At 48.0% G+C, this 57671-nt stretch carries 56 protein-coding genes (1 of these 56 only partly in view); 28 read left to right on the forward strand and 28 right to left on the reverse strand.

Annotated elements, in window-relative coordinates:
• The 17 genes from E4K71_RS09075 to E4K71_RS09155 form a co-directional block, all read left to right on the forward strand.
• Positions 1 to 1129: the 3' portion of an oligosaccharide flippase family protein gene (locus tag E4K71_RS09075; protein WP_135078816.1), read on the forward strand. The gene continues 302 nt to the left of window position 1, outside the view; only the last 1129 of its 1431 coding nucleotides appear in the window; the start codon falls outside the window, past its left edge; the stop codon is at positions 1127 to 1129.
• Positions 1107 to 2516, forward strand: a complete 1410-nt coding sequence (locus E4K71_RS09080; RefSeq protein ID WP_135078818.1) for an O-antigen ligase family protein — start codon at positions 1107 to 1109, stop codon at positions 2514 to 2516. Before E4K71_RS09075 ends, E4K71_RS09080 begins: the two co-directional genes overlap by 23 nt.
• A gap of 66 nt (positions 2517 to 2582) precedes the next feature.
• A complete protein-coding gene (gene glmS, locus E4K71_RS09085; protein WP_135078820.1) occupies positions 2583 to 4370 on the forward strand; it encodes a glutamine--fructose-6-phosphate transaminase (isomerizing) in 1788 nt (595 codons plus the stop codon).
• Positions 4367 to 5101, forward strand: coding sequence for an acyltransferase (locus tag E4K71_RS18560; RefSeq protein ID WP_135078822.1), 735 nt, complete (start codon positions 4367 to 4369; stop codon positions 5099 to 5101). The genes glmS and E4K71_RS18560 overlap by 4 nt, the downstream gene beginning before the upstream one ends.
• On the forward strand, positions 5098 to 6210 hold the full coding sequence (locus E4K71_RS09095; protein WP_135078824.1) for a glycosyltransferase family 1 protein: 1113 nt from the start codon (positions 5098 to 5100) through the stop codon (positions 6208 to 6210). The genes E4K71_RS18560 and E4K71_RS09095 overlap by 4 nt, the downstream gene beginning before the upstream one ends.
• On the forward strand, positions 6210 to 8354 hold the full coding sequence (locus E4K71_RS09100; RefSeq protein ID WP_135078826.1) for a hypothetical protein: 2145 nt from the start codon (positions 6210 to 6212) through the stop codon (positions 8352 to 8354). The genes E4K71_RS09095 and E4K71_RS09100 overlap by 1 nt, the downstream gene beginning before the upstream one ends.
• Before the next feature lie 80 nt (positions 8355 to 8434).
• Positions 8435 to 8860 (forward strand): hypothetical protein, encoded by a 426-nt coding sequence (locus tag E4K71_RS09105; RefSeq protein WP_135078828.1) that lies wholly within the window; start codon positions 8435 to 8437, stop codon positions 8858 to 8860.
• On the forward strand, positions 8850 to 10289 hold the full coding sequence (locus tag E4K71_RS09110; RefSeq protein ID WP_135078830.1) for a Wzz/FepE/Etk N-terminal domain-containing protein: 1440 nt from the start codon (positions 8850 to 8852) through the stop codon (positions 10287 to 10289). Before E4K71_RS09105 ends, E4K71_RS09110 begins: the two co-directional genes overlap by 11 nt.
• Before the next feature lie 5 nt (positions 10290 to 10294).
• A complete protein-coding gene (locus E4K71_RS09115) occupies positions 10295 to 11374 on the forward strand; it encodes a glycosyltransferase (RefSeq protein ID WP_167730403.1) in 1080 nt (359 codons plus the stop codon).
• 9 nt (positions 11375 to 11383) lie between these two features.
• A complete protein-coding gene (locus tag E4K71_RS09120) occupies positions 11384 to 12514 on the forward strand; it encodes a glycosyltransferase family 2 protein (protein WP_167730405.1) in 1131 nt (376 codons plus the stop codon).
• Positions 12515 to 12526: 12 nt separating this feature from the next.
• A complete protein-coding gene (locus tag E4K71_RS09125; protein ID WP_135078836.1) occupies positions 12527 to 13168 on the forward strand; it encodes a sugar transferase in 642 nt (213 codons plus the stop codon).
• Between the two features lie 24 nt (positions 13169 to 13192).
• Entirely contained in the window at positions 13193 to 14041 is an 849-nt protein-coding gene (locus E4K71_RS09130; protein ID WP_135078838.1) for a phosphate/phosphite/phosphonate ABC transporter substrate-binding protein, read from the forward strand.
• A gap of 155 nt (positions 14042 to 14196) precedes the next feature.
• Positions 14197 to 14511, forward strand: coding sequence for an STAS domain-containing protein (locus tag E4K71_RS09135; RefSeq protein ID WP_135078840.1), 315 nt, complete (start codon positions 14197 to 14199; stop codon positions 14509 to 14511).
• Between the two features lie 10 nt (positions 14512 to 14521).
• Positions 14522 to 14929, forward strand: a complete 408-nt coding sequence (locus tag E4K71_RS09140) for a hypothetical protein (RefSeq protein ID WP_135078842.1) — start codon at positions 14522 to 14524, stop codon at positions 14927 to 14929.
• Positions 14926 to 17031, forward strand: coding sequence for an SLBB domain-containing protein (locus E4K71_RS09145; protein ID WP_135078844.1), 2106 nt, complete (start codon positions 14926 to 14928; stop codon positions 17029 to 17031). The genes E4K71_RS09140 and E4K71_RS09145 overlap by 4 nt, the downstream gene beginning before the upstream one ends.
• A gap of 3 nt (positions 17032 to 17034) precedes the next feature.
• Positions 17035 to 17742 (forward strand): cellulose synthase operon protein YhjQ/BcsQ, encoded by a 708-nt coding sequence (locus tag E4K71_RS09150; RefSeq protein ID WP_135078846.1) that lies wholly within the window; start codon positions 17035 to 17037, stop codon positions 17740 to 17742.
• Positions 17743 to 17792: 50 nt separating this feature from the next.
• Positions 17793 to 19241: a sigma-54 dependent transcriptional regulator gene (locus tag E4K71_RS09155; RefSeq protein ID WP_135078848.1), complete on the forward strand. Its 1449-nt coding sequence runs from the start codon at positions 17793 to 17795 to the stop codon at positions 19239 to 19241.
• Between the two features lie 51 nt (positions 19242 to 19292).
• Here E4K71_RS09155 and E4K71_RS09160 read toward each other — a convergent pair whose 3' ends face one another.
• A complete protein-coding gene (locus tag E4K71_RS09160) occupies positions 19293 to 19571 on the reverse strand; it encodes a hypothetical protein (protein ID WP_135078850.1) in 279 nt (92 codons plus the stop codon).
• Between the two features lie 160 nt (positions 19572 to 19731).
• Between E4K71_RS09160 and E4K71_RS18235 the strand changes: the two genes are divergently transcribed.
• Positions 19732 to 19899, forward strand: coding sequence for a hypothetical protein (locus E4K71_RS18235; protein WP_167730407.1), 168 nt, complete (start codon positions 19732 to 19734; stop codon positions 19897 to 19899).
• A gap of 130 nt (positions 19900 to 20029) precedes the next feature.
• Entirely contained in the window at positions 20030 to 20398 is a 369-nt protein-coding gene (locus E4K71_RS09165) for a VanZ family protein (protein WP_135078851.1), read from the forward strand.
• Here the strand turns inward: E4K71_RS09165 and E4K71_RS09170 are convergent.
• The 13 genes from E4K71_RS09170 to E4K71_RS09230 all read right to left on the reverse strand — a co-directional run bounded on the left by E4K71_RS09170 (position 20379) and on the right by E4K71_RS09230 (position 35734).
• A complete protein-coding gene (locus tag E4K71_RS09170; RefSeq protein ID WP_135078853.1) occupies positions 20379 to 23717 on the reverse strand; it encodes a PAS domain S-box protein in 3339 nt (1112 codons plus the stop codon). The genes E4K71_RS09165 and E4K71_RS09170 overlap by 20 nt on opposite strands.
• Positions 23718 to 23815: 98 nt before the next feature.
• A complete protein-coding gene (locus E4K71_RS09175; protein WP_135078855.1) occupies positions 23816 to 24208 on the reverse strand; it encodes a response regulator in 393 nt (130 codons plus the stop codon).
• 496 nt (positions 24209 to 24704) lie between these two features.
• Positions 24705 to 24956 (reverse strand): MoaD/ThiS family protein, encoded by a 252-nt coding sequence (locus E4K71_RS09180; protein WP_135078857.1) that lies wholly within the window; start codon positions 24954 to 24956, stop codon positions 24705 to 24707.
• Between the two features lie 14 nt (positions 24957 to 24970).
• On the reverse strand, positions 24971 to 27178 hold the full coding sequence (locus tag E4K71_RS09185; protein ID WP_135078859.1) for a NahK/ErcS family hybrid sensor histidine kinase/response regulator: 2208 nt from the start codon (positions 27176 to 27178) through the stop codon (positions 24971 to 24973).
• The gene (locus tag E4K71_RS09190; protein ID WP_135078861.1) at positions 27171 to 28325 is read right to left on the reverse strand and encodes an FIST N-terminal domain-containing protein; all 1155 of its coding nucleotides are present in this window, start codon (positions 28323 to 28325) and stop codon (positions 27171 to 27173) included. The genes E4K71_RS09185 and E4K71_RS09190 overlap by 8 nt, the downstream gene beginning before the upstream one ends.
• A gap of 77 nt (positions 28326 to 28402) precedes the next feature.
• A complete protein-coding gene (gene pedF, locus E4K71_RS09195) occupies positions 28403 to 28837 on the reverse strand; it encodes a cytochrome c-550 PedF (RefSeq protein ID WP_135078863.1) in 435 nt (144 codons plus the stop codon).
• 192 nt (positions 28838 to 29029) lie between these two features.
• The gene (locus tag E4K71_RS09200) at positions 29030 to 30361 is read right to left on the reverse strand and encodes an FAD-dependent oxidoreductase (protein WP_240796780.1); all 1332 of its coding nucleotides are present in this window, start codon (positions 30359 to 30361) and stop codon (positions 29030 to 29032) included.
• 74 nt (positions 30362 to 30435) lie between these two features.
• Positions 30436 to 32283, reverse strand: coding sequence for an aldehyde ferredoxin oxidoreductase family protein (locus E4K71_RS09205; protein WP_135078866.1), 1848 nt, complete (start codon positions 32281 to 32283; stop codon positions 30436 to 30438).
• A 12-nt stretch (positions 32284 to 32295) separates the two neighbouring features.
• Entirely contained in the window at positions 32296 to 32775 is a 480-nt protein-coding gene (locus E4K71_RS09210; RefSeq protein ID WP_135078868.1) for a 4Fe-4S dicluster domain-containing protein, read from the reverse strand.
• A gap of 141 nt (positions 32776 to 32916) precedes the next feature.
• The gene (locus E4K71_RS09215; protein ID WP_167730410.1) at positions 32917 to 33582 is read right to left on the reverse strand and encodes an ATP-binding cassette domain-containing protein; all 666 of its coding nucleotides are present in this window, start codon (positions 33580 to 33582) and stop codon (positions 32917 to 32919) included.
• Positions 33579 to 34328 carry an ABC transporter permease subunit gene (locus E4K71_RS09220; RefSeq protein WP_135078872.1) on the reverse strand — a complete coding sequence of 250 codons (750 nt, stop codon included), beginning with the start codon at positions 34326 to 34328 and terminating at the stop codon, positions 33579 to 33581. Before E4K71_RS09220 ends, E4K71_RS09215 begins: the two co-directional genes overlap by 4 nt.
• A 3-nt stretch (positions 34329 to 34331) precedes the next feature.
• Complete coding sequence (locus tag E4K71_RS09225) at positions 34332 to 35303, reverse strand: ABC transporter substrate-binding protein (RefSeq protein ID WP_135078874.1); 972 nt, start codon at positions 35301 to 35303, stop codon at positions 34332 to 34334.
• A 26-nt stretch (positions 35304 to 35329) separates the two neighbouring features.
• The gene (locus E4K71_RS09230; protein WP_206201887.1) at positions 35330 to 35734 is read right to left on the reverse strand and encodes a c-type cytochrome; all 405 of its coding nucleotides are present in this window, start codon (positions 35732 to 35734) and stop codon (positions 35330 to 35332) included.
• Between the two features lie 479 nt (positions 35735 to 36213).
• Between E4K71_RS09230 and E4K71_RS09235 the strand changes: the two genes are divergently transcribed.
• Together E4K71_RS09235 and E4K71_RS09240 are read left to right on the forward strand one after the other, a co-directional pair.
• Positions 36214 to 36543: a MoaD/ThiS family protein gene (locus E4K71_RS09235; protein WP_135078876.1), complete on the forward strand. Its 330-nt coding sequence runs from the start codon at positions 36214 to 36216 to the stop codon at positions 36541 to 36543.
• Positions 36544 to 36552: 9 nt separating this feature from the next.
• The gene (locus E4K71_RS09240; RefSeq protein ID WP_135078878.1) at positions 36553 to 38250 is read left to right on the forward strand and encodes a NahK/ErcS family hybrid sensor histidine kinase/response regulator; all 1698 of its coding nucleotides are present in this window, start codon (positions 36553 to 36555) and stop codon (positions 38248 to 38250) included.
• Here E4K71_RS09240 and E4K71_RS09245 read toward each other — a convergent pair.
• The 6 genes from E4K71_RS09245 to pqqB all read right to left on the reverse strand — a co-directional run bounded on the left by E4K71_RS09245 (position 38198) and on the right by pqqB (position 42676).
• Positions 38198 to 39313, reverse strand: a complete 1116-nt coding sequence (locus E4K71_RS09245; RefSeq protein WP_135078880.1) for a M48 family metallopeptidase — start codon at positions 39311 to 39313, stop codon at positions 38198 to 38200. The two genes, E4K71_RS09240 and E4K71_RS09245, sit on opposite strands and share 53 nt — an antisense overlap.
• A 3-nt stretch (positions 39314 to 39316) precedes the next feature.
• Positions 39317 to 40465, reverse strand: coding sequence for a pyrroloquinoline quinone biosynthesis protein PqqE (gene pqqE / locus E4K71_RS09250; RefSeq protein WP_135078882.1), 1149 nt, complete (start codon positions 40463 to 40465; stop codon positions 39317 to 39319).
• Positions 40440 to 40721, reverse strand: a complete 282-nt coding sequence (gene pqqD, locus E4K71_RS09255; RefSeq protein ID WP_135078885.1) for a pyrroloquinoline quinone biosynthesis peptide chaperone PqqD — start codon at positions 40719 to 40721, stop codon at positions 40440 to 40442. The genes pqqE and pqqD overlap by 26 nt, the downstream gene beginning before the upstream one ends.
• Positions 40722 to 40825: 104 nt before the next feature.
• Positions 40826 to 40939 carry a pyrroloquinoline quinone precursor peptide PqqA gene (gene pqqA / locus E4K71_RS09260; protein WP_206201888.1) on the reverse strand — a complete coding sequence of 38 codons (114 nt, stop codon included), beginning with the start codon at positions 40937 to 40939 and terminating at the stop codon, positions 40826 to 40828.
• A 46-nt stretch (positions 40940 to 40985) separates the two neighbouring features.
• Positions 40986 to 41747 carry a pyrroloquinoline-quinone synthase PqqC gene (gene pqqC, locus E4K71_RS09265; RefSeq protein ID WP_135078887.1) on the reverse strand — a complete coding sequence of 254 codons (762 nt, stop codon included), beginning with the start codon at positions 41745 to 41747 and terminating at the stop codon, positions 40986 to 40988.
• A complete protein-coding gene (gene pqqB / locus E4K71_RS09270; RefSeq protein WP_135078889.1) occupies positions 41744 to 42676 on the reverse strand; it encodes a pyrroloquinoline quinone biosynthesis protein PqqB in 933 nt (310 codons plus the stop codon). Before pqqB ends, pqqC begins: the two co-directional genes overlap by 4 nt.
• A 233-nt stretch (positions 42677 to 42909) precedes the next feature.
• Here pqqB and E4K71_RS09275 point away from each other — a divergent pair, with 233 nt between their 5' ends.
• The 6 genes from E4K71_RS09275 to E4K71_RS09305 all read left to right on the forward strand — a co-directional run bounded on the left by E4K71_RS09275 (position 42910) and on the right by E4K71_RS09305 (position 49827).
• Entirely contained in the window at positions 42910 to 43719 is an 810-nt protein-coding gene (locus E4K71_RS09275; RefSeq protein ID WP_135078891.1) for a substrate-binding domain-containing protein, read from the forward strand.
• 317 nt (positions 43720 to 44036) lie between these two features.
• Positions 44037 to 44744 carry a response regulator transcription factor gene (locus tag E4K71_RS09280; protein ID WP_135078893.1) on the forward strand — a complete coding sequence of 236 codons (708 nt, stop codon included), beginning with the start codon at positions 44037 to 44039 and terminating at the stop codon, positions 44742 to 44744.
• 102 nt (positions 44745 to 44846) lie between these two features.
• Positions 44847 to 46658 carry an NAD(P)H-dependent oxidoreductase subunit E gene (locus E4K71_RS09285; RefSeq protein WP_135078895.1) on the forward strand — a complete coding sequence of 604 codons (1812 nt, stop codon included), beginning with the start codon at positions 44847 to 44849 and terminating at the stop codon, positions 46656 to 46658.
• A 5-nt stretch (positions 46659 to 46663) separates the two neighbouring features.
• The gene (locus tag E4K71_RS18450; protein ID WP_240796781.1) at positions 46664 to 47947 is read left to right on the forward strand and encodes a 2Fe-2S iron-sulfur cluster-binding protein; all 1284 of its coding nucleotides are present in this window, start codon (positions 46664 to 46666) and stop codon (positions 47945 to 47947) included.
• A 12-nt stretch (positions 47948 to 47959) separates the two neighbouring features.
• Positions 47960 to 49399, forward strand: a complete 1440-nt coding sequence (locus E4K71_RS09300) for a Ni/Fe hydrogenase subunit alpha (protein ID WP_135078897.1) — start codon at positions 47960 to 47962, stop codon at positions 49397 to 49399.
• The gene (locus E4K71_RS09305) at positions 49396 to 49827 is read left to right on the forward strand and encodes a hydrogenase maturation protease (protein ID WP_135078899.1); all 432 of its coding nucleotides are present in this window, start codon (positions 49396 to 49398) and stop codon (positions 49825 to 49827) included. The genes E4K71_RS09300 and E4K71_RS09305 overlap by 4 nt, the downstream gene beginning before the upstream one ends.
• A 71-nt stretch (positions 49828 to 49898) precedes the next feature.
• Here the strand turns inward: E4K71_RS09305 and E4K71_RS09310 are convergent, their stop codons facing one another.
• Positions 49899 to 50684, reverse strand: a complete 786-nt coding sequence (locus tag E4K71_RS09310; RefSeq protein ID WP_135078901.1) for an SDR family NAD(P)-dependent oxidoreductase — start codon at positions 50682 to 50684, stop codon at positions 49899 to 49901.
• Between the two features lie 11 nt (positions 50685 to 50695).
• Positions 50696 to 51643, reverse strand: a complete 948-nt coding sequence (locus tag E4K71_RS09315; protein ID WP_135078903.1) for an LLM class oxidoreductase — start codon at positions 51641 to 51643, stop codon at positions 50696 to 50698.
• 106 nt (positions 51644 to 51749) lie between these two features.
• Here E4K71_RS09315 and E4K71_RS09320 point away from each other — a divergent pair, with 106 nt between their 5' ends.
• Positions 51750 to 52655, forward strand: a complete 906-nt coding sequence (locus E4K71_RS09320; protein WP_135078905.1) for a LysR family transcriptional regulator — start codon at positions 51750 to 51752, stop codon at positions 52653 to 52655.
• 186 nt (positions 52656 to 52841) lie between these two features.
• Here the strand turns inward: E4K71_RS09320 and E4K71_RS09325 are convergent, their stop codons facing one another.
• From E4K71_RS09325 to E4K71_RS18240, 6 genes are read right to left on the reverse strand one after another with little or no spacing between them, the layout of a single operon-like run.
• Positions 52842 to 53495, reverse strand: coding sequence for an IS1595 family transposase (locus E4K71_RS09325; protein ID WP_135082029.1), 654 nt, complete (start codon positions 53493 to 53495; stop codon positions 52842 to 52844).
• A 51-nt stretch (positions 53496 to 53546) separates the two neighbouring features.
• The gene (locus tag E4K71_RS09330; RefSeq protein ID WP_135078907.1) at positions 53547 to 54473 is read right to left on the reverse strand and encodes a D-2-hydroxyacid dehydrogenase family protein; all 927 of its coding nucleotides are present in this window, start codon (positions 54471 to 54473) and stop codon (positions 53547 to 53549) included.
• Positions 54474 to 54488: 15 nt separating this feature from the next.
• Complete coding sequence (locus E4K71_RS09335; RefSeq protein WP_135078909.1) at positions 54489 to 55856, reverse strand: sensor histidine kinase; 1368 nt, start codon at positions 55854 to 55856, stop codon at positions 54489 to 54491.
• A complete protein-coding gene (locus E4K71_RS09340; protein WP_135078911.1) occupies positions 55853 to 56518 on the reverse strand; it encodes a response regulator in 666 nt (221 codons plus the stop codon). Before E4K71_RS09340 ends, E4K71_RS09335 begins: the two co-directional genes overlap by 4 nt.
• A 35-nt stretch (positions 56519 to 56553) precedes the next feature.
• Positions 56554 to 57459, reverse strand: a complete 906-nt coding sequence (locus E4K71_RS09345) for a LysR family transcriptional regulator (RefSeq protein WP_135078913.1) — start codon at positions 57457 to 57459, stop codon at positions 56554 to 56556.
• 14 nt (positions 57460 to 57473) lie between these two features.
• Positions 57474 to 57647 (reverse strand): hypothetical protein, encoded by a 174-nt coding sequence (locus tag E4K71_RS18240; RefSeq protein WP_167730412.1) that lies wholly within the window; start codon positions 57645 to 57647, stop codon positions 57474 to 57476.
• Positions 57648 to 57671 lie beyond the last annotated feature (24 nt).

Below are 57671 nucleotides of genomic sequence, written 5' to 3' on the forward strand. Positions count from 1 at the left end.
CCTCACGCAACTTGCCGCCCCGCTGATTACCAAAGCCTTGCCCGGTAATATTACTCTCACTCAAACCCGACTGATCTTAACCAGCCTGTCTCTATCCGGGACGATCCTTGTCCCCCTTGCCTGGTTGCGTTTTAGAGGGAAAGCCTTTCTTTTCTTAGGCGGCAGTCTTGGGCGCACAACCTTTCAAGCCTTGCTTGCCACCCTGTTTTTGATGGCAGGCTTTAGCGTCACGGGTTTTGTCATGGCTGGCTTTATTGCCTGTGTCTCCCTCTCTCTATTCTTGGGATATATCCAACTTAAAGACACAGGCATTCGATTTAGCTTCACTGCCATAAAAACCTATGGTCCTTATGGGGGGCCACTGATTTTTGCAGGTTTTGCGGGCTTTATCCTGGGCAGTTTTGATCGCTGGATCTTGGCAGAAACCATCGGTACAGCAGAAATGGCCCAATATGCATTGGCCGCCAAATTCGGCCTGATTACAGCTGTCTTGATCCAACCCTACGATATGTGGTGGCATGCCAAACGCTTTAGTGTCCTGACCCAACCAAATGGGCCAGCTCGCTGTGCTCATTATTCAACGATTGCCATGATGGTCGTCTGTAGCGCCTCCCTCATCGTTTGTGCGATCTCACCGCTCTTAATCACATGGCTGACACCACAGACATATCACCAGTCTATAGCCTATGTGCCTTATCTCGTGTTATTTGCCGCCTTGCATAATCTGACACAGACATTGGGCTTTGGTATTTACACCGAAAAGACGACCCGCCTGCCCGCCCTGATTGACGGGGGTAGTGCCGTAATTGCCTTGATTGCCTATTTCAGTCTGATCCCACCTTTTGGCATTACGGGGGCCATTGGGGCCACCTTCATTGCTTTAAGCCTGCGTTTTCTGATCACCATCTTTATGGCACAAAAAACATATTATCTGCCCTATTCTATCTGGAAATTAAGCATATTTGCTGGATATAGCTTGCTTTCAGGGACCTTCATCAGTTTTGCCCCAAATATGCACTGGCAAACAGGTCTCGGGCTTTTGACCCTTAGTGGGGTCGCGCTGCTTGGCTTTTTATTCAACCTGATCACCTTTCCAGAGAAACGCCATGACCTTGCCGAGACTGCATAGGCGTTTTACGCAACTTTTATGTGCCCTTATCGGCTGTCTGATCATTTGGGGAGCGTGGCTGGTCCTGCCCCATCCAGTACTTGTCGTTGCCTTGGCCCTGGTTCCGGTGGTGGGTTTCATTGCCCTTAAATTCCCTTTTTTAATGGTCTTAGGCTTCGTTATTTTTTCTTTTTTCCGCATTCACGAAGTTTTCCCCCAACTTTATCCGCTACGCATTCCCCAGTTACTTGCCATGGGGACCCTGGCATCACTTGCCTTTAACTTCACCACCCAGCGCATTAAAATTTATTGGCGTGATGAACTGAGTGTTTTCATGATTTTTTTCAGCCTTGTCACCATAGGTGTCTTTCTTGCCACCAATCGCAGCGAAGCCATGGGCAGTTGGAGTGGGACCTACGTTAAAATCATGATTATGGTTTTTGCCATTGCCTGGCTGTCTCAGTCCATTCGCTCCTTTGCCATTTTGATATACAGTATGCTGGGGGCTGGCGTTGTGGTGGGGGCTGTAACCTTATCCAATAAAATCAAAGGCATCGGACTTGTCGAAGGTACACGGGTTACAATTGGGCGTGATATCGGTTCCATGCTAGGAGATCCCAATGACCTAGCCCTTGTTTTACTGTTCCCCGCCTCCTTTGCCCTTGCCCTAATCTTTACGCCTAAGTCAGGATGGCTGGCAAAACTTTGCGGTATTTTATGTTTCATAACCGTGCTCAGCGCCATCATCGCCACCCAAAGCCGAGGTGGCCTTTTGGGCATCACCGCCGTCATGTCGGTCTTTGGCTATCGTAAAATTAAAAACAAGGCATTATTCTTTTCCTTAGGAGGCATTGCCTTAGTCTGTCTTTTTATTCTTGCCGGTGTCAGTGATCGAGCCTCCGGCGGGGCACATGAAGAAGGCATTGATGAATCAGCCATGGGACGCATCCATGCCTGGAATGCGGCTATCGGCATGGCCTTACACCACCCTCTCACCGGGGTGGGGATTAATAATTTTCTATCCAATTATTATATGTATAGCGATTTTTGGGATGGGAAAAACCATGCGGTCCATAGCACATGGTTTGGTGTTTTGGCAGAAACCGGGCTTCTTGGTCTTCTGATCTTTTTAGGGTTGATTTTCCTGTTATTGCGCAATGGGCTAAACACCATGAACCGTTTACAAAACCACCCCAGCCCTATTGCCAATGCCATGGCACAGGCTGTTTTTGCCGGGCTCATCGGTTTTTGTACCTCCGGCACCTTCCTGACCATGGGATTTACCTGGCCTGTTTATATCCTGTTGTCCTTAAGTGTCGCAATTTCACATTTCGCACAATCTCATTCTCCTATTGCTTCGCAAAATGCGACAACCCCAACCACACAAAAACATAACACGTTGAAATAAAACAATTTTTAAATCGGCACGCTCCCTGCAACACCCTTTTCAGATCATTAATTCAAGGAGGTTCCCATGTGCGGCATTGTCGGCGCCATTAATGGCGGCACTGTAATCAACGACCTGTTATCCGGTCTCCACCGTGTTGAATATCGCGGTTATGACTCTGCAGGCGTTGCCATTCTTCACAATCAGGAAATTGCGCGTCGTCGTGCAGAAGGCAAACTGAACCAACTGGAAGAGCTTTTATTTAAAGCTCCACTGGATGGGGCCGCAGGCATCGGTCATACCCGCTGGGCCACCCACGGCATGCCCTGTGTTGCCAATGCTCACCCCCATGCCACAGCTCAAGTCGCTGTTGTCCATAATGGGATTATTGAAAACTTCAAAGATATTCGCGAGCAACTCACAGCCGATGGTCATGTGTTTGAAAGCGAAACCGATACCGAGGTCATCCCACATCTCATCACTCATTATCTTGCCAAAGGCATGTCTCCTGAGGCCGCCGTACAAGAAGCAATTGAAAAACTACGTGGTGCTTATGCACTGGGTGTCTTGATGCGTGATGACCCGGACCACCTTTATGCGGCACGCAAAGGTAGCCCTCTTGTACTGGGCAAGGCAGAACACGGGGCATATCTGGCATCTGACAGTATTGCCCTTTCAGAAAAAGCCAGTGAACTGATTTTCCTTCAAGAAGGTGACATGGCCGTTTTAGGGCGCGATCAGATTGAGATCACAGATATTTGTCATCGCAAGGTCAAACGCAAAGTTGCCACACGCACGACCACAAATGCCGCATGTGACAAAAACGGTTATGCCCATTACATGCTGAAAGAAATTCATGAACAGCCTGACGCCGTTGAAAAGACAGTTCAGGCCAATGCCAATGCCCTTTATGACAGCGCATTGGACTTTTCAGACCTTTCACGCCTGACCATCGTGGCCTGTGGCACATCCTTTTATGCCGCCAGTGTTGCGAAATACTGGTTTGAAAAATATGCAGACTTGCCCGTTGAAACGGATATTGCCTCCGAATTCAGATATCGCAGCCCCTATATGCCACAAAATGGGGCCGCCCTGTTTATTTCCCAATCAGGCGAAACTGCAGATACTTTGGCCGCGCTTCGTTATGCCAAAGATCAGGAACAAAAAATCATTTCCTTGGTCAATGTAGCGGACAGCAGTATTGCCCGTGAAGCAGATTATGTCTTCCATACCATGGCAGGTACAGAAATTGGCGTGGCCTCCACCAAAGCCTTTACCACGCAACTGACTTTATTGGCCCTGATCGCCCTTCAGGCAGGTCAACAACGCGGTGTTCTCTCCCATGACAAGGCGATGAAGCTGACACAGGAACTGGATGAATTGCCACAGGCGATGAAACGCCTGCTTACCTGCGACAGCGATACCCGCCATGTCGCACAGGAACTCGAACGCGCCAGCAACGCCCTGTTTATCGGACGCAACACCAGCTTTCCCATCGCCATGGAAGGTGCCCTGAAACTCAAAGAAATTTCCTACATCCATGCCGAAGGTTTTGGCGCAGGTGAACTTAAACACGGCCCGATTGCCTTGGTAGAACAAGATACCCCTGTGATTTCACTGCTGCCCAAGGATAGCCTTTATGAAAAGACATTATCCAACATTTATGAGGTTGAAGCACGCGGCGCACAAATCATCACCGTTGGACCAGAACCCATTGACGGCTTCCTTCATATTGATGTGGATGATATCGGCGAATTTTGCAACCCAATCCTTTATGCCCTGCCCATGCAACTCCTTGCCTATCACACAGCTGTTGTTCGCGGCACCAATGTGGACCAGCCCCGCAACCTCGCAAAATCGGTAACAGTCGAATGAGCACGTTACAAACATTCAAACAATGGGCGAAACATAGCCCCAGTCCGCTGGCACGTTTCGTCCGCACGCTCCATTCAAGCAGACAATCTTTGGAGATTCCGAAGGCATTCACAGTCCTCTATTCCCCTCTCTTCACTGTGCATCGGTCTCTTCAAACCTTGTTTGCCTGGATGGGGCAAACCTTCTACTCAACCCCCTTGTTTAAAAGCCAAATTCAGGGTACGGCCCAAAAGCTCAACCTATATGGGGGGCTCCCCCTCATCAGTGGCCCGCTTGACATTACCTGTGCAGACCGATGCCGCATTTCCGGGGCAACTACTTTTTCTGGACGTACATCCGCTACAAAAAGGCCACAGCTGAAAATTGGCAATAATGTCGGTATCGGCTGGCAAACCACCATTGCGGTCGGTTCCAGCGTCATCCTGGAAGACAATGTACGCATGGGCGGAAGAAACTTTCTGGCAGGTTATCCCGGTCATCCGCTTGATGCCCAAGAGCGCGCAGCAGGTTTAGCGGATCATGACGATCAAGTCGGAGATATCATTCTTAAAAAAGATGTCTGGATTGGAACAGGGGCGATGATCATGGCCGGTGTCACCATTGGGGAAGGCACCATTGTGGCAGCAGGCAGTATCGTAACGAAACCCCTACCCGCCCACGTCTTGGCGGGGGGAAACCCTGCACGCGTGATTAAGCAATTACCCAAAACAGAATGGGAGGCCGCCCAATGAAATCCGACCTTATTGTTTTTGGTGAAGATTGGGGTGGTCATCCCAGCAGCACCCAGCATCTTGTGAAATACCTCTCTCAGAACCGTAAAACCCTTTGGATCAATTCCATCGGTCTTAGACGTCCGCGCCTTTCTTTTAAGGATGTGAAACGCTTTCTTCATAAAGGCCGTGCTATTTTCCATAAAGGAACAGCACAGAAAATTGAAGGCCCGCGTGACGTTATCGCCCCCAGAGCCTTTCCGTGGCCGGGGAACCCACTGGCCAAACTCTGTAACAGATTGGTTTTGGCCCGTCAGTTGAAGGAGAAACTCAATGAACATGAAATTTCCAAACCAATTTTCTGGACCTCCCTACCAACAGCAGTTGATGTCCTTGAACAATTCGATAAACAAGCTGTGGTTTATTACTGCGGCGACGATTTCGGCGCGTTGGATGGCGTCGATCACGCCCCCGTCCTGGCCTGCGAAAAACGATTAGTCGATCAAGCTGATTTGATTTTAGCCGCTAGTGAAAAGCTGGCTGCGAAATTCCCAACAGATAAAACCTTTGTGCTGCCCCATGGTGTTGATTTCAATCTTTTCTCAACACCCGCAGCCTGCGCACCGGAATGCCGAACAAAACGCCCCATTGCTGGATTTTATGGCAGCATTTCCCCTTGGGTTGATATCGCCTTGATTGTGGAAACCGCCCTGCGTCTCCCTGACTGGGATTTCATGCTGGTCGGTCCTGTTAAAACGGATGTTTCCCCCCTGCTCCATCTGCCTAATGTGAAACTGGTTGGGCCCAAGTCACATGATCAACTGCCCTGTTATGTGCAACACTGGCAAGCCGCCTTGCTGCCTTTTAAAGACAATGAACAAATCAGGGCCTGCAACCCATTGAAGTTACGGGAATATCTTGCAACTCCGACACCTGTTGCGACCACAGACTTTCCGGCCATTGCCCCTTATCGTGAAAAGCTTAATATTTTTTCAGATGCAAAGGGCCTCGCTGAAATTTTGGAAAATATACGCCCAAACCCGGCACAACATTTATTGGTTCAAGATGAGAGCTGGACCCAGCGCGCTCAACAAGTCGACGATCTTCTGGGCATTTGGGACTGTGCATAATGTTGTTATATGTCCTCCTTGCCCTGATGCTCAGCCTACCCGCCCATGCACAGGACAGCTTGATCAAAAATTACGACATAGCCCCACGGCCACAAGCCCAAAGCTATTATGAGATCCGGGGGATTAACCCGACAGAGGAGCCGCAAATTGTCGTTATTCGCATGTCTGATCGAAGAAATGCTCCTTATCACCAGCGGGTAAATGAAGAACGTTGGGTCTTGCCTGGCCCCTTTCACTTGCTGTTTCAACCCAGTGCACTTCAAACACCATCCGGGCGTTTCCTAAATTTGTCAGAACTACAGGAAACCAAAATTTTTAGTCCGGCAAAGCTGAACTTCACAAATCTGCGCCCCCTTACCCCAGAAAAGCCCCCCTTTGCCTTTGATTTTGGCCCCACTCCTTCCCCCATTTTCAATGGGTTTCGCCCCATTACGCCTCAATCCCCTGAAATTACAGGAGGAACACCCAAAGCTTTCATTCGCAAAGGGGCCGATAGTCTCATCCGGGATGGGATCAAGGGTATCACCCGGTTTGAAATCCCCCTGCCCAATGGTCGCTGGCAAGCCTACCTGTGGACAGAAGATATTGGAGAATGGGAAACTCTTCCCTCCCTTTATGAACGCAGGGTGCGTATCAATGGAAAAGATATCTCCCATCTTCGCCAGAACCATCAACAATGGGTAAAATCACGCTACCTCCAAGGTCAGAAGGATCTGGGGACAACACCATGGGAGAGTTTCGGCAAAAGGCGTGGTGGCTTGCTTAAAACAAGCCTGATTGTCAGCAATGGTCATTTCAAACTGGAACTGGCGGGTTCAAATGCACAGGCCACCACACTCACCGGCCTGCTGCTTGAGCCACAAGGCAGTGATTTTTTCGCAAAAGTCGAAGGTTTTCGCAAAAACTGGTTTGAAAAACGCTGGCCCTACCTTGAAGAACAGAAAGAACGTCAAGCCTCACGACCTTCCTCCCTCGTTGCTTTTGCCGGAGAAACGCTTTTTATTCCAAGCCAAGATAAACAACCACGCCCACTCCCGACAATTAAGGTGACAAACTACGCAGTCCAGGTCGCTTTTCACCGCACAACCCCCAACAGTGGGCTGTTAGTCAAGCGATCAAAACGGTTTGCCCCCACACAAAAGAGTAAACAAGGCTATCATCGTATCGACATTTCACCGTCCACCCCGGCAGGAACCTATGATTTAGGGGGGCTCAAAATCCATGTGGTGGCACAGACTAAACCGACTTTACAAAAATCAATCGGTATTTATCTGGAACCCCCGCCCCATTTAAACAGAGCTGATGAGATCAATATGCAGGTTTGGTGCGATCTGGATTACCTGCGTCGTTTGGGTTTAACCGCCATCGCTCCCCCCTTTTCAAAAAACATCATTGCCGATTATCAACGTGCCACATCCTTTGGTTTTCGCGATATTCTCGCCTATACCCCCATGAAGCACACCATCACTGAAGTACGCCACGCCTTACACAGTCGTCAAATTGATCAACTGATTCTTTCAATTGCCGATGAACCCTCCAACCCGGCACAAGCCCAAAACATCAAGCGGCTGTCTGATTTTTTGCAAAATGAGACTCCTTTTGCAAAACGAGCAGGGCATCTCAACAATCCAAAAGATAAAAAACACCTCAAACATCTGGATTTCGTCTTGGTCAACAGCGGTTTTGGTGTAGATGGACGTGATATTTCAAGGCTGCGGAACCAAGGAAAGACCCCTTGGTTTTACAATATGGAAAACATTCGTTTGGCCGCAGGTTTCTATCTTTGGCGCACAGGTGCGCAAGGCTTCCTGCAATGGCATGGCCGGATGCCAACAGCTGATCCTTATGATCCCACCGATGGTCGCGAAGATGATGTACAAATGCTCTATCCCAGTGATACCGTCTGTTCCCAACAGGTTGAAATTGATATTTCCCTTATAGACATGATCAGGGGCCTGTCAGATTTACGCTGGCTCACCTGGCTGGATCAAGCCGCACAGACCCATTTGGAGGCACGGCTGATGAAAAAGCAGATCATGAAACGCATTCCCCCCATCTGGAAAAAGGCACAGTCCCTGCCTGCTGAACATTGGCACCTTTTACGTAACGACATTCAAAAACTGGCCCTTGCCTTGCAACAGTAACCTCAGAACCAAAACTGAGGTGCAAAATGAGAAAAACGCTAACGCTCACTCTTCTGGCAAGTCTTTTAAGTGGTTGCATCATGTCTGGCCCTATGGCCTTGCTGCCCCCAACGGCGAAATATTTGTTATGGAACAGCAATGACAAACCAGATGAAGAAAGCCGCCAGCCAATCTCCGTACAAGATCTGTTGAAAAATGCGCGCAAATTTTCAACCAAAAGCGCCCCACCAGCCAAAATTGAAATCGCTTATGATGATTACACCTTAACCGATGACAAAATTGAAGCCTTTATCCGTTTAAATTCACTCATTCTAAATATGACCTGTGGTCCTTATGAATATGGTTCCCCCCTCAATGCCGCAACCATGGCCCTGCGCACCTGCGGAGCAATCAAACGCCAATTAACAGATCGCGGCCTGAAATTAAATGTCCAGTTTGACCCGGAAGGGCCAAAGGGTAAGGCAATCCTCATCCCCGTTACAATGCGTGAGGGTAATGATGCGTAAAGAACTTGTTCGTCATATTGCCATCATTTTATGGGCGGCCTGGAGACGTAGATATCTGATCTGCATGCCTATCCTGATCATGCCATTTTTAGGATTGGCCGTTGGTATTTTGTCCCCCAAGAAATATGAAACCTACACCACCATTCTTATTCAGGAAACCGCCAAGCAAAACCCGTTTTTGGAAGATTTGGCTGTGGCGACCAACTTGAAATCCCGAATGGAAGCTTTGAATGCCTTGCTCCACAGCCGCCATATCCTGACCGAGGTTGCCTTCAAGCTGGGGCTGATTAACAAGGAAATGGATGAAACCCAGCGCCGCCGTGAAATTGCCCAACTTTCAAAAGCCCTAAGAAGCCGCTTGGTTGGCGAAGACCTGATTAAAATCACCTATACCTCCAATACCCCCAAAGGGATGGCAGAAACACTCCAACTGGTCAGTCTGCGCTTTGTAGAACGGGTCATCGCCCCACAGCGTTCGTCCATTATGCAATCTGAAACTTTTCTACAAAGCGAACTTGAAAAACGTCGTACTGACCTGAATGAAGCAGAAGCCCAACTCGCCGAATATAAAAGCAAATTCGCCAGTGAATTACCCGAACTTCACAGCGCAAATGTCACACGTTTAAGTCATCTTCGCGCCCTTTTGGCAGAACGACGCACGGCCTTGGAAGGGGCACGGGCCGAAGAACAAAAGGTGCGTGAACGCTTATCCCTCACCAATCCGGTTGTGGGAAAGATTGAGGAAGCCATCGTTGAATTGATGGCGGAACTCACCACCTTGCGCGCACGCTATACAGATCGCCATACCAGAATCCAAGCGGCCCTTCGTCGCCTTAAGGCCCTGGAAAACGAACGCACAAAAGTCATGAGTCAAACTCCTAAACTGGAGGGACAGAATCTTGACCGTCTGTGGAATATGGCGACCTCCAACGGCTTTCAAAATCAAAATGGCGTACAACCCCTTCTCGTTTCCCAACTGGAACGCCTACAAGATGCCCAAAACAAAAATGATCGGTTGGAAGAAGAAATCACCAGCCTTGAAAGAGAACTTGAAACGTTAAGCGAAAAAGTCAACGGCTTTGGTGAACATGAACGGCGCCTCAATGAACTGCACCGTGAAATTGAAGTACGCCGTAAAATTTATGCAGACCTGGCCGAACGCCATCAATTAGCCCGCGTCACAGGCGCTTTGGGGAAGTCTGAGGAAAGTGAGCGGGTGAAGCTCATTGACCCGCCTTTCACCCCATTGGCCCCCAGTAACCTGCCGCTTATTTTCTTTGTCGCAGCAGGGGTTATCGGTGGGATTTGTTTTGGGATTGGTCTCGCTTTCATCATTGAAATGATCGACACATCAGTGCGACGCAAAGACACCCTATCGCAAATTATCAACGCCCCTGTTTTCATCCGTATCCCCCCCTTGAAGGAATGAATAAAATGACAAAAACCGTTTTACAAATCGTCCAGCATCTTAAACCCGGTGGCATTGAAACCATGGCTTTGGACCTGCAACAGCATTTGGGTAACTGCCATGTTCATATTGTCAGCCTTGAAGGTACAAAAACGCAAGCCTTGCGCAACTGGCCCCGTTTAAAAACACGCAAAGAGCAGCTACATTTTCTCAATAAAAAACCGGGTTTCAGTCTTACGACAGTTTTTAAACTGATGGGGCTGATGAAAAAGCTAAAGGTCGATGCGGTTCACACCCATCATATTGGCCCCTTAACCTATGGTGGGACAGCCGCCCGGCTTTGTCGGATCAAACATCTGGTGCATACTGAACATGACGCCTGGCATTTGGAGAATACCAGAGCCGCCAAACTGGAAGGCCGGTTGCTGCGTCACCTAAAACCCGAACTGGTTGCCGACTGCATGCTTGTTGCTCAAAAGCTGCAAAAACTCACAAAAACAGCAGTTCCTTATGTCATCTACAATGGCATTGACACCCAACGTTTTTGCCCAGCGACACAACATGAAAAAGTCAACGCTCGCCGCCACTTTAGCCTTCCCCAAGGTGTGCCCCTCGTCGGCTGTGCCGCACGCCTGGAGGAAGTCAAAGGTATTTCCTACCTGATCGCAGCCATGTCTTACATGCCGGAAAACACCTATCTTGCCATTGCCGGTGAAGGCAGTTTTATGGAACGACTGCAACGTCAAGCCAGTTTCAACCATTGTGAAAATCGTATCTTGTTCCTGGGTCGTCTGGAGCAAATGGACCTTTTTTATAAGGCTATTGATGTCTTCTGCCTCCCCTCCCTAAACGAGGGTTTCCCTCTCTCCCCACTAGAAGCACAAGCCTGCAACGTACCAGCCGTTATTACAGATGTCGGCGGGGCTAAAGAAACACTTTGTCCCAAAACAGGTAGCCTCATCCAACCTTACAACGCCCATGAACTTAAAACCGCCCTGGAAAAGAAACTTTTTTGCATCAACAAATCTTCTTCCAGCGATTTTGTAAAATCTCGTGCTGATATTCGTTTAATGACAACAGCTTATGCCAAGCTGCTTGAGGTTTAGGAGATGACTATGCTTGATCTTTCCATTCTCATATTATCTGCCTTGGCCCTTTATCATCATGGCGTTTTCCCCCTTATTCTTAAAATGGTAAGGCCCCAGAAAAGCCCGTTTGAAAGAAAAGAAATTGACTGGCCCAAAATCACTTTAATCGTCCCAGTCTATAATGAAGAAAATACCATTGCCGAAAAAATCATAAATACAGCCTGTCTGGATTACCCTGCTGATAAACTTAAGCTCCTCATTGCCTGTGATGGTTGCACGGATCAAAGTGTTGAAACAGCTCGTCACACCCTTGATATGGCAGAAGCGGCTAACCTCAATGCCAATATTCTGGATTTTAAAGAAAATCGTGGCAAAGTCGCCGCACTCAATGACGCGATTGCCCAAACCAATGGCGACCTTATTGCCTTAAGTGACTGCTCCAGCATCCTCTCATTAGACGCGATTAAACGCATGGCACGTCATTTTGATGATCCCCATATCGGTGTTGTCGGTGGCACCTATCAATTTGCACAGTGCGGCGATCCAGCCGAACAAAACTATTGGACCTATCAACGTGCCATCAAAAAAGGCGAAGCCCACTTCGGTGCCCCAATGGGCATGCATGGGGCCTTTTATGGTTTTCGAAAGTCCCTGTCTCGTCCCTTGGCTGCTTATATTATCAATGATGATTTCATCCTGCCCATGAAGATCGTCGCCCAAGGCTATCGCGCTATTTATGATGAAAAAATCTGCGCTGTTGAAACGGAACAAACCACAGAGCAAATGAACTGGAAACGCCGTGTGCGCATTTCAGCCGGTAATGTTCAACAAGCCCTTCTTTGCGCAGACCTGCTCAATCCCAAAAGCCCCGGCATCGCTTTTTGCTTTTTTTCTGGCAAATTCCTGCGGGCCTGGATGCCGTTTATTCTCTTAAGTGTTTTCCTGCTCAGTGGTTTTGCAGCACTTGAACACACTTTTTATCTTGCCTTTTTCAGCCTACAACTGACTGGACTTGGCGTGATCTCTCTTCCGATATTGAAATCAAAGCTCATTCTCACCCTACGTTACATCATCGTTGGTCATCTAGCCGGACTTGTTGGCGCCCTGAAATATCTCCTCGGTCTGGAGAAAGGCGCCTGGAAACGTGCGTGCTCATAAGGAGTCTCCCCCATGCAACAAACCTTTTATATCCCCAACAGCGTTTCTTACAGCAAGCGTTTCTTTGATCTGGCTTGTGCCACAATTGGCCTGATCCTTTTAAGCCCCCTCTTTCCCCTTCTCGCTCTTTTGATCAAGCTGGATTCACCCGGCCCCATTATTTTCAAACAACTTCGCATTGGCTGCGTGCATGATGACCGGATTGATTTTTTCTGGATGTATAAATTCCGCTCCATGCGCGAAGATGCAGAAAAAAAATCAGGCCCCGTCTGGGCCAGTAAAAAAGATCCCCGCGTTACACGTATTGGCATCATTCTACGCAAAACCCGCCTGGATGAACTACCACAACTTTTCAATATTCTGAAAGGCGATATGTCTCTGGTTGGCCCCCGCCCGGAACGCCCCAGCATGTATCCCACACTGGAAAAGGAAATCCCTTATTTCACCGAAAGAACCTACGGCATTCGCCCTGGTGTAACAGGCGTTGCCCAAGTCTTTCAGGGATATACAGACACTGTTGATCAGGCCCGTGACAAAGTGGCCTTTGATCATGCCTATTCCTTAAGTCTTTTAAACACATCAAGCTGGTTAAAAATGGACTTACACGTTTTATGGAAAACCGTCAGCGTGGTTATTCTTGGACGCGGCCAATAATACAGCACCACAAGTGAGGACATCATGAAAAAGAAATTTATCGCTATGCTTTTTAGCTACGTTCTGCTCCTTTCTCCATCCGCTAACGGGGCAGAAAAAATCACCTTTGCCATTTCCCCTGAACGTAATGTCAGTGAATTGGCCCGCCTTTGGATCCCAGTGCTCAATGAACTGGAAAAGATCAGCGGCCTAGAGCTTAAATTTGAAACAGCTCCCAATGCAGAACAATTTAATCAGAAACTCAAAAAAGGGGGGAGTACTATTGTTTTTGTCGACCCTTATGCCTTTTCAAGTTTACTCAGTGACCATTACACAGCCCTTGCTAAACCACAAAACCCAGGAGAAGAAAATGCGCCCTTAGGTCTGGTGGTCGTCCATAAGAAGTCCCCTTATAAAACGCTGGATGATCTGGGGGGAAAATCATTTTCATTCTCCAGTGCGGAGTCTTTTTCAGCCAGTGTATTGCCACGTTTTCACATGCAGGCCACAGGCATTCCTTATAAGGCAAGCTTTGCGCGTTCTTCCATGTCATCAGTCCTCGCCGTTTCGCGTGGTTTACAAGATGCCGCAGGTCTGGAAGCCAGTTTTTATCATTCCCTGCCTAAATCCCTGAAACGCAATTTACGTATTGTCTGGACTTCAACCCCATCAGATTTATGTCAGGGAATGAAAAACCATCCCTTTGTTTTTGCCGTCCATAAAACTCTTTCCAATGAAACCGCTGCGAAATTGCAATCTGCACTCCTCAGCCTTAATGACAGCCTTAAAGGGCGCAACTTGATAAAACAACTGGGCTTTAACAAAATCCAACTCGCCCACAATCAGGACTGGACAGGTTTAAAACCCATTGCCCTTCGCGTTCTGGCTGAATAGCCCGCACATGGCGGGATTGCTTTTTGCATCTCATTTTGCGACATCGCCCTATACCCCAAACGAGAAAACAACTTAACCTATTGAAAATAAATATAATATTTTTTGGCACAGCTACTGCATCTCTTTTTACAAACCTTTTAATCAGGAGATCAGCCATGCAGTTACATTACGCTCCCCCCTGTTTTCAGAAACAAACAATCTTCCTGAGTGGCGCCTTAAACGCCGTTGCAATGGCCGAATTGCGAAACGTATTTGATATCATTGCCAATTCAGAAGTCACAGACGTCACCATTGATTTTACCCATGTCAGCCGCTTGGATGCGTCCGGTGTGGGCGCAATTGTCTTCCTATTCAAGCGCCTGAAAAATACACAACGCACTCTCAAAATCACAGGCGTCCACGGTCAGCCTGAAGCCGTCATCCGGCTCTTGCGCATGGAGAAAGCCATTAACACACAGTTTCTGGATTAAGGGGAGAAACATGATGTTGATCAAATCTCTTACCCTAACAGTCTGCGCCCTTACCCTGACAGCCTGCGCCTATTGGCCACCAGAAGGACAAGGCGGACAGGCCGAAAGTTTTGAAACGGAACCCGCTTATTGGAGCGAACTGCGCCAAAACAACAAGCGTCTTATTGAATGTTTTGACCGGACGATACAGGGGCTGGCCTCCAGCTCTTATCAGCAGCGCCATCCTGCCAAGTTAAAAGAACTGTCTATTGACTGGACACGAGCCATACGCGCCCACAGCGCCCATATGGACCTTGAAGCCCAAAACGATCTCATCACACTGGCACAAAAATTTCGTCAGTTTCACAAAATACTCCAACGCCAAGGCCACTTTCAACTGATCTCAAACGCCACCACTTCGCAGGAGACGTGCTCATGAACTATTTAATCAAGATCACCTTATTCCTCTTCTCTCTTCTCCTCGGCATGGCAATCGCCCTTGCCGAAGAAACGGCCCCGAAGATTACAGTTGGCGATATCATTGAAATCCGCCTCCCTGGGGAAACAAGTTTTGAAAAACCATTTCAGGTCAATCGCGAAGGCGTAGTCTCTTTACCGGAAGTCGGTGAGATTGAGCTTTCAGGGCTCACCCTTCAGAAAGCGAAACTCACTATTCTTGAAAAGCTGGAACCTGTTTTTAAAGACCTCTCACGTCTTGAAATCAATCTGATTGAACGCCGCCTTGCCGTCATGGTTTTGGGCTATGTTAAAACCCCCGGCCCCGTGGACCTCCCCCATGGGGCAACTGTTCAAATGGCTATTAATTCTGCCGGTGGTCTCGCCCAAGGTGCCCAATTGGACAAGCTTCAAGTACGTCGCGATGGCAATATTCTCACCTTTGACTATAAAGCCTATCTTGATAGCGGCAATCCAGATCTGATCCCCGAACTGCAAGCCATGGATACCGTTTTTGTTCCTGCTTCCCCTCTTACAGGGAATGTACAGGTGGAATTTGATGCCCGTACCTTAACTGCTGCTGGCGATGGTGGTGAAGACGGACAGGCTGTCAAAGTTTTTGGTGAAGTTCACCGCCCCGGCACCTTCGCCTATAAGGGAGAGCCCGATGTCATTGATCTGATCATGCGCGCAGGCGGTGTGACCAGATATGCCGGAATTGAACAAATTCGGGTCATTTCAAGCGGCACCCCCTTCCCCTTTAACATGCGTGAATATCTAGATACGGGGAATAAGGCCCTGTTACCTGAGCTTGTGGCCGGGGACACCATCTTCGTTCCCCAAGCCAGTGATCAGGTTAAAGTCGGTGCCCGAACCGTTTATGTGATGGGTGAAGTGTTTAAGCCTGGTGCCTTTGAAACAAAGGAAGGGGCCAGCTTTTACGATATCCTTGCCAATGCCGGCGGACCAACCCGTTTTGCAGAAACCCGTCAAATCCGCATTTTACGTGCCAATGGTTCTGTTATTCCTTTTGATCTTCAAGCCTATGTTGATGGTCCTAGCGCAGGCGCTCTGCCCGAGATCGTCCCCGGTGATGCGATTTTAGTTCCCGAAAAAGTGGACATGAATGAAAAGTCATGGCTCAAAGTCCCGCCAAGTCGGGCCATTCGCATCATCGGGGCGGTCTATCGACCAGGGCGTTATGAATGGTCAGATGAAATGTCCATGATGGATTTAATCGCCCATTCCGGTGGCCCACGTGCCGAAGCAGATACCGCCCATGTCCAAGTCATTTCACAAGGTGAAACCACCCCCTTTGACCTGAAAGACTTCCTGGAAAAAGGGGGCTCTTTAAGCAACCTTCCCCGTCTTAGCGCAGGTGATACAGTTGTTGTACCTGAACTGCCTAAAGACCCAAATGACAACCGTTCCCAATGGGTGCGCCAGTCTTCTGAACGTTCCATCTATATTTTTGGTCAGGTTAAGGCACCGGGGCGTTATGCCTTTAACGAAAACCTGAACTTCCTTGATATTCTTTCTGCTGCCCAAGGACCAACCCAAAGCGCAGATTTACGTAATGTGCGTGTATCTCATCGCAAGGAAACAGGTGCACGTGTGACAAAATTGAACCTACATACCTATTTCCAAACCGGAGATGAACACCTGCTGCCAAGCGTTCTGCCCGAAGATGTGATTTACGTGCCGGAACGCCAAGCCCAGTGGCTAAGTAAGCCCAAGGAAGAAACCGTGCGTGTTCTAGGGGCAATTGGTCGTCCAGGTCGCTATGATTATGAAGATACCATGACCATTCTCGACCTATTGGCCGAAGCAGGCGGACCAACCGCAGATGCCCTGCCTGATCGCATTGTTGTGGTCAACAAACGTCTGCAAGGCGACCCCCATGCACGTACATTTGATCTGGTTGGTTTTGCCAAATCCGGTGATTTTAGAGACCTGCCCGTCCTGCGCGCCGGTGATATGGTCTATATCCCCCATCAAGATCAAAGCGGTTGGGCGATCTTTTCAAAGGCCATGCGCGATGCTGTATCGGTTCTCTCCCTCGTCACCCTGATTGCAGGAGGATAAGTTATGGTAACTTTTCCCATTGAATATGTTGAAGTCGATCAGCTTTATCATCAAACGATTGCCCAAGGTCTTGGCCTCATTGCGATCACCGGCGTAGAAGGGGCTGAGGGAACAACGACCCTCAGCAAAACACTGGCAGAACGTACTGCGGCTTCTGGACAAAACACGCTCCTGATTGATCTCAATACCGCTAGTTCTATTTTGCACAAAGCCTATGACCTCCCCCAAAATGACTGGTATCCACAACAGTCCGCCCCCTTGCCTATACAGCCGACCCAACAGCCCAATCTTTCTCTGCTCAGTTGCCCAAAACAGAGTGCCAGCCGCTGGGAATTTCGCGATACAGCCAGCCTTTTGGCCTGTTTTAATGACCTGCGAGGAATTTATGAAGTCATTATCGTTGATACGTCCCCGCTTGGCAGGCGCAACCAGGGGAATATCCCTCCAGAAAATCTATGTACCTGCGCCGATGGGACATTAATGTGTGTATTAACAGGTGTAAGTAGTGAAACCAAGGTTCGTGATGCCTATGAACTGCTCAGGTCCGTCAATGCCAATATCCATGGGGCTGTGCTCAATGATCGCTTTGCCCCTTCTCTCGTCTCAGAACTGGTGCGCGAGACCTTTCGTCTGGATAAGCGCCTGCCGAACCTCATGAAAAAATTAAGGAGTTTTCTGCGCAATTCTACGTTGCTTAACCAAGATATTTAAGAGTACCATATCCATAACGATAAAAGATAATATCAAGGGAAACATATGGTATGACACAAAAACGTATTTTAATGGTGGAAGATGACCCCAGTGAAATCGCCCTGTGCAAAGCCTATCTTGCCAAAGAACCTTATGACTTTAGCAGTGTAGATCGTGGTGCCAAAGCTATTGAGGCCCTGAATGACAATTGCCCGGATGCGATTATTCTAGACCTCAAGCTTCCCGATATGAACGGGTTTGATATCCTTAAACATATTGCAGAACAGGAACAGCCCTGTGAAGTTGTCGTGGTCACAGGTAATGGTTCCATGAATGTGGCAGTGGAAGCCATGCAACTGGGCGCACGTGACTTCATGATGAAGCCCTACAATAAAGAACGGCTGATCACCACCCTTAAGAACACCTTTGAAAATCAGGCATTAAAGCGCATTGTGCGCACCTACCAAGAAGAAATTGACCGTCATGAATATTGTGGTTTTATCGGGTCAAGCCTTGCCATGCAACGCGTCTATACCATCATTGACAGTGCAGCAGACAGTAAGGCCACCGTTTTTATCACAGGGGAAAGCGGAACTGGTAAAGAAGTCTGTGCCGAAGCCATCCATAAAAAATCCAACCGGGCCAAGGGGCCGTTTATCGCCATTAACTGTGGCGCTATCCCCAAGGATTTGATTGAAAGTGAACTGTTTGGCCATGTTAAAGGCGCCTTTACCGGCGCCTTGAAAGATCGTGATGGGTCTGTACGTTCTGCTCATGGGGGCACCTTGTTTCTCGATGAAATTTGTGAAATGGATATGGCACTGCAACCCAAATTGCTCCGTTTCCTGCAAACCGGTAGCTTCAACAAAGTCGGATCGGACAAGCTGGAGCATGTGGATGTACGTATCGTCTGTGCCACCAACAAAGACCCCTTAAAACAAGTCGCTAATGGAAATTTCCGCGAAGACCTTTATTACCGTCTTCATGTTTTGCCCATGATCTTGCCGCCCTTAACTACACGCGACGGTGATGTCATTGAAATCGCCAACCATTTTCTCAAAACCTATGCTCGCGAAGAAAGCAAGGAATTTGAACGTTTTTCAAACGAAGTCGAAGCCGTTTTTAGCGCCTATAACTGGCCGGGTAACATTCGACAATTACAAAATGTTGTTCGTAATATTGTGGTGCTCAATAAAGGTGAAATTGTCACTCCAAATATGTTACCTGCCCCTCTTGATGATCTGATTGACGAGAACCTGCACGTCGCAACACCGCGGGCCCAAGTCACCATACAACAAATTCCTGCCCACGATCATATTACCCCCTTGCCCCCAACGACAGCACCAGCCTCCAGCGCCTTACCGATCAGCGTTGAAGAAATCAGGCCAATGGCAGATGTGGAACGTGAACATATTGAAAATGCCATCAAGCTTTGTGAGGGTAATATCCCGCAAGCATCCCATTATCTGGGCATAAGTGCCGCCACCATTTATCGCAAAAAAAGTGCATGGAAAGAATAAACAATAAAAGCCGCCCAACCAGAGCGGCTTTTATTGTCATGACCTCCTCTTTTAAAAATCTGATGCTGCTTTCATTTGCCTGAGTAAGACAAACACCATTACCCCGATAAACAGCAGTCCAATCAGCCCTCCTCCAATTTCAGGAGCTGGTGCTGCCAATAAGCTGCCGCAACTTTCATGCAAGGCTGAATTACAATTTGAATTTGCAATTCCACTGCCTGAGGCATTTCCAAAAGCGATGGGGTTGTAGTTATTTTCATCCGCCCATGAAGGACTCGCAAAAAGAGACGAACCCAAAGCAAAAATCGCAAATTGTGTCATAAAGTTCATAATGTTCTCCTTTTCGACAATTCATCTAACCACTACGCAATTTTACTGCCACAAGTAGACGTAACGGGCTGAGAGATAAGGAGATAACAAGAGATCCCCCCAGTGAAACATGGCATCATTCTTGCTGTTTATTTCATAGTTATTGAAAAAGGAGAAAATCATGAAAATGCTGCAAACAAGCTATGTTATTCGTCGCGATCACACACCTGTTAAAATGATCTTTGGCAGTGAGAAAAAAGCATCTCGCTTTACCCAACGACTACAAAGCCGTTTCCCAAATAACCTGTGGTCTGTAAGCAACCGCTTCCCGCTGGAAGGGACTGACTAATCCAACATCAAGAGGCGTCAAGCCCATGACTTCATTCAAGAATTAACCTCCACTTATCATTAGGTGGAGGTTTTTCTTTACCCGCCATTCGGCCCTGACTTTGCAACATTCTCCTTAAAAGGAGAAAAAAATGCATAAAATATCAAAATGCAAATCAGTTTGGGAAAAACCATGGCAAAAAGCGATAACAGCGGTGGGCTTAACAGCTCTTTTCCTCTCGCCTTTTTTGATCTCCCCACAGATGATTGAACCACTGTTCATCACCGGACATGAAGACAAACTCTTTCATGCTGTTTTCTTTGGCCTTTTAGCCTGCCTTATCCTGTCTAAGAAAAACCTGCTCCCTCCTATGATAAGCCTTATACTTCTTTTCGGCCTTGGGCTGTCTATTGAAGCCCTTCAAGGCTTGCTTCCTCATCGTGGAGCCTGCCTATATGATATCATCGCAAATGGGACTGGTATGGGAATTGCGGCCTATTTCAAGCTTCGTCTAACCTAAAACCGGCAAGCATAGCCCACGACTCTTCCGCCACAGAAATAAGCTCTTCTGATAGTTGAAGAGCCTGATTTTCCTTTTTCCCCACACAAGCGGCTTCTGCACGACGCGCCAACTGGTGAAGAGGGATAAGGCCATAATTCGCTGCTGAACTGCCCAAAGTATGAGTTTCCAGTTCCAGCATATCAAAATCACCTTCAGCAATCGCGATGCGAACTCTTTCAAGACGTTCTCGCGCATCCTGCAAGTAGATATCAATAAGTTCAGGAACCATTTCCGGGTCCGTATCTTCGGCCAGTTTCTCCAGATAACTTTTATCCAGTAATTGATCTGTCGTATTAGGCTGGACGTTTTCAAAGTCCACAGAAATATCTTCTCCTGACCATTTGGCGATACAGGCCAGGACGGCCTCTTTCTGAATGGGTTTTTGCAAGTAATCATCCATCCCGGCCTCCAGAAACTTCTCACGATCCCCCTTCATGGCGTGGGCGGTCAAAGCAATGATGGGAATATTTTTAACCTGCCCATCCATCTGGCGAATACGCCGTGTGGCTTCCAAACCGTCCATTTCCGGCATGGACCCATCCATTAAGATCAAATCCAAGGGAAACTCTTGTGCCATTTGAACAGCTTCAACCCCATCAGCAGCTGCAACGACCTGATGGCCCTGTTTTTGTAAAAGCATGCGGGTGATGATCATATTGGTGGGATGGTCTTCTGCGATTAAAATTCGTAAAGGTCGCTGCGTCTTAGTCGAGATTATAGTACTCTCAACTGTTTTATCTTTGACGATGAAGCCCGTTTTCAGGTCAAGTTCAACCCAGAAAGTTGATCCCTTGCCTTCTTGGCTCACAAAGCCGATGTCACCTCCCATGATTTCAACCAGTTTGCGCGTAATCGCAAGCCCCAGCCCCGTCCCACCAAATTTGCGGGCATAAGAAGCATCAATGGTGGAAAACTCTCCAAAAACCTGATCCTGTAGATTATCTGGAATGCCAATGCCCGTATCTTTAACTTCAAAACGTAAACGATGGCTATCTTCATCCTGCTTGATGGGTAGGGCCGTAATTTCCACCCCCCCTTTTTCCGTAAACTTAACCGCATTTCCCAAAAGATTAAGCAAGATTTGGCGCAAACGCCCGCCATCACACAGGACACTCCAGGGAAGAGCAGGGTCAAAAGTCGCACTGAAAGCCAGCCCTTTTGCACGGGCTTGTGAACCCAACAGATCAGTGATAGAGGCCACAAGCGGTTGCAGTTCCACATCACTTTCTTCAAACTGCAATTTGCCTGCTTCCATTTTGGAAAAATCAAGGACATCGTTGATAATACTTAACAATGCCTCCCCAGACTCTTTGGCTGTACGCACATATCGGCATTGTTCATCATCAAGTCGAGTTTCCGACATTAAGCCCATTACCCCCAATACACCGTTGAGGGGCGTTCTAATTTCATGGCTCATCATAGCCAGAAAACCAGCTTTGGCTTCATTGGCAACCTCGGCCCGCTGCTTGGCTTCTTTCAGGTTATTTTCATAAGCCTTCTGTTCGGTAATATCGCGCAGATAAGAAACAAACAGAACTTCCTCATGATTGCCGGAAGCCATTTCAATGGCCAGTTCAATGGGAAATTCTTCGCCGTTTTTGCGCAAAGCCTGAACCTCAATACGCTTACCTAAAACCGGTCCCTCCCCCGTCTGGTGATAATGGGCCATCCCTTTGCGATGCGCATCTCGCAAACGTTCAGGAATAATCAAGCTTGCCATTTCCTGATCAAGCGCTTCTTCACGGGTGTAGCCAAAGCATTTTTCGGCTGCCGGGTTAAATTCAACGACTTTGCCTTGCCCATCCACACAAATAATACAATCAAGGGCAGAATCAATTGTCGCGCGAAAACGGTTTTGACTTTCCAGCAGCGCTTCTTCACGCTTTTTCAATTCAGTGATATCAATGCGGAAACCAACGATTGCCCCGGATTCTGTCTTATTTTCCCAAACCCTGATCCAGTTACCATTATCCAGCTTTTGTTCAACCGGACCTTTGGGATGAAGGTGAGCATCCATACGCTGGGCAATCCATTCGTCTTCCCGTCCTTTGGCTTCGGGATACTGCCCTCGTTTCACACCTGTTTCAATGATATTGCTAAAGGTGTTGCCAGGATAAAGTAGATCTGCCGAACTGGCATAAATTTCACGATAACGTTGGTTACAAACCACCAAACGATCATTTTCATCATAGAGAACAAAACCATCGTTGCTGTTTTCAATCGCATCAACCAAACGCGTTTCAGCATCACGGGCTTCTTTTTGAGCTGTAACTTCCTGAGTTAAGTCGCGCAAGGTCCCTACAAACAGGGTTTCACCTTCCAGCTCCATCGGGTTAACGGAAAGCTCAAGAGAAACGCTCTCCCCTGCCTTTGTCAGCCCCGTCACACGGCGGCGATTGCCAATAATACGCCCCTGCCCCGTATTCATATATTTCTGAATATAACCATCATGGCACTTTCGGTCCGGCTGGGGCATTAACATACTAACATTGCGCCCCAGCAACTCTTCCCGACCATAGCCAAACAAATCAGACACTGCAGGATTAACCGACAGTAATATGCCTTTACTATCAATGGTTAAAATCCCGTCATTTACTGTATTCAAGACCGTACGCAAACGCTTTTCATTAACCTGAATCTCTCCATAAAGCTCATTTAAGCGTGAAGACATCCTGTTAAAACTTTTGGCCGTTTCGCCAATTTCATCCTCGCTGGAAATCGTAAGCTGTACCCCAAGTTCCCCATCAGCAATTCTTCGTGAGGCTTGGCGTAACTGGTTTAACTCACGGGTCAGATATGTCCCGAGCATGTAAGAAAACAGAGCAACCAACATCACTTCGACCATCGCAATCGCAATCATTTGCTGGCGCGCCTTATCACTTGCCGCTTCCACAAAGGAGCGAGACAAGGCAATCTCCACCTGACCAAATTTTTGCCCTTCCAAAGCCACTATCTTCAAACGATTTACAGAAGAAGAGCGTTGTCCTGTTGCCTGATGGTCATAGAGGGTAACTCCGTTCACATCCATCATCTTGATCGAAGCGATTGCCGGACTTTTAAGAAGATCATTCCCGACTTTATCCAAAGTCTCAAGATCATAAGAAATCAGAGCATCACGTGTTGCATTAACCAGTAAGGAAATAATCACATCAGCCTGACGCTGCAGCTCTTCCTCATGGGATTTATGCAAAATGTTTAAACTGCTCCAGACCAAAATCACCAACAAGGCAATTTCAATTGTGGCGACACCAAGGATGGTTTTTAAGCGAAACGACATAGGCCCCCATATTTTCTTTCTGAGTAGAATACATGGCTATTTAAGATGTGCGAGTCTCATTTTTACTCGCAAAATGAGAAAAATGCATAGCCAACCAATTACATGGGCATGTAGCTGCTAACTTTTTTACTGATTAAATTCAAATCCAATGGTTTTGATAAATATTCCAACACCCCCATTTCAAAGGCGAGTTCCACATCGGAAACCAAATTTTTTGACGTCAACATCAACACCGGGATATCGCGTGTTTCTTTTTTTGCACGCAGTTCACGAAGAACCTCAATCCCGCTAAAATCAGGCATTTTCCAGTCTAATATAATAACGGCTGGTAATTTGGAAGAAGCCTCCTGGAGAGCTTCTGCGCCATTCTTTGCCTCATAAACAACATAGCCATCTTTTTTGCCTAAGCGGGCTTTCAACGTAGCACGTGTCGTAATTTCATCATCGACAATAAGAACCGAGGGGCCGAGTTTAAACATGTTACCAAACATTTCTTATCTCCTTTTTCTCTAACCAAAAAAGAGATAAGCAAAAACACTGCCAAACTTGAAGAAGAAGAAGGAGGATGGTGGTTTATACTAAAATAACAAGTTATTATATCGTGGCTCAGGACCTATTGACCCAGCTCGCGAAAGTAGTCCACAGGAAATTGTGGACCCCTTCCGTAAAACCGGAGAGTACCTTCTATTAAACTGAGATTTACAGGAGGAATAAATGAGCCTTAAAAATCAAAAGACTTTAAACGCAAAGCCGTCCAGCTTACACTGACAAGCAGGCTTTCCCGCAAACAAGTTGCTGCCGACCTTAGCATTGGCATGTCCACCTTGAACAAAAGGGTGTTCGGACACATCAATCGATTTTATCCCCCTAAACGAAGCCACTCATATCTGGGTAATATAAATCCCATGCCGTTTGAATTGAAAGCCGCCTAAACAGAGAAGGTGCTCTCCAGTTTCCCACTTTCGTAGGCATAACGGCTTGGCAGCTTTATCCACCCGCAACCGGGGGCCAGACGGCGAGATGATCTTTATCATCCAGCTCTTGTGTGGCACGCTGGCTCGGTTCCACATAGATACCGTTCACCAATACCAAGTGGCAAAACTCTGGCGGCACGCCGTAATCGGCCAACAGCCCTTCAACCGTCTTCACCCCCTCAACAGTCACCTCAGCCTCATTCCCATTGGCATGTTCGGGCAAATATTTGCCAAGCTGGGCATACAGTTTCAATGTAACATTCATAAGTATGGTGCCTTTTAAGTCATTGGTGCATTACAGATATGTGAGAGCCAGGCGCGTAGTTTCGCCGGCTTTAACGGCTTGTTCAGCAAGGCATAACCATGAGACGCAATAGAAGAACGAATTTCATCTGTGCGATCTGCCGTAATCACCATGGCCGGAAACGTCACCTTATGATCCCGCTTCAACCAACTGAGGAAATCAAGACCTGTTTCCCCGTTATTAAGGTGATAATCGGCAATCACCGCATCGGGGAAACTGGGTAAATCATCAAGCAGGCGCATTGCCTCATTTTGAGAACCAGCCGTATAAACCGTACAATCCCAATTTTCCAACAGGCTGCGCATTCCCAGCTGGATGTCTGCTTCATTATCAACAATAAGGACTGATAGCCCGTCCAGGCACTTCCCTAACTGATCCACAGGCACAGCTTGTGTCTTTTTGCTCTTGCGTGTCACCAGTGGCACACGCACGCTGAAACAGGACCCTTTCCCAACCGCTGAGGTAACAGAAACCTCATGCCCCAATGTCTGGGCGATGCGTTTGACAATCGCCAAGCCAAGACCCGCCCCTTTTTCTTCGTTAGAAGCGGCATTTTCAAGCTGGCGGAATTCTTCGAAAATGTGGCGTTGGTCCTGATCTGAAATCCCCGTACCGGTGTCATAGACACTCAGGCACAGTTCTTTGCCCTCTTGCCTTGCCCCAACAATGATGCGCCCCTTTTCAGTATAACGCACCGCATTGCTGACAAAATTGCGCAAAATCCGTGACAAGAGCTTGGGATCGCTTGAAACGGTTTTACTGGAGCCAATCACCTTCAACTCACAACCCTTTTTCTGCGCCAACGGGCCATATTCACGTTGCAGGCGATCAAACAAATCATTGAGGTCATAATCAGACACAACAACAGGCACGGCCCCGGCATCCAGCTTGGAAATTTCCAACAAGGCACCAAGCAGGCTTTCCACCCCTTTTAAGGCAAAATCGGCCCGTTCAACCAGTTGATGGTTCTTATCTTCCAGCTCTCGGTCCAACAAAGTGGAAATAAATAGGCGTGAGGCATTAAGGGGTTGGAGCAAATCATGACTGGCTGCGGCCAAAAAGCGGGTTTTACTCAGGTTGGCCTCTTCTGCGGCCTCTTTGGCATAATGCAGCTCATCGGTGCGCTCACGCACACGCTCTTCCAGATTTTCCTTGGCCTCACGCAATTGCTTGGCTGCACGCAGGCGAGAAGTCACATCGGTATAGGTCGTTACAAAACCGCCTGTGGGCATGGGGTTGCGCTGCACCTCAATTGAGCGACCATCAGGGCGGGTATATTCAAGGAACAACGGTTCCATCTTTTCAGCCCGGTCCAGACGCATCTCAAATTCCGCATCATCGGCACTGCCAAATTCACCACGAAACACATTATAACGCAGATATCGCGAATAAGACATGCCGTGTTCGACCAACCCTTCGGGCAGTTCCAGCAATTCCACAAAACGTTGGTTCCAGGCAACCAATTTCAGATCCTTATCAAATACAGAAACCCCTTGGCGCAGGTTATCCAGCGTGTTTTGCAGCAGGATATTCTGTTCCGCCAGTTCCTTTTCCCGGCGAATACGTTCTTGCTGTTTGATATCCGTAATATCGGTGTAAATCCCAACGATCCCGCCATCTTTGGTCGGGCGTTCATTGATCTTGAGCCAACGCCCGTCTTTTAACTGAATAACAAAGGCATCTTTGGGATTGCGATGACGCGCCAGACGTTCATCCAGCCAATCCACCGCATCAGAAACTTCCGAAGGCACCACATATTTATGAACAAAGCGACGGGCCACATCTTCAAAGCGCGTGCCATAAGAGACATCCTTGTCACGCCCGCCCCAGAAATCCCAGAATTTCTGATTACACAAGATCAAACGATCTTCACTGTCATAAAGCGCAAACCCTTCTGAAACACTTTCCACAGCCTCAACCAAGCGGATACGGGCAGTTTCAGCCTCCCCTTTGGTACGTGATAGCTCTTTATTGACCTTTTCCAAAGAATTAAGCGCGGTTTCCAGCTCGGTCGTACGCTCACGTACCTTGTCATCCAGCAAAGTCGCTGTCTGAAACAGGGAAAATGCCCCGCCCTGTACATCAAGGGTCCGTTCCACCTGCTTCATCAAGGCTGCAATAATTTTGCGCAGTTTGATGGCTTCATCATCAGTGCCTGTTGGAATATCTAATGCATCAATCATCTGACCATCCAATCGCCACGCCTGTGAAAGTCTGGTTTACATGCATTCCATGGAATTGCTCACCAAAGGTATTAAACCCAATCACATTATTCTTTTTCAAAATATCAGAAACACCGTCCAGCCGGTTGTCCCCATGTTGTTCCAGCTCCAATTTTCTGAAAATGCAATCACAGCCGATCACCAGCTCCGGCACACCAATTTCTTTTTGAATTTCATTCATGGTGTCATTCAGATTTGCGCTTAAATCCCCCCCTTCTGCCAGGGTGAGCACCAGCCCTTCATCAATGGCACAGAAAAACTTTAACCCATCGGCCCCTTCCGGACGTTGAATGGAACGCACAAAATACGACCCGCCAACACGCACCATCACCGGATGTTTGGCAAAGGTTAAGGAGGTCAATTCAGACGGTGCAACCCCGATCAAACGGGCATATTCTTCCGTCGCGGGGGAAGCATTGATTTCTTTGACAATACGTGAATGAGGATCGGCCTCTGTGATCACCATCTTGCGTTCTGTTTCCACAAAATGCTGGGTTCTGAACACTTTGAACGGGCATGAGGTATTCACTAAAATAAGGGCAGCCCCATCACCAACTGTTTGCCCATTAAAGAAGATTTCGGTTTTTTCAAACTTCAAATCATCCCCGGCAGACCCGCCAAATAAGGGAATATCCCCCAGCTCCGGGCAAATCGCACTCAGCACCGTTTCTTCAGAAAGAGACAGCCCATCAACCAATAAAAAAGCAAAGGTATGATCTGCAACCCGTGTTAAAGAGGTATTTTCCAGCTTGTCCAGCAAGTCACGCGTTTGTTTGCGCCAAGCCGTCATATCAAACTGGGAAACCGGCGAAATCAGATCAGTAACCACCGAAAACTGATCAACAGGCAAACCAAACGCGCAGACACCGGCTTTATTATAGCCTGAATCATCAATCACCCCGGCAGATGTACAGCCAATCAAGGGAACACCGGGATAAGAAACAGAAAGAGCCTCCCCGATTTCGGAAAGCTCATAGGCACCTGCGCAAAAATAAAATAAGGCAGAAAATGGTTGTTCACCCAGCTGACTTTTTAAATCAAAAACGACATTTTCCATCGTCTGGGCCGTTGAACTTGCTTTTGGTATTTTGATTGACTGCTGCAGCACCCTGTTTCCCTAATCTTCCTTTTTCTTAAAACGGCCAAAGGGGTGATCAAAACCACCCCTTTTTTTAGCGTTATATATTAATCTTCCGGCTGTTCATCAATATAAGTTCGAATGGCCCATAGCCCTTCTTGAGAGATCGTACCGACAAATTTGGGCATATAGACTTTCCCATCACGCACCGCACCGTTAGTTACGCGTTCGATAAACCATTCATCGCCTTCGTAATCGGCTTCAAGATAACGCAAATCCGGGGCAATCCCGCCTGAAATCGCTTGCAATCCATGGCAACGGGCACAGTTTTGGTTATAGGCAGAAGAACCGATTTCAACGGCACGGGCCTTATATTTGCCATCTTCGCGAAACGGGTTGGTTTCTTCCCATTCCTCACCCAGCTTTGGCAGGCCGGACGTATCAACAGCCTGCGGTGTCACATCACCATGTGCAAGAGCCTGACCTGCAAAAGCAAATGTTGTTCCTGCCACAAGACCGGCCATAAGGAACTTCTTCAACATGTATTTTTCCTCCAAAGCGTAGCGCTCGTTTCTCAGCACTATGTTTCATTACCTGTTGTATTTTATACCCAGTTTGGCCCCTTCATTTCTGCTCGACTTTGGTCGCATTTGCCCTATCCAAAGGTCGAAACAGGCATAAAAAAAGCCGTTCCTGAAAAAGGAACGGCCAAGTTAAGTTAGCGGAGAATATCCTCAGACCTGAGAAAGGGATACATAAGCATCCATAATCAAATGAGGATCTTCTATCAGGCGCTCTTTCCAAACACCTAATTCTGTTTTGCCCTGAATAAGGCCACGCAACACACCCACATGGTCTGTACGACCCAGGGTTTGCGCCCCGACCAAAACGTCGCCATCAAATTCAAGACGGATATAGCGATAATTTTCTTCATCAAGGCGTTCCACACTGTCGCCACCGGGAACCCCTTCCCACTGACCAAAGGAAGCTGAAATCAGCCCCAGCGTATCCAGCACGTTCATCACCAGCGAGCCTTGATAGGTCGTTTCATGACCACACATATTTTTCGCTGCAATGCGCCCATGATCAGCCGCTGTCGGCTGAATGGCATGTACGGACCAGCCCCCTGTGGAGAAATCCGGGCCTTGAGCCACATCGCCTGCGGCATAGATATTGGGAACAGCAGTTTGCAGATGGGCATCGACACGAATGCCTTCTTCAATTTCAACACCGGAACCTTCCAAAAAGGCCGTGTTGGAACGCACACCGGCCGCAACTACCAACAAATGCGCCGGGATTTGTTCACCATTGTCCAGATCAACCAGCAATGTGTCTTCCGGATCGCCTTTATTGGGTTCAACCATCGTGATTTTTGTGGAGGTATGGACCGTAATGCCTTTTTCCTCACACCATTTTTTCAGCAAGTTACCACATGTGGGGTTCAACATGCGCGGCACCATACGGTCGCCCATTTCCACCACAGTCAAATTCACTTTACGAAGGGCAAGGGCTTCGAGAATAATACAGCCGATAAAGCCTGCCCCCATCAAGACCACATGCGCCTCTTCATGGGCCAGTTCAATGATCTTGCGCGCATCTTCCAGCGTCCAGCAATGGTGAACACCCTTGTTATCCAGCCCTTGGATCGGCGGCTTGATCGGGCTTGCCCCTGTGGCCAGACACAGTTTGCCATAACCGATGGAAGAGCCATCACTCAGTTTCAGGCTGCTTGCCGCGCTATCAACATGGCTGACCAGCCCTTGGCAATAATCAATATTCATTTCTGCATAATGAGTATCGTTGCGGCGCAGGTAGGTACCATTTTCTTCGACCTTCCCCACAAGGTAATAGGGAATAGCCATACGGGAATAAGGCGGCTCATTTTCACCGCTGATCAAGAGGATCGTGCCGTTTGGGTCTTCCTTGCGCAGGTTTTCAACTGCCTGCACACCCGCAGGCCCGGCACCAACGACCACATAATCATAATTTGCATTCATGGCTGTTGAGGAAGAGGCAGCCGCCGTTTCTTCACCCATGCCGAAAATTTTTTTAATCAGTCGGATCATATTCTTTAATTCCTGAATAAAAAAGGCGGACCTTCTGCGTTAAATACAGAAAGTCCGCCCATTTATAACGAGACTTAGGACAGTCCCAGACGGTTCAGCGTATCACCAGTCGGCACACCTTCGGCGTCCCAACCACGAAGCTGATAATATTCCGGCAACATTTTGCCTAGCTCGTTCACCTTGCCCTTGGCCGGGCCGGTTTTCGCAGCATCTTTCAACAAACGTTGCGGCAATGTATCGTCTTTACCTGTGAACCCGGCAGCCAGATTGTACTGACGTTCCATGTTCCAGATACGCTCGCCAACTTCGAGCATTTTCTCAACAGACCAGTCGCCTTCACAAGCGGCATTCACTTGCGGTGCGATATCTTCCAGAGACCATGCAAAAGTGGTGAAGATACACAGACCAGAAGAGTCAACAGCAGCTGTTGCATCCTGGAAAGCCATAACCAGACCTGCCTTGCCGTCTGTCACCAGCGGATCAGTCTTTTCTGGAATACCCAGAACTTCAGATGCGATAGTGTAAGAACGCAAGTGACAAGCACCACGGTTTGATGTGGCATAAGTCAGGCCCATACCTTGAACACCACGGGCGTCATAAGCCGGGAATTCTTGTTTCTTCACAGACATGGACAGTTCCGGGTGACCGTATTTTTCACAAAGACGGGCAGAACCCAAACCGATTTCCAGACCGAAGCCTTCGCCACGACCAACCATCTCGGCCAAATCAGTCAATGCTTTTGCATTACCGAATTTCAGCTCGATACCGCCTGTTTGTTCAGTGGTCAATGCACCGATTTCAAACAGTTCCATGGCTGCACCAACTGTAGCACCGAACGAAATTGGGTCATAGCCCTGTTCGTTACAGATGAAGTTGGCAAATGTCAGGGCTTCAATGTCATCAATCCCACATTCAGAACCAAGTGACCATGCAGCTTCATATTCCAGACCACCAGAAGCACCTTGATACTCAGGGCGATCTTTTACGGTGTAGTGGGTACGCTCAACAGTGGAAACACGCTGACAAGCAATTGTACAACCGTAACAAGCGGCATTTGTTGTCAGGTTCTTGGTGCCGTCTGCACGAACTTCGTGCATTTTCTCACCAGAAATATTGGCGGCGCCTTCAAACTGAACTTCACGGAAGTTACGTGTCGGCATGGCACCGATTTCGTTGATCACATTCATCAGAACCTGTGTACCGTAAGTCGGCAGGCCCTGACCTGTAACCGGGTTTTCAGCCAGAACAGCTTTACCCGCATTTGTCGCTTCAAGGAATTGTGCCGGGTCTTCAACGCGCACACCTTTTGTCCCGCGAATGGCAACCGCTTTCAGGTTCTTGGAACCCATCACCGTACCTACGCCAGAACGACCTGCTGCACGGTCCATGTCGTTTACGACACAGGCATAAAGCACGCCTTTTTCACCGGAAACACCAATGGAGGCAACGCGGACTTGCGGGTCTTGCAGGTCAGCCTTAATGCCTTCTTCCGTATCCCAGCAGGACTTACCCCAATAATTAGAGGCATCCACCAGCTCAGCTTCATCATTGGTGATGCTCAGATAAACCGGCTTGTCCGATTTACCTTCAAAAATCACCATATCCCAGCCAGCGTTCTTCATTTCGTTACCGAAGAAACCACCGGAGTTGGAACAAGCGATCGCACCCGTCAGCGCACCTTTTGTCACAACGGTGTAACGACCGGATGTGGAGGCACAAGTGCCTGTCAGCGGGCCGGTTGCCATGATCAGTTTGTTTTCAGGAGAAAGCGGGTCCACCTTCGGGTCCGTTTCTTCGATGAAATATTTTGTCGCCAGACCGCGTGAGCCCAGATATTCCTGTGCCCATGCCATATTCAGGTCTTCAGACGTACAAGTGCCTTTAGAAAGGTTCACCCGCAGCAATTTACGTGTCCAAGCCATCAGGTAACCTCCTTATGCTTCTGTTGCTGTGCCGGTGTCGGTCTTGGCCGCCCATGCACGCATTTTTTCAAGACCAGTGGCTTCGGCATCAACGAATGTAATCGCGCCTGTTGGACAAGCGGACGCACATTTCGGATCACCACCACACAGGTCACATTTCGCAACCTTGCCAGTATCCGGCACATAGTTGACTGTGCCAAACGGACAAGAAATTGTACAAACCTTACAGCCTACACAAGCTGAATCGGCAACAACTTTTGCCCCTGTTTCTGCATCAACAGTAATCGCTTCCACCGGGCAAGAACGCATACACCATGCTTCAGAACATTGTGTACATGTGTAAGGCACAAAGCGGCCTTCGTGGTGAAATTTGAATACTTTGATGCGAGATTTTGAAGGGTTAAACTCCCCAACATGTTCCATCGAACAAGCGACTTCACATTGCAGACATCCGGTACATTTATCCGGATTGATATTTAGCGCTTTCTGCATCTTCCCGTTCCTTAAGTCAGCACTCTGTCTCAGATTTATCAGCAGTCTGGCCCCTGCCAAGAAACCAGCCCAACAGGAGCTACTTTCATTTATGGTTTAAGATAGTGAAGGAGTGTCCACGATGTGCGCCTTATCCGCAATTCAACTAAAGGCGAATACGGTTTCATTTTCCTGTAAAAACTGAAGGACAAAAGTCGTATTGAAGCGTTCTTCCCTTGTAAGGGGCACCTCCAATACCGGACCTTTCAGCACCTGAATACGTGATCCTAACTGAATGGCTTCACTGGGGATGTGAGTGACAAACAGGGCCTTAAGCTGATATTTCTGCACTGTCTCAAACACAAGCCTACGCAAAGCCTCTGCCCGATCAGGGTCAAGGGAGACAAAAGGCTCATCCAAAATCAGGACATCGGGTTTCACCGCCAAGGCCCGTGCCAAGGACACACGGCGTGCCATGCCGAGGGAGAGTTTTGATGCCATCCGGTCTTTAACCGCGCCAAGGCCAACTTCCTCTAACAAACCATCAACTTGGCTGTCCTCATTCGGGCATACAAGGGCGACATTGTCACGCACCGTGCGCCATGGCAGAAGACGTGGTTCCTGAAAGACAAAGCCAACTTTTTCGGCCTTTGGCGTGACGTGGCCGTCAAAGTCTTCATCTAGTCCTGCCACAATGCGTAACAGTGTACTTTTCCCGGCCCCCGATGGGCCGCAGATCACCTGAATTTCACCGGGATGCAAATCCAGCTCAATATCTTTTAAAATGGTTTGGCCGTCATAGGCTTTATGGGCAATGGAGATTTTCATGAGCCCACCCGCCATGCGGTCACTCGTTTTTCCCACGGACGGATCAGGCCATATTCAATGGTCCAGATGATGACAATAAAGGCAATGGAATAAGCCAGAATCCCCGTCACATCAAACATCTGGAAAAACAGGTGGAGCTGAAAGCCCACCCCATCACTGCGTCCCAACAGTTCCACCACCAAGACGATTTTCCAGATCAAGGCAAGGCCAGAGCGTGCTGCCGCTGCAAAATAAGGGGTCAGCTGGGGCAAGATCACATTTTTCACCAAGCTCATGGGCGATAAGCGATAAATCTTCGCCATTTCCGCCAAGTCCCGGTCCAGTGCCTTCGCCCCTTCACGCAGGGTGACGGCCACATTGGGGATTTTATTAATCGCCACCGCCAAAACAGCTGCAACTTCATCCAAACCGATCCAGAGATAACACAGGATAATGACCACCAAGGCCGGAAGGTTAAGTAAAAACAAAAGCCAGCTGTCAAAAAACAGGCCCAGCTTTTTATGCATCCCCATCACCAATCCGATAAAACTGCCAAGTCCCATGGCAAGAATAAAGGCGGCAATCACCCGCCACAAGGTTGCCAGACAATGGATCAACAGTTCCCCACTTTGGAGCTCTGCGCCCATGCGCACCAAGACCTCTTGAGGTGGGGGCAAAAGCTCCGTCTGTGAGAAAAAAGCAAATCCAGCCCATAGCCCCACCAAGGAAGCGATCGACAGGGACTGGATGACAATGCTTCTGGGCATGGATTAATAGGAAACGTCTTTAACAAACGTGCCTTGCGGGATGGTTTTGGCCTTTCCCACAAGCTTGGTCCCCCCCAGTTGGGACAACAGTTCAAACAAGGAACTGGCACCTGCGCGTTCCCCCTGCCCCCATTTGGAGGGCACACCGTTTAAGAACCCCGTTTTCAGGGCTTGGTAGGTTGCCTCATTCTTTGCTTTCATCAGCGGTTTGATCTTGGCCCAGGCTTGCTCATCTGTAGCAAGAATTTCTTTGGCTTTACGCGACGCCCGTGACAGGGCCTGCTTCAATTTCATATTCTGTTCAAAGCGTGGACCAAAGACATAACCAATCATCGGGACATTTTCATCCAGTCCCATGACTTGTAAGGCATCAGCTACATTGAGTACACGTTCGAACCCTTTGGCTTCCAGCTTGGCCGCAAAATGCCAAAAGTTGATCACCGCATCCAGCTCGCCACTTTCCAGCTTTTTTGATAATAACGGCGGGGCACCAAAAACCGTTTCAACATTTTTTGCCAGATCAAATCCATGTTCTTTCAAGGCCACAGCCTGAAACAGCAACCAGCTTTTATCAACCGGGCCACCTGCAATCCCGATTTTCTTGCCCGTCAAGTCAGGCAAACTTTTAATCTGGTCTTTCGGGTCAGCCATCATGGCCCCGACCATGCGTGAATACGGGATAAAGCTGAAATGGCGACCTTCATGACGTTGGCGTGCCACCCAAATCCAGTCATTCACAATCACATCAACCGCATCCCCATAAAGTGCGGTGACAGACGCCTGCTTGCCAGCAAAGGGAACGATTTCCAGATTAAAGCCTTCTGCCTTATCCAGGCCATACGCCTTAATGGTTTGGAGTTCCCAATTCACCGTACCGAACTTCAACACCCCTGCTCGCAAAGAGGGGACTTGTGCCGATGCGTTATGAACCGCAAACGCAACAAAAAAAACAAACATGGCAAATAGTTTTTTCATCACAAGTCCCTCCTTCACCTCAGGGGTTACTTAAATGTTTTCAGAAATTCGATCAGGAAATCCTGTTCAGCTGGGTCCGTGATCTGCACATGGCGCATACGTGTCCCAGCAACCACCAGTGTGTTACCTTCAATCCAGGCACGCAGGAAATCTTCATCCCATGTGATATCGGATTTTTTCAAGTCTGCAGAATATTCAAAACGGGGCTGGCTGGCGGCTTTGCGCATATACACACCACGCAGGTTGGGGCCGAACGTATTTTTCGCCGGGTCCATGGAATGGCATTTCATACATTTCTGAAACACCTGTACCCCTGCAGCTGCTTTTGAATTTGGCGGGGTATAGCCAAACATGTCTTCTGCTTGTGCATCCGTATTAGCAAAAGTTACAGCACCCAGCGCCAAAGCTGCTGCCATCAATGATTTAAACATTTTGTCTCTCTTTCTAAACAATTGATCAAATTCAATTAGGGCGTAAACTCATAAAATAGACTTGTTTAGCGGAGATGTATTTGAGGATAGACAAGGCATGAAACCCGCAGAAGTGCAAGCACTTTAAGGGTTTTATAACGCAGCTCTATCCTCAAATACATCCCGTCCCTTACGGGATTTCCCCAAAATATAGGCATTACTGCGTTAAAGTCTTTTGAAAGTACAAGTACTTCCTGCAAGCCTTTGCCTTGTCTTGCCTATATTTTGGGGAAACCAAAGCAAGTCTATTTTATGAGTTTACACCCTAGGTTCAGCATAAGCAGGCTCAATCGTTTTTTCATTTCGACTTTCGACCAATGAAAAACCCTGCCACATTCGCCAAAAGTCGTATTTCAAAATTGTCGAAAATCAAATTCATTGCGCCCCAAACGTCTTAAAATTTCAAAGATCAAGAGCAAACCACAAACAGGCACAATTAAATGACAAAACAATCACCCATGATCGGTCATAATTCAGGTGGAGCAACCGTCACAATTGAAGTCCGCCTGTTTAACTCCATGCATACAAAGGGCAATCCTGAGGCCGTAAAGGAACCGCTTGAATACCCTGCGGGTACAACGGTGGGGGATGTTTTTCGCGACCTGAAACTGCCCCGCGAAGAACTTTTTCTCATTTTGGTCAACGGACGTGATATCTCCCCCGGTTTGGTTGGCGATGTGCGTTTTGCCCATGAACTCGAAGAAGGTGATATCCTTGCTTTTTCAGGCCCTGTCCCCTACAGTTTCGGATATGGTGCCCCGGTTGTTTAGAGCAGGTTAATGGATGAACGTCTAAAATCGCTTCAGGAAGAAAATGAAGCCTTAAAACAGCGGGTATCCGAACTCGAACAACGAGATGAGCTTTACACACTGGCGATGGAAGTCCCCAACGAAGGGTTGTGGGACTGGAACCCGGTGACAAAAGAGCTGCTTATTTCCTCACGCCTGATGGAAACTTTAGGCCATACAGGTGAATCAAAGTTCACAACAACCTATGAATGGCTGGACTGGGTTCATCCCGAAGATATTGCAGGCTATGAACAAAAAGTCACCGAGCACCTTAAGGGGCTGACCGACTTTTTTGAATGGGAATACCGTGTTTGCGATACCAAAGGCCAATATCACTGGGTCTTGGCACGAGGCAAAGCCTTACGCGATGAAAATGGCATCGCCTATCGCATGGTAGGTTCTGTTGGTGACATCACCAAACGACATATCGCAGAAGAACAATTACAACAAGCCCATGACCTGCTGGAAGACCGTGTGGCGAAACGAACTTCCGAACTTACACGGGTTAATAAGGTTCTGAACGAGGAAATCAATGAACGTAAAATCATTGAAAAAGAACTTAAACTTGCCAAAGAAGAAGCTGAACGCGCCCATCAAAGTAAAAATAAATATCTCGCAGCGGCCAGCCACGACCTGCTGCAACCCCTTAATGCCGCCCGTATTTTAATTGCAACCTTACAGGAACGCCCGCTGACCCCAGACAATATGTCACTGGTTAATCGCACCCATATTGCCATGGAAGCTGCTGAAGAACTGCTGATTGATCTGCTGGACATTGCCAAGCTGGATGCCCATAAAATGTCTGTCGATCTGCAAAAAAGTGCTGCCAGCCGTTTACTGAACTCTCTTTATGATGAATTAAAACCCATCGCCAAGCGATCCAATGTCAGCTTAAAAATTATACCTTGTTCTGCGGGGTATTTCAGCGACACCCGTCTGCTGGGGCGTATTTTGCGCAATTTCCTGAACAACGCCATTCGTCATGCCAGCGGTGGCCGGGTGTTATTGGGCTGTCGCCGTTACGGTGATTTCTTGCGTTTTGAAGTCTGGGATACGGGCTGCGGTATTCCGCAAAATAAATTACATGAGATTTTCCAGGAATTTCACCAGCTCAAGGCGCATCCCCATGAGATCAGTGAAACAGGCGTCGGGCTCGGCCTCGCCATCGTTGAGCGAATTGCCAAAATGCTGGACCTCAAGATCAATGTACGCTCCCAACTGGGCAAAGGATCAGTCTTCAGTGTTGAAGTCCCTTATTGCCCGGTTGAACCCCAAAGCGCCCCTGCAATCCCGGTTGATGTGGTGAGCGACTTATCCGGTAAAGAATTTCTGGTGGTTGATAATGAAAGCGCGATCACCCATTCCATGTCAGACTTGCTGCATCAATGGGGGGCTGTGCCTTATTGCGCCTTGTCTTTACGCACAGCCCTGACGGAACTGGATCATAACCGCCTGAAACCAGATGCCCTTTTAGTTGACTATCACCTAGAAGATAACGAAACGGGCATTGAAGTCATTGACGCAATCAAGAAACGTTTGGGGCATGATATCCCCGCCGCCCTGATCACGGCGGATCGTTCTCCGGAACTGGCAAACCTGTGTAAGGAACTCGGTGTGCGCTTGCTCAACAAACCGATTAAACCTGCGAAACTTCGTGCGCTGTTGTCTTATCTGGTAAAAGACGCCTGATACGGTCCTGTGCACTGGGATGAGTACTGTAAAACAGGGAATAAAGCGGATCATCACGCATGGGGGTCAAATTCTGGCCGATAATTTTCCTTAAGGCGTCAACAAAAACCCCAGCCCCCATATCGCAAGCCGCCTGATCATCCGCCTGAAACTCAAAACGGTGCATTAATCGGCTGGAAAATGGCATCAGTAAAAAGTCCACATATGAATAGCCCACAATCGCCAACAAAATCGGAGAAGAGCTGTTAATCTCCCAACCGGTCATCTTCACCAATGTGATAAACATTAAAAAAGACAGGCACAAACAAGCCCCCTGATAGGCAACCCATTTGAGGTGATGGTGATGAAGAATATGACCTTTTTCATGGGCGAGAACCGATAGGAATTCCTCCTTTTCCAATAAGGCTTTCAAGCCGTGGGTATAAACAACAAACGGCTCTTTAAAACCTGCATGGGCACGGGCATTGGCATGGGTGTTATTGCGGCTTTCAATATCTTCAAAAACTTGAATGCCTCCCAAAGGCTGTTCCTGTGCAGGTAAAAGTTCACTAAACACACGGGCCTTAAACAATGGCCCCACAATCTGCTGTGCCCAAAGCGAAAAAAAGATAAAGAAACATAAAACCGCATAAGATTGCTGTTCAATCAACAGCAAGGCAACCAGTAAAACAGGCGCAGCCACCATCATAGCCCGCCCCATACGTTGGGCTGATTTATAGCTATAATGGGCAAAACTGTCTTTGGCCTGTCCTTGCTTTTTCATCAACAGCCATAGACGCAGATCAAACATCACCCATCGAATAAAACCAACACCACAGGCAAGCCCAAGCGTGATCAGCCCCCCTTCCAAAAGAGGTTTACGGGCTAACATATCCAACATAAACAGCAGGCAAAACGTAAAAAGAATAAAATCCGTACATTCCCGCCCCAGCAATATTTTCAGGCGAGCCACCGCCATGACGCTTTCATCAGGGCGCTGTGCGAGCTGTTGGTTTTGGCGAAAAATCAGATAGAGTTTCAGGGCGAAGACACAAAAGGCCGCGATGAGAAACGTGGCGTTCATACCCTAAATTAACTCAATCAATTTCGTACTCACGGCCCCTTTGGCACGCATGACCAGCGGCATGCGCGGCCCCGATGTGATTTTAGCGTTTTCAATGGCCGACTGGATCACATCAAAATGTTCAGACTTAGAACAAGCCGGATCAGCATTTTTCGCATCACCACTGAGCAAATAAGCCTGACAACGACAGCCGCCGAAATCCTTTTTCTTATCTTCGCAAGACCCGCAAGGCTCTTTCATCCAGCTATCACCACGAAATTCATTAAAGGCAGGCGATTCATTCCAAATCCATTCCAGATCATGATCTTTGACAGATGGATACTCAATGCCGGGGATTACCTTGGCTTCATGACAGGGCAAAGCTGCGCCATCTGGCGCGATGGAGAGATGAATTGAGCCCCAGCCATTCATACACGCCTTGGGGCGACCGTCATAATAATCCGGGATGACAAAGAAAATCTGCACCTTATTGCCCAACCGTTCACGGGCACGTTCGACCTTTTCTTCAGCGATATCTAACTGCTCTTTGGTTGGCAGCAAGCCATCACGGTTCAGCAATGCCCAGGCATAATATTGGATATTAGCCAGTTCCAAAAACTCAACGCCATGTTCTTCACACAGGTCAATCAGGTCTTCCACCGCATCAATATTGAGGCGCGAAACAGGCACATTTAACACCATGGGAAACTCATGGCGCTTGATCATTTTCAGCACTTCAATCTTTTTATTAAAAGACGCTGCCCCGACCATCAGATCGTTTTTGTCACGATCAGAATGCTGGAAGCTCAGCTGGATTTGTTTCAGCCCTACCTCTTTTAATTTCACCAACCGTTCTTCGGTCAGCCCCATGCCCGATGTGATCAGGTTGGTGTAATAGCCCATCTTGTCAGCTTCTTCGACCAGGATTTCCAAATCCTTACGCGCCATAGGCTCCCCACCGGAAAAACCCAATTGCATGGCCCCCAGATCACGGGCTTGGCGCAGGGCACGCAGCCAGTCTTCGGTACTGAGTTCCTGATCATAGTCTTCAAAATCAAGGGGGTTGGTACACCACGGGCATTTCAGCGGGCATTTATAGGTAAGTTCGGCAACCACCCACAGCGGCTTGCCGCAGTCTGAGAGCTGCTCAAACTTTGATCCATCCTTTGTCAAGGGCCGTCTCCATAAAGGCAAACACATCATCGGCCAGCTCATCACTGGCATTAAATTGTTCTTTTAAACGTAGCACAATTTCTTCAACCGTGCGCTTTCCATCCACCAAATTCATGATGTAGCCAGCCGGGCCGTTCAATTTAATCAGACCTTCGGGATATAACAGCATATGCGCCTGTTGGGACTCTTCCCAGCGAAAAATATAAACCGGGTTAATCGCCGGACAATCACTTAAATTAATCGGGCTGTTTTGCAACGTACTTCTCCTGGCCAAAGAATATATTGTTGTTTTTCTTAAAAATAAAAAGGGAAGGAGATACCTCTCCTCCCCTCTTTGGAATTGGAACCTTTTATAAGGTCTTAGCGTACGTTGATGTAAGCTGTAACTTCAAAGCCCAAACGCAGGTCGCAGTAAGCCGGTGTTTCCCACTTCATGTCAGTCTCCTTGATGACAGTTTTTCTAACTTGTGGCACTAGTGTGCCGTTCTTCATAAATATCTTCAATTCGCCTTTGGTCGAATTACTCAGCTGCCGCTTGTTCAAACCCTTCGGGCACAAAGCAGCCCGGTGGGATCATGCCCGGTGAAACGTAAGATAAATAAAGCGCATCCAGCTGTGCCCACAGCACGCCCGTCTTCATGTACAGCGCATCAATCACAGCCTGTTGCTCTTTGATCGTTGTGGCATTTTCCTTAACGTATTTCAGGGCAAAATCCACATCACGCGGGGCTTGAGTCAAACGTTCGCGGAAATAAGCGGTCATTTCTTCGCTGACAAAATCATAGTTTTCCAGCATGCCCGCAATACGTTCCTTATGGATTTTCGGCGCAAACAATTCTGTCAAACATGAAGCAAAACCGATCAACAACGGTGCACGACGACAGAAGTTAATATAGGTGTCGACCGCATGTTTACTGGCCGGGTGAACCCCTTCCATGGATTTGACATATTCACGATCGAGTCCAAGGGCCTCACACAGGCGCAGCCAACGTTCAATCCCGCCGATATCATCGCCCTGACCGTCATGATCAAAGATCCGCTGACGCCAAATGTTGCGCAGTTCCTTATCTTCACAATTAGCCAGGATCGCGTAATCCTTAATCGGAATACCTTGCTGATAGACATAGCGGTTCAAGGCCCAGGCTTGAACCTGACCCAAATTCATTTCCCCACCATGGAGCATTTTGTGAAACGGGTGCAGGTTGTGATAACGTTCTGCACCGATTGAGCGAAGTGCCGCCTCCAGTTCATCTGGGGACAAAACCTTCTCGACTTTAATCATAAGAGTACCTCCATACCGTCAAAGCCAATTTCCCAGCCTGCTTCTTCCGTTTGCGCCCGTTCAGAGGAACTGTTTAAAAGTGCAGGGTTCGTATTATTGATATGAATAAAAATTTTGCGTTTTACATTCAGGTCTTTAAACGCCTCAATGCTGCCCTCTGGCCCATCCATACACATATGGCCCATACGTTGTCCGGTCTTGACCCCACAGCCTGTCTTGATCATTTCCTCATCAATCCAGGTAGTGCCATCAAAAAAGACCACATCCGCATCGCGCACACGATCACATAACTCGTCTGGCATGGCTGAACAGCCCGGCAGGTAATAGAAATGCTGACCTGTTTTTTTAGATGAAATGCATAACCCCACCGTATCTTCGGGCACAGAGCCGAAATTATCGCCCTTGCTTTCATCTTCCAAATAAAGGGCGATCTTGCCAGGAACGGGGAAAAGCTCGACCTCAATCCCGCTGGCTGTCCCATCCTTGAACAAAAGCTCTGTTTTTTGATGAACAGGCAGATCGCGACGATCCACAAATTCAGGGTTCAGGATATTAAACAGGCTATTGCCGCCCAACACACCCATCACCCGCTTGGTCGCATAAATGGCCAAGGGATGGCTTTCACGTAAAGTCAGCAAACCACCGATATGATCCACATCCGCATTGGTCAAAATCGCCCCAACGATCGGGCTATGGCGCTTGCCGTGCTTGGGGTGCAAACACGGGTTATCTTGAATTTGCTGACGGATATCGGGCGATGCATTCAGCAAAAACCAGTTTTCATCATCCACAGTGACAGCCAATGAAGACTGTGTGCGCGCAACCGCATCATCATCACCAGCCCAAATTTTGGAACAACAATCACAATTACAGTTCCATTGCGGGAAACCGCCCCCGGCAGCCGACCCTAGAATCTTTACTTTCAGCATCAAGATAATCCTTCACAACGTTGTATTCAGGCTATCTGATCTGCTGTCTATGCGAAATTAGACTAAGGTGGGGGAGAATTTAAATGGTTCAAAAATCTGCTTCAAGCCACCACTCTCCGACAAAGGTCTAAGAAAAAAGCCTCTTGACCCTTCTTAAGAGACATGACAGTTTTCTATCGCTATGTCGTTGGTGACATAACGCATTTTTATTTAAGCTGAAGGTCACAAATCAAATGATCCGTCTTTCAAAATTCCTTGTTGCTGGTGCGCTCCTGGCAATGACAAGTGTTAGCGCCTTGGCACAAAAGCCTTTTATCTCTGTTGCTTCGACAACTTCAACAGCCAACTCTGGCCTGTTTGATTATCTTTTGACAAAATTCACCGATGAAAGCGGCATTGAAGTCCGTGTGATTGCTGTTGGCACCGGCCAAGCCATCCGTTTGGCACGTAAAGGGGATGCTGATGTCCTGTTTGTCCATCACCGCCCTTCTGAAGAAAAGTTTGTCAAAGATGGTTTTGGCGATAAACGTTATGACGTCATGTATAATGATTTCGTCATTGTCGGTCCCAAATCCGACCCTGCCAAGGTGAAAGGCTGTGCCTCGCCCAATGAAGCCCTGGGCAAAATCAAATCTTCCGGTGCATCTTTCGCCTCACGCGGGGATGACAGTGGTACGCACAAGCGTGAACTTTCCCTTTGGAAAGCCGCTGGGGTAACACCAGATGGCACATGGTATCGTGCAACGGGGTCCGGCATGGGCGCAACATTGAATGTCGCAGCCGGTATGGGGGCTTATGCGTTATCTGATCGCGGAACATGGATCAGCTTTAAAAATAAAAAGGATATGGAAATTGTCTGCGAAGGCGATGCCTCCCTCTTTAACCCTTACGGTGTGATTGCCGTCAGCAAAGAAAAATTCGATCATATTAAAGAAAAAGAAGCCAAACAATTTGTACACTGGCTGGTATCAAGCAAAGGGCAAAAACTCATCAATGACTTTCGCGTAAACGGTCAGCAGCTCTTCATAGGCAATGCCAAGTAGAGTTTATCTTCTCTCGTTCCGACTTTTCAGCCTCCCATTTTTGGGAGGCTTTTTTTTCACCCAAATCACACCCATCATGTTTCACAAATGTAAACGCTCGCCATCTTGAATGAAATATTTTAATAATACTAAATAATTAAATAACTATATGTTTTATAAAAACAAAAAGAATACAAATTAAACAAGAAAACCTCTTATTTTACCCTTAAAACTCTAAAAAACCCCTTGATTGAACCACTGGTATTTTCTTTCCGATTTAACCCAGAAGTTGGAATTGATATAAGCAAATAAAGACACGCAAAGAAAAATATCTAAAAATGACTGCATATTTATCAGTACATGTTCCTCAACTTTTAATCATCGAAGATGACGAATTTGCTTCTATGCTTTTAACGCAGTTCTTTGAAAATGAAGGATTTGAAGTCAAAGCGGCCCTCAATGCACAAGAAGCGCGCAAACTCTTCCAACAACAACGCTTCCACCTTTGTTTCCTTGACCTTGATTTGCCGGATGAAGACGGACTTGTTCTTTTGCGTCAATTTATGGCTGAAACCAAAACACCCTTTTTTGTTCTCACCGGGCGCAATAACAAAGGCGATGAACTCATCGCCCTTGAACTTGGGGCCATTGAATATTTAATCAAACCTGTTGCCCCACAAGAATTGCTGTTGCGCGTACAGAACCTGATCAAGCTGATGTATCAGTCAAGCGACCTGCTTCACCGCAACATCACAATTGGCGGCTGGACTTTAATCAAGGAAGCCCAGTGCATTACCAATACCAAAGGACAACCGACCAACCTGACACCGGGGGAATTTAAGGTTTTAAGTGCGATGTTTAATGAACCCAACAAAGTCCTGTCACGTGATTTTCTTTTAGATACCCTGAACAGTGCTGGCAATATTGCAGGTTCTCGTTCCATTGACGTCATCATCAGCCGCTTGCGCAAAAAAGTTGAAAAGGACCCTGCACAGCCAGAAGTTATCAAAACCGTTGCCGGGGCTGGTTATATGGTCAAAAATTGACCTCCTTCCCCCTGTTTAAAACTATCTCAAATTGAAAAAATATGGTAGTTTAACTCAATGACTTCTGCTTTGCGTCTAATCCAAAAATAGGGGGATGGAGATATGGCGACATATGAAGTTCAAAATAGCAACACACCGTTAAATGGCCGGGTGCGTGAACAGATTTTGGAAGAAATCTGCACAAACTTTGACAATGATAAACATCGCCTGATGGATATCCTGATCGAAACCCAGCGCCGTTTCCGCACCATCGATTCTCACGCGATGGCCTTTATTGCCAAACAGATTGGCAGCACCCGCATAGAAGTCGAAGGGCTTGTCAGCTTTTACGCGTTCTTTTCTGATCAGCCGAAAGGCAAATTCACCATTCGCCTGTGTGACGACATTATTGACCGTTTCGCCGGCTCTAAAAAAGTGGCACAAGCCTTTGAAGATGAACTGGGCATTACTTTCGGTGAAACCTGCGAAGATGGAAGCTTTTCACTGGATTACACCCCTTGCATTGGCATGAGTGATCAAGCCCCTGCCGCTATGATCAATGATGTTGTGCTGACACATCTCAACGCTGATGATGCCCGCAAAATTATCCATGCCTTACGAGAGGACCAGCCACTTATAGACATCGCTCGAAACTATTCTGTTCAAAACAACATCCGACAATCCGGTGATATACTGTTAAAAGATGTGGCCCAGAATAAGGGATTGGAAAAGGCCCTGAAACTTTCCCCCGCTGATATTATCGACATCATCAAAAAATCAGGTTTGCGCGGGTGTGGTGGCGCAGGGTTTCCCACCGGACAAAAATGGCAGTTTGCGGCCCAGACAGATGCCCCAAAACGTTATGTTTTTTGCAATGCCGATGAAGGCGAACCCGGCACCTTTAAGGACCGTGTTCTCTTAACCAAACGGGCCAACCTGTTATTTGAAGGCATGACCATTGCCGCACGCGCCATTGGCGCAGACGAAGGGATCCTTTATCTGCGCGGTGAATATGAATATCTTCTCTCTCCCCTTACAGAAACGCTGCAAAGACGTCGCGATAAGGGCCTCTTGGGTAAAAGTTTTGATATCCGTATCCAGCTTGGGGCCGGGGCCTATATCTGCGGGGAAGAAAGTGCGCTCATCAGTTCGTGTGAGGGGCTGCCCGGTGTCCCAAAGACCCGCCCACCTTTCCCGGTTCAAAGCGGTTATCTCGGTTTCCCCACCATCGTCAATAATGTGGAAACCTTCTGCCATGTGGCCCGAATTCTGGATCAAGGAAGCGATTGGTTTAAAGCAATCGGCACCGAACAAAGTCCCGGCACGAAGCTGTTAAGCATCTCTGGTGACTGTGAATTCCCCGGTGTTTATGAAACCCCTTATGGCTTGAGCCTGAATGAACTGATTAAGCTGGCCGGAGGTCAAGACATCGCTGCCATTCAGGTCGGTGGCCCCAGTGGTGAACTGGTCGGGCGCAACGGCTTTGAACGTCGCCTCTGTTTTGAAGACCTGCCTACAGGTGGATCTATCATGATGTTTTCAACCAAGCGCAATATCATTGAAATTGTTGATTATTTCCTTGAATTCTTTGTTGATGAAAGCTGTGGTTTTTGCACACCCTGTCGGGTCGGCAATGTGTTCCTGAAAGAACGCATAGAAAAAATCCGCACGGGCAAGGCCGTGCCGGAAGATATCGACTATCTGAAAGAACTCAGCAACACCATCATGAAAACCAGTCGCTGTGGTTTGGGACAGACCTCGCCTAATCCGGTGCTTAGCAGCCTGAAAAATTTCCCACTGATTTACGCTGCCTTGGTTAAGGAAAATGAAGACGGGTTTAAAACCAACTTCGACATTCAAAACGCCTTGGAAGAATCACGCAGGCTCGCCAAGCACCGTTCTTATATCTATGACCCGGATTTTGAGCAGGAGTAAGGACCATGAGTGATAAAAAATGCACCTTTACTCTGGACGGAAAAGAAATCACCTCCCAACCTGGTCAAACCATTATGGAGGCTTGTGATGACGCAGGTATCCATATCCCGCGCCTGTGTGATGTAGAAGGTTTGCGCCATCAGGGCAGTTGCCGGGTCTGTACGGTCAAGGTTAATGGCTGCACTACCTCATCTTGCACCCAACCTGCCGAAGAGGGATTGGTCGTGGAAAGTGAAACCGAAGAGATCATCAATCTGCGCCGCGATGTGGTGCGGATGCTCTTTCACGAAGGCAATCACCTCTGCCCCATTTGTGAAGCCAGCGGCAATTGTGAACTGCAAGCCACCGCGTATGATCTTGGCATTACCCAGCCGACCAAGTTCCCTTACCTCCAACCTGTGCGCTCCCTAGATGCCAGCCATCCTGATATTGCACTGGATACCAACCGTTGTATTCGTTGTGGACGCTGCATCCGGGCCTCCCAAGATGTGGATGATAAAGGCATCTTTGGCTATACGGGCCGGGGCATTCATCGCAATGTGGCGGTGAATGGGGACAATCTGGCCGATACCAATGCCAGCCTTGAAGATGTCGCCTTTTCCCCGGAGATTTGCCCGGTGGGCTGTATCATTCGCAAAAAAGTCGGTTTTTCCACCCCCATTGGCAAGCGAGAATTTGATGACCCCATGCCTGAAGGCAACGGCAAACAAAAAAACATCAAACCAACAGCACAGAAAAAACGCATCGCCACCACATCACTAGCCGGATGTTTTGGTTGTCATATGTCCTTGCTGGATATTGATGAACGGGTGCTCGACCTGATGAAAGTGGCGGAATTTGACCGTTCCCCCTTAAATGATATCAAAAAATTCACCACCCGCTGTGATATCGGCTTGATTGAGGGCGGGTGTTGTAACGAAGAAAACGTCCATGTCCTTCAGGAATTCAGGAAAAACTGTGATATTCTGGTCGCGGTTGGACAATGCGCCATCATGGGCGGCTTGCCTGTGATGCGCAATGCCATCATGCATTCAGATGACCCGCTCAAAGATTGTTTTGACGAGGCTTATATCAACAGCCCCTATATCCAAAACGACCGCCACCGCATCCCTGATGACCCCGCCCTGCCACTGATTTTGGACTCGGTTTATTCCACCGTGGATGTGGTGAAGGTTGACTATCAAATACCGGGCTGTCCCCCTTCAGGGGACATGTTGTGGCAGACCTTATCGGCCCTGATTGCCGGGGAGCCGGAAAGCCTGCCCAAAGAACTGATTAAATACGATTAAGGGGTGCGAAACATGTCCAAACATAAAATCGTCGAAATCTCGCCTCTCACCCGCGTGGAAGGTCACGGTAAGGTTACCATTCATCTCAATGAAGAAAACGAGGTGCAGGACGCCCGCCTTCATATCGTTGAATTTCGCGGCTTTGAACGGTTCATTCAGGGGCGCCTTTTATGGGAAGTCCCCGTTATTGTGCAGCGCCTGTGTGGCATCTGCCCAGTCAGTCACCATTTGGCTGCGGCTAAGGCGATGGATCAAATTGTTGGGGCCAAACAACTCACGCCAACGGCTGAAAAAATGCGTCGCCTGATGCATTATGGGCAGGTGATGCAAAGCCATGTGCTGCATTTTTTCCATCTTTGTTCACCAGACCTGCTGTTTGGTTTTGATGCGCCGGTGGAAAAGCGTAATATCTTCGGCATTATCAATGAATATCCCGAACTGGCTGTCCAAGCGGTCAAAATGCGCAAATATGGGCAGGAGATCATTGAAAAGACTGCGGGTAAGAAAATCCATGGCACAGGGGCCATTGCGGGCGGGATCAATAAAAACCTGTCTGTTGAAGAACGCGATCACTTGCGCCAAGACATTGATGAAATGATCCCCTGGGCGCAAGAAGCCCTGGAGCTGGCAAAAAACTATACACTGGATAATCTGGACTATATCAAAGGGTTCGGCAGCTTCCCCTCAAACCATATGTCCTTGGTGCGCGAAGATGGGGCCTTGGACCTGTATCATGGCAACCTGCGTGCCTTGGATCATAAGGGAGAGGCTATTTTCGATCAGGTGGATTATCGCAGCTATCACGAACGCCTTGTGGAAGAAGTTCGATCCTGGTCCTACATGAAATTCCCTTTCATCAAGGATTTGGGCACGCAGGACGGCTGGTATCGTGTCGGCCCGCTGGCACGCATGAATACCGCCAGCTTTATTGATACCCCGCTTGCCAATAAAGCCCATCAAGAACTCATGGCCGTATCCGATGGCAAGCCCAATCCAACAACCTTAGCCAATCATTGGGCACGCATGATTGAGGTGCTTCACTGTGTAGAAAAAATCCGTGAACTGCTTTACGATGATGACCTGCAAGGCACGGACCTGATTATTAAAGGGGACCGCCAAGACGAAGGCATTGGGGTAATTGAGGCCCCACGCGGTAATTTGATCCATCACTACCGGGTGGATGAAAACGATCAGGTGCAATTCTGTAACCTGATTGTGTCGACCACCCATAATAACGAGGCCATGAACCGAGCGATTGGTGGGGTGGCGCGGAAATTCATTTCAAAAGAGCCTAAAATCACCGAAGGGATGTTGAACCATGTGGAAGTTGCCGTGCGTGCCTATGATCCTTGCCTGTCTTGCGCCACCCATGCCTTGGGCCAAATGCCGCTGGAGATCGAACTGCTGGATCACACCGGGGTCCTGATGGATAAGAAGGCGAAAGACCTGTGAAGACGTTGATCATCGGCTATGGCAATCCGGGTCGCCAAGACGATGGCCTTGGCCCTGCCCTTGCCCAATATATTGAGGACCTGAAACTGCCAAACATCAGCGTCGATATTGATTACCAGCTTAATATCGAACATGCCCACGACTTAATGGGATATGAACGTGTGATTTTTGTGGATGCTGCGCTTAAAGGGCCGGAACCTTACGACTTCCAGCCCCTGAATGCCGGAAACCCGACAAGTTTCACCAGCCACAGCGTTTCCCCACAAGCCATCCTGCGCCTTGCAAAAGACTTATTCCAGATTGAGATTAAGGCCTTTACGCTGGCGATCCGGGGGTATGAGTTTGAGATTATTGAAGAAGAACTGAGCCCTAAGGCCGCAGAAAACCTGAAAGAGGCCCAGTCGTTTCTTCTGTCTTATTTAAAATAAGTCTGTCATTTCCAACTTGATTGGAAATCTCCTTACCACCAAAAGGTCCCCGCATGCGCGAGGACGACATTTTATATCAACGTCTCAATCACCTGAACAACAGCCGCACATTTCTGCGCATCCAATCCATCTGGGTGCGGCGGACCGAAACGTTTGGCATCATTGTCGTAATATTTACCCGATGCATCCGCAAATTCATCAGACAAGGCGGCACGCACCAGAATATCTGCGCCAATGCGGATATCACTGCCTTCCACACCGAAGCCTTCCTTCACCATTTTACTGGCAAGAAGCGAGCCCGGATTGACAGACACCACCATGGGGGCAACCTTGCCTGCCAAATGATTGGTCCACATGGTGATCGCCAATTTGCTTTGGGCATAAGCAGGCATATCTTCCAGCCTTGTCTTTCCAGCCAAGGCATCCACATCCACCGGGGCTTGGGCCGCAGAAGACAAATTCACAACACGGGCCTCATTCCCCAGCAAATCCAACAACTCTTTGGTCAACAGGTAAGGTGCAATGGTATTCACAACAAAGCGCACATCCATCCCCTCTTTGGTGCGAGGCTGTGACGTTTTGTAAATCCCGGCATTGTTAATCAAAACATCCAGCTTGTCATGTTTGGCACGAACATCCTTTGCCAGTTGGCCCACATCCTCAAGGTTTGATAAATCCGCCACATAGCTTTCAATCTGTGCATTCGACGCGGTGCTTTTCAACGAAGCTTCAACATCTGCCAGTTTTTGGGCATTACGACCATGAATCAAAAGCCGATGGCCTTTACCAGCCAGCATTTTTGCGGTTTCCAAACCAATACCATCGGTGGCACCTGTTAAAAGAATAGTTTTTTGCATGTTAAAGCTCCTTAAGCTGTGAAATCTGGCAGGATTTCATCAGCCAGACGTTTTAATGTATCTTCAATATCATTCTGGTTAAAGCGCAGGTTCAAGGCGACATGGTTGATACCGATTTCCTCAATGGATTTCAGATATTCGCGCACATATTTTGTCCCGGAACGAAAGCCAAGGTGAATGGGTGATGGCGGCGTATCCGCATCATCCGTTAAATCAATATAAAGTGACTGGGATGCGGGCTTGATCGAACGTCCAGCGGCCTCGGTATTGGCACGCCATTCCCCGATAATACGCTCTTGCACCGCCACATTGCGCGGATAAGTGATCCATCCATCACCATTGCCCCCTAACCATTCCGGTGATTGTTGACTTGCCCCGGTAATCATCAGGGGCAAGCGACCAGAAACAGGTTTAGGTAACATATCCATTCCACCATAAGGACTGCCATAGGGGTTTTCAAAACTCGCCCCCTCTTCCCACATACGTTGGATATAATCAAAACTGTGGCGAAACCGTTCCCCACGATTTTCAAAAGGCTGATTCAAAGCCGGATATTCCTCAGGCCGATCGCCAGAGGCCACACCCAAAATCAAACGCCCATTGCTCAGCACATCGGCACTAGCTGCTGCCTTTGCCACATGGGCAGGATGGCGCAACGGTAAAACAATACTGCCAACCCCCAGTGCAATGCGATGCGTATGGGCAGCAAGATAACCGAGATAAACAAAGGGGTCATACATCTGCCCTGCATCCCCAAAAGTTGGCACATTAAAAGGCACATCACGTAACCAGATCGAGGAAAAACCAAGTTCTTCCACCAATTTAATTCGCTCAATATGATCTTTCATACTCGGAACAGGGCCATCGGGGTAATGTTCCAACGGGACCACAACACCAAGGCTAAGCTTTTCAGGTTTATAAACACTGTTATACCCTGCGTTAATCTGGTCAAATTCCATTTTTTGCGGCCTTTTTTGTGAATGGCAATGGCCTTAATATATTATTTGAACAAGATAAATAAATGCCGTAATTTTAAATTTATAATTTATTTTTTGGATATAATTTATGGATACAGAAAGTGTACGGCTGTTTGTTCTGGCCGCAGAAAAGCTAAACATCAGTGCAGCAGGCCAAGAGTTGGGCATGGCCCCTGCTGTAGCCAGTAACCGTTTGGCGAAACTGGAACATATTTTAGGCGCAGACCTGCTGCATCGCTCCACCCGTAAAGTTTCCCTCTCCCTTGAAGGCGCAGAATTCCTGCCCTATGCCAAGGAAATGTTGGCTCAAGAACGTGCCGGTCTTGCCGCCCTTGGTCATGGAAGTGAAACAATCACAGGCACCTTGCGCTTTACCGCCCCGTCCACCTTTGCCCAGCTTTATATCGCCCCGATTTTACCGGAATTCATGGCCCGTCATCCCGGTATTAATCTGGAACTCCAACTTTCAGATTCACAATACGACCTGATTGAAGGCAGCTTCGACCTTGCCTTGCGCAATTCTGCCATTCAAGACAGCAGCCTGATGGGGCGTAAACTTGCCAATGACCGTCGTCTTTTATGTGCCTCCCCCGCCTATCTGGAAAAACACCCTCTCCCTCAAAGTCCGAAAGACTTAGACCAACATCAACTGATTGGCTTTAAAGATATGGCACCGCGCTCACTGCTTGGTCCTGACGGTCAAACGGGTCAGTTCAATCCACAAAAAGCAAAACGCCGCTTAAGCCTTGATGATGGCATGAATGCCAAACTGACCACCATGGCCGGAGCAGGTATTTCTCTCAATTCCCTGTGGGTTGTGCATGAAGAATTAAAAAACGGCACCCTTCTTGAAATTCTGCCCGGCTATCAGGTCGATGACCAGTCAGCCCTCTGGTTGCTTTATCCAAAATCCAATGTGCTGACGGCCAAAGTGCGCGTTTTCATTGATTTTTTGATTGAAAAAATCGGTAAATCCCCGGCATGGGAACAATGATACGTTTCTGAAAGGTAACTGACAGCTTTACCCCCTATAATCATGTTCATAGGCCATCAGGTCTATCACTCATATGCGAAGTCATCTCCCTAAGCTCGAATTCGCATGACTTGATAAGTGTCGGACCTCACCCGTGCCCTCGAAACTGGTCCGACACTTTATTTTAGGGGCTGAAGTAGCTAAGGGTTAATGTTTAGCCTGTTTATACCATATTTTCAGCTGCTTTAGGAGGTCTGCGTGGTTGCCTCCATTGAAACGCCATTCACACTCCTTGAGAAACCAGTAGAAATGGTCAGGTTTGATACCATTGAATCTTCGCATATGCCGCTTTGCCTGATTCCAGAAATTCTCAATGCCATTGATGTGATTTTGTTTGTCTGCAAAGAGTTTGGAATGGTTGATGCGACGGTGATGGAAGTCTGAAACATCCAGTGCGTTGTAGGCACCGAACGTATCGGTATAGACGATACTGTCAGGCTCGACCTTCTCCTGAATAATCGGTAACAGCGTCTCTGTCTTTGCATTGGGAATGATTGCCGTATAGACCTTGCCACCCCGCTTTAAAAGGCCAAACACAGCCACTTTGCCGCCAGCACCACGACCTCGTTTTCCTTTACGGACACCGCCAAAATAACTTTCATCAGCTTCAATCTCGCCTTGCAAACGATAGCTCGGCAACTTGCTGGCAATCAATTGGCGAAGCCGCATGAAGAAGCGGATCGCCATGTTCGCCTGCACGCCAACAATCTCAGCAGTCGCTCGGGCAGTGCTGCCTGCGACAAAATGCTCAATAAGCTTGCTTTGCTGACGTGATGTCAGGCGACTTTTTCGAGTGTACATCGTAGCCATTATAGAACCTCTTTCAGTTCTTAGCTACTTCAGCCCCTTATTTTATGTCATCACTGTCAGTGTTTCCCCTGCTAAGTATCGCCGCACAATATCAACCGTTTCCCCATAAAATACCTCATAGGTTTCTTTGGTGACATACCCCACATGGGGGGTCAGGATGCAGTTTGGTGCAGACCTTAAGGGATGACCTTTGGGCAAAGGCTCAATATCATATACATCCAGTCCTGCCCCTGCAATTTCCTGACTGTTTAACGCTGAAATCAAGGCAGTCGTGTCAATAATCGGGGCACGTGATGTATTGATCAAATAAGCCGTTTTCTTCATCAAAGCGAATTCAGCCTCCCCGACAAGGTGCTGAATGGAGGGGCCGTATTTCATATGGATAGAAATGATATCAGCCTGTTTGAACAAATCTTCCTTTTCCACCCGTTTCACATCCTGTTCTGCCGCTTGGCTATCCGTCAGGTTCCGGCTCCAAGCGATCACATCCATACCGAAAGCCTGAGCAATCCTTGCAACCTGACTTCCCATGCGTCCCAAACCAATCACCGCCAAGGTCTTGCCACGTAGATCACAGCCCAATCCAAGCTGCCAGCCCCCCTCCTGAACATTCCTGAATTGTGCTGGAATTTGACGGGTTAAAGATAAGATAAGCCCCCATGTCAATTCAGCTGTTGCATGACCGGGTGAGCGTGTTCCACAAACGATCACGCCGCATTCTTTAGCCGCCTTTTTATCAATGGCAGCATTGCGTTTCCCAGATGTCACAAGCAGCTTTAAATTAGGGAGCTGTTCAATTAATTCACGGGGGAAAGGGGTACGTTCGCGCATGATACAGATTATTTCAAACGCTTTTAACGACATGGCCGGGTCTTCCAACGGCTCATTAAACACCGTCACGTCCAGCCCGGACCAGTCGGCAATTTCAGTCGCAACATTTTGGTAGTCATCAAGAATGGCAATACGCATGTTTTATTCTCCGGTTTAGGGGAATAGGATACGCACCAAAAGGCCCTGATCGCCTTCCCCGTCTAAGAGTTCAATTGTCCCGTCATGACCTTTGGCAATTTCTTTGACGATATCCATGCCAAGACCACAACCTTCTCCCGCACGTTCATCTAATCGCACGAACCTTTCAAAAACCTGTCCACGCAAATCAACGGGAATGCCCGCACCATTATCTTCAACTTCCAGAGCCAGTTTTTCATCGACATAATGCACCCGCACCGAAATGATATCCCCCCCATATTTCAGGGCGTTATCAATAAGGTTGGTCAGCATTTCACGAATTTGAACCTCACTGCCACTAAAACTCACTTCTTTTAGGTCTGTTTCAAACCCAAGGTCTTTATTGGCCTGAATAGCGCGTTTCACCCATTCCATGGTCAAATCACGTGACAGAGAAACCAGATCAAATTCGCTTTCATGCATCCCGCCTTTGGGATTGCCACGCACCCGCGTCAGGCTCAAAAGCTGTTTGGCCAGGCGGGAAGTTTGCTTGGTCCCTTCCAAAATACTGCCCAAGGCTTCCAAAGACTTGGGGTCATCAACTTCGCGCAAGGCAAGTTCAGCTTCGGCCTGCAAAACGGCCAGGGGGGTGCGCAGCTGATGAGACGCATTGGAAATAAAGCGGCGTTGGTTCTCAATACTATCTTCCAGACGTACCAACAGTGCGTTTAATGCCTCCACCACCTGGCGGATTTCCATCGGCATTTCTTTATCAATGGGACGCAGATCATGATAAGAGCGTTTTTGAATAGCAGCTTGTAACTTGACCAAAGGCTCCAGCCCCCGGTCCACACCAATGAGTGCCAGTAAAGACGCCAGACCGATTACCAGCAAAATACGCACTGCTGATTGAAGAACTGCCTTTTTCAACAGGTTCTCACGTTCGGTCAATGTTTGGGCAACCAGCACCTGCACCCAGCCATTAATATCGCGCCCTTCCACCAAAAAACGCATGGCCATCATGCGGACCTGCTGCCCATCATATTTTGTATCGTAGAAATAGGGTTCACCGCGCAGAAAAGCTTTTGTTTTCCTTGGCTTGGGCAAGTCCGTATGCCCGGTAATATAACTATTATCCGGACCAATCACCTGATAATAAAGCTTTTCATTAGAAGATAGGCTGAGCAAGGCACGGGCTTCTTCTGACAGCAAATCCCCGCCACTTTCCATAACGTTTTCAGAGACCAGCAAAGCCATGGAAACCATCATGCGGTCATGGATTTCTTCAATTGACTTTTTAGAGCTGACATAAGATTCCAAAACCAGTGCCAGCGCCATCACGACCAAAGGGATCAACAGCCAGGAAAGCAAACGCCGTTTTAAGGAATTCAGCGCTGATTTCATTCAGCCTCCAGCATATAGCCAATGCCGCGAATGGTGCGGATCATCACCTCATGACCTTTAAGCTTTTTGCGCAGACGTGAAATATAAATTTCAATGGCAGATAAATCAGCCTCGTCATCAAAACCGAAAATATGTTCAAAAATCTGGTCTTTAGGCACCACATTGCCATGAGTGCGGATCAAAACCTCCAACACACCGCGCTCTCGTGGGGTCAGGGCCAGTTCATCACCACCAGCGCGAAAGGCACGAGTATTGGTGTCAAAGATAAGAGGGCCTGCTTCAATCACCGTACTGCGCTTACTTTGATGGCGACGAAGCAAAGCACGAACGCGAGCTTCCAGTTCCACCACTTCAAACGGTTTGGTCAGATAATCATCAGCCCCAAGGTCCAGTCCACTGACCCGATCTTCGATTTCTGCACGTGCGGTTAAAATCAACACCGGGGAAACACCACCGCGTTCCCGAAAATGCTTTAAAATATCCAGACCATCCATTCCCGGCAGGTTTAAATCCAAGACCAGCAGATCATATTTTTCCGTTTTTAAAACATCATTGGCAAGTTCACCATCATCCAGCATATCAACCGCATGGCCCATTTGTTTAATGGAACGGGAAATGGAGCGCGCTAAATCCGCGTGATCTTCAACAACCAAAATTCTCATCTCTGAATAATACGTCAGATCGTCTTTTTGGGAACTTATTTTTGATAATGGGTCATACATTCTATAAATTTCGCAATTACAGGGGCTTCGACCTGTCCTTTGGGGACAACACAAATCAGTTCCCGTTTTGCCCATTCATCAGATAAAGGACGTCCATCCAAATCCGTATTTTTCAAAAAAGGTCTGGCAAGGCTTTCACGAATGAACCCCAGCCCAAGGCCAGCTTGCGCACAATTTCGAAGCGAGCCAAAACGCATCACTTTTGTTTTATAAGATGGGACCCGTCCGGCCTTACGACTGGCTTCGGCCACCAATTCATCCAGCACACCGCCTTCATGAAACGAAATATGTTCATAATCCAGCGTGTCAGCAAAGGAGACCGGGGTCATTTTGGCCCTTTTCTCAAAAACAGGATGGCCTTTCTGGCCGATCACCCAAACCGGATCATGGTCAAACTCAACCGTATCAAATCCTTTGGTCACAGCCGTATCGGAAATAACAATAAGATCGGCTAAATCTTCACGCAGATAACGGATCCCTTCCTGTGAAAAAATTTCACGCAAATGTATCGTAAGCTGTGGGTTTTCTTCCTTGAACCGTGCAACAATATGAGGCAATCGCCCATTCATAACCGATGTAATGGCCGCAATCCTGAATTCCCCGCCCTCGCCTTGGGAAAAGCGCTTTAGATCAGCACGAATATCAGCATATTGGGACAGAAGCGTTTCGCAATGGGTCGCAAATGTCTTCCCCGCCGCTGTCAGGCTGGCCCCTGTGGGGGTACGCTTTATAAGGACTGTATCCAGATCATGTTCCAGATCACTAATCCGGCGAGAGGCCGCAGAGGCGGCAATATGTTCATTTCTGGCCGCAGCGCCGATACTTCCCAAACGCGCAACCCCTAAGAACACCCTGAGGGTAACAATATCAAAACTCTGCATGAAGCCTCTCTTTATTATTTTTCAATCATGACCTTAAGTAGTTTCTCACGTAAATCTTTCGGATTACTTTCAACCAGATCAGCTGCGTGTTTTGCTTTCCCTAAAAGTACAAGGCATTCATTTACGCGTTGAACAATGACAGTCATCAGGTTGGTATGTTGGGCTTGGTCATGATGTAGAGCAATCATTTTCTATCTCCATTTCATCTCGTT

The organism is Terasakiella sp. SH-1 (assembly GCF_004564135.1).
Lineage (GTDB): Bacteria > Pseudomonadota > Alphaproteobacteria > Rhodospirillales > Terasakiellaceae > Terasakiella.

Coding starts and splice junctions, on each gene's coding strand:
- E4K71_RS09080 (WP_135078818.1), top strand. CDS start 1,107: ATGACCTTGCCGAGACTGCATAGGCGTTTTACGCAACTTTTATGTGCC.
- glmS (WP_135078820.1), top strand. CDS start 2,583: ATGTGCGGCATTGTCGGCGCCATTAATGGCGGCACTGTAATCAACGAC.
- E4K71_RS18560 (WP_135078822.1), top strand. CDS start 4,367: ATGAGCACGTTACAAACATTCAAACAATGGGCGAAACATAGCCCCAGT.
- E4K71_RS09095 (WP_135078824.1), top strand. CDS start 5,098: ATGAAATCCGACCTTATTGTTTTTGGTGAAGATTGGGGTGGTCATCCC.
- E4K71_RS09100 (WP_135078826.1), top strand. CDS start 6,210: ATGTTGTTATATGTCCTCCTTGCCCTGATGCTCAGCCTACCCGCCCAT.
- E4K71_RS09105 (WP_135078828.1), top strand. CDS start 8,435: ATGTCTGGCCCTATGGCCTTGCTGCCCCCAACGGCGAAATATTTGTTA.
- E4K71_RS09110 (WP_135078830.1), top strand. CDS start 8,850: ATGATGCGTAAAGAACTTGTTCGTCATATTGCCATCATTTTATGGGCG.
- E4K71_RS09115 (WP_167730403.1), top strand. CDS start 10,295: ATGACAAAAACCGTTTTACAAATCGTCCAGCATCTTAAACCCGGTGGC.
- E4K71_RS09120 (WP_167730405.1), top strand. CDS start 11,384: ATGCTTGATCTTTCCATTCTCATATTATCTGCCTTGGCCCTTTATCAT.
- E4K71_RS09125 (WP_135078836.1), top strand. CDS start 12,527: ATGCAACAAACCTTTTATATCCCCAACAGCGTTTCTTACAGCAAGCGT.
- E4K71_RS09130 (WP_135078838.1), top strand. CDS start 13,193: ATGAAAAAGAAATTTATCGCTATGCTTTTTAGCTACGTTCTGCTCCTT.
- E4K71_RS09135 (WP_135078840.1), top strand. CDS start 14,197: ATGCAGTTACATTACGCTCCCCCCTGTTTTCAGAAACAAACAATCTTC.
- E4K71_RS09140 (WP_135078842.1), top strand. CDS start 14,522: ATGATGTTGATCAAATCTCTTACCCTAACAGTCTGCGCCCTTACCCTG.
- E4K71_RS09145 (WP_135078844.1), top strand. CDS start 14,926: ATGAACTATTTAATCAAGATCACCTTATTCCTCTTCTCTCTTCTCCTC.
- E4K71_RS09150 (WP_135078846.1), top strand. CDS start 17,035: ATGGTAACTTTTCCCATTGAATATGTTGAAGTCGATCAGCTTTATCAT.
- E4K71_RS09155 (WP_135078848.1), top strand. CDS start 17,793: ATGACACAAAAACGTATTTTAATGGTGGAAGATGACCCCAGTGAAATC.
- E4K71_RS09160 (WP_135078850.1), bottom strand. CDS start 19,571: ATGAACTTTATGACACAATTTGCGATTTTTGCTTTGGGTTCGTCTCTT.
- E4K71_RS18235 (WP_167730407.1), top strand. CDS start 19,732: ATGAAAATGCTGCAAACAAGCTATGTTATTCGTCGCGATCACACACCT.
- E4K71_RS09165 (WP_135078851.1), top strand. CDS start 20,030: ATGCATAAAATATCAAAATGCAAATCAGTTTGGGAAAAACCATGGCAA.
- E4K71_RS09170 (WP_135078853.1), bottom strand. CDS start 23,717: ATGTCGTTTCGCTTAAAAACCATCCTTGGTGTCGCCACAATTGAAATT.
- E4K71_RS09175 (WP_135078855.1), bottom strand. CDS start 24,208: ATGTTTGGTAACATGTTTAAACTCGGCCCCTCGGTTCTTATTGTCGAT.
- E4K71_RS09180 (WP_135078857.1), bottom strand. CDS start 24,956: ATGAATGTTACATTGAAACTGTATGCCCAGCTTGGCAAATATTTGCCC.
- E4K71_RS09185 (WP_135078859.1), bottom strand. CDS start 27,178: ATGATTGATGCATTAGATATTCCAACAGGCACTGATGATGAAGCCATC.
- pedF (WP_135078863.1), bottom strand. CDS start 28,837: ATGTTGAAGAAGTTCCTTATGGCCGGTCTTGTGGCAGGAACAACATTT.
- E4K71_RS09200 (WP_240796780.1), bottom strand. CDS start 30,361: ATGATCCGACTGATTAAAAAAATTTTCGGCATGGGTGAAGAAACGGCG.
- E4K71_RS09205 (WP_135078866.1), bottom strand. CDS start 32,283: ATGGCTTGGACACGTAAATTGCTGCGGGTGAACCTTTCTAAAGGCACT.
- E4K71_RS09210 (WP_135078868.1), bottom strand. CDS start 32,775: ATGCAGAAAGCGCTAAATATCAATCCGGATAAATGTACCGGATGTCTG.
- E4K71_RS09215 (WP_167730410.1), bottom strand. CDS start 33,582: ATGAAAATCTCCATTGCCCATAAAGCCTATGACGGCCAAACCATTTTA.
- E4K71_RS09220 (WP_135078872.1), bottom strand. CDS start 34,328: ATGCCCAGAAGCATTGTCATCCAGTCCCTGTCGATCGCTTCCTTGGTG.
- E4K71_RS09225 (WP_135078874.1), bottom strand. CDS start 35,303: ATGAAAAAACTATTTGCCATGTTTGTTTTTTTTGTTGCGTTTGCGGTT.
- E4K71_RS09230 (WP_206201887.1), bottom strand. CDS start 35,734: ATGTTTAAATCATTGATGGCAGCAGCTTTGGCGCTGGGTGCTGTAACT.
- E4K71_RS09235 (WP_135078876.1), top strand. CDS start 36,214: ATGACAAAACAATCACCCATGATCGGTCATAATTCAGGTGGAGCAACC.
- E4K71_RS09240 (WP_135078878.1), top strand. CDS start 36,553: ATGGATGAACGTCTAAAATCGCTTCAGGAAGAAAATGAAGCCTTAAAA.
- E4K71_RS09245 (WP_135078880.1), bottom strand. CDS start 39,313: ATGAACGCCACGTTTCTCATCGCGGCCTTTTGTGTCTTCGCCCTGAAA.
- pqqC (WP_135078887.1), bottom strand. CDS start 41,747: ATGATTAAAGTCGAGAAGGTTTTGTCCCCAGATGAACTGGAGGCGGCA.
- pqqB (WP_135078889.1), bottom strand. CDS start 42,676: ATGCTGAAAGTAAAGATTCTAGGGTCGGCTGCCGGGGGCGGTTTCCCG.
- E4K71_RS09275 (WP_135078891.1), top strand. CDS start 42,910: ATGATCCGTCTTTCAAAATTCCTTGTTGCTGGTGCGCTCCTGGCAATG.
- E4K71_RS09280 (WP_135078893.1), top strand. CDS start 44,037: ATGACTGCATATTTATCAGTACATGTTCCTCAACTTTTAATCATCGAA.
- E4K71_RS09285 (WP_135078895.1), top strand. CDS start 44,847: ATGGCGACATATGAAGTTCAAAATAGCAACACACCGTTAAATGGCCGG.
- E4K71_RS18450 (WP_240796781.1), top strand. CDS start 46,664: ATGAGTGATAAAAAATGCACCTTTACTCTGGACGGAAAAGAAATCACC.
- E4K71_RS09300 (WP_135078897.1), top strand. CDS start 47,960: ATGTCCAAACATAAAATCGTCGAAATCTCGCCTCTCACCCGCGTGGAA.
- E4K71_RS09310 (WP_135078901.1), bottom strand. CDS start 50,684: ATGCAAAAAACTATTCTTTTAACAGGTGCCACCGATGGTATTGGTTTG.
- E4K71_RS09315 (WP_135078903.1), bottom strand. CDS start 51,643: ATGGAATTTGACCAGATTAACGCAGGGTATAACAGTGTTTATAAACCT.
- E4K71_RS09320 (WP_135078905.1), top strand. CDS start 51,750: ATGGATACAGAAAGTGTACGGCTGTTTGTTCTGGCCGCAGAAAAGCTA.
- E4K71_RS09325 (WP_135082029.1), bottom strand. CDS start 53,495: ATGTACACTCGAAAAAGTCGCCTGACATCACGTCAGCAAAGCAAGCTT.
- E4K71_RS09330 (WP_135078907.1), bottom strand. CDS start 54,473: ATGCGTATTGCCATTCTTGATGACTACCAAAATGTTGCGACTGAAATT.
- E4K71_RS09335 (WP_135078909.1), bottom strand. CDS start 55,856: ATGAAATCAGCGCTGAATTCCTTAAAACGGCGTTTGCTTTCCTGGCTG.
- E4K71_RS09340 (WP_135078911.1), bottom strand. CDS start 56,518: ATGAGAATTTTGGTTGTTGAAGATCACGCGGATTTAGCGCGCTCCATT.
- E4K71_RS09345 (WP_135078913.1), bottom strand. CDS start 57,459: ATGCAGAGTTTTGATATTGTTACCCTCAGGGTGTTCTTAGGGGTTGCG.
- E4K71_RS18240 (WP_167730412.1), bottom strand. CDS start 57,647: ATGATTGCTCTACATCATGACCAAGCCCAACATACCAACCTGATGACT.